General features: G+C 67.9%; 53 protein-coding genes and 2 pseudogenes (1 of these 55 cut by a window edge). 31 read left to right on the forward strand and 24 right to left on the reverse strand.

The features are described 5' to 3' along the window. Positions 1–461 (forward strand): annotated as a pseudogene (locus PFX91_RS02025) (DNA polymerase III subunit gamma/tau); the annotation flags it as partial. Between the two features lie 131 nt (positions 462–592). Here the strand turns inward: PFX91_RS02025 and PFX91_RS02030 are convergent. Beyond that, on the reverse strand, positions 593–1,759 hold the full coding sequence (locus PFX91_RS02030) for a methyltransferase domain-containing protein (RefSeq protein ID WP_285729520.1): 1,167 nt from the start codon (positions 1,757–1,759) through the stop codon (positions 593–595). A 500-nt stretch (positions 1,760–2,259) separates the two neighbouring features. Between PFX91_RS02030 and PFX91_RS02035 the strand changes: the two genes are divergently transcribed. The 4 genes from PFX91_RS02035 (at position 2,260) to PFX91_RS02050 (ending at position 5,954) form a co-directional block, all read left to right on the forward strand. Next, the gene (locus PFX91_RS02035; RefSeq protein ID WP_285729521.1) at positions 2,260–2,607 is read left to right on the forward strand and encodes a YbaB/EbfC family nucleoid-associated protein; all 348 of its coding nucleotides are present in this window, start codon (positions 2,260–2,262) and stop codon (positions 2,605–2,607) included. A 240-nt stretch (positions 2,608–2,847) separates the two neighbouring features. Beyond that, positions 2,848–3,447 carry a recombination mediator RecR gene (gene recR, locus PFX91_RS02040; protein WP_285728989.1) on the forward strand — a complete coding sequence of 200 codons (600 nt, stop codon included), beginning with the start codon at positions 2,848–2,850 and terminating at the stop codon, positions 3,445–3,447. A gap of 177 nt (positions 3,448–3,624) precedes the next feature. Continuing rightward, entirely contained in the window at positions 3,625–4,896 is a 1,272-nt protein-coding gene (locus PFX91_RS02045; RefSeq protein ID WP_352231614.1) for an aspartate kinase, read from the forward strand. Further along, positions 4,893–5,954, forward strand: coding sequence for an aspartate-semialdehyde dehydrogenase (locus PFX91_RS02050; protein ID WP_285728991.1), 1,062 nt, complete (start codon positions 4,893–4,895; stop codon positions 5,952–5,954). Before PFX91_RS02045 ends, PFX91_RS02050 begins: the two co-directional genes overlap by 4 nt. 106 nt (positions 5,955–6,060) lie before the next feature. Here PFX91_RS02050 and PFX91_RS02055 read toward each other — a convergent pair whose 3' ends face one another. Continuing rightward, positions 6,061–6,804 carry a GntR family transcriptional regulator gene (locus PFX91_RS02055; protein ID WP_285728992.1) on the reverse strand — a complete coding sequence of 248 codons (744 nt, stop codon included), beginning with the start codon at positions 6,802–6,804 and terminating at the stop codon, positions 6,061–6,063. 375 nt (positions 6,805–7,179) lie between these two features. Here PFX91_RS02055 and PFX91_RS02060 point away from each other — a divergent pair, with 375 nt between their 5' ends. Beyond that, on the forward strand, positions 7,180–7,530 hold the full coding sequence (locus PFX91_RS02060) for a PLD nuclease N-terminal domain-containing protein (RefSeq protein WP_285728993.1): 351 nt from the start codon (positions 7,180–7,182) through the stop codon (positions 7,528–7,530). Between the two features lie 247 nt (positions 7,531–7,777). Here PFX91_RS02060 and PFX91_RS02065 read toward each other — a convergent pair whose 3' ends face one another. From PFX91_RS02065 to PFX91_RS02085, 5 genes are all read right to left on the reverse strand, one after another. Further along, entirely contained in the window at positions 7,778–8,554 is a 777-nt protein-coding gene (locus tag PFX91_RS02065) for a cupin domain-containing protein (RefSeq protein ID WP_285728994.1), read from the reverse strand. 253 nt (positions 8,555–8,807) lie between these two features. Continuing rightward, positions 8,808–10,109, reverse strand: coding sequence for a dihydrolipoamide acetyltransferase family protein (locus tag PFX91_RS02070; protein ID WP_285728996.1), 1,302 nt, complete (start codon positions 10,107–10,109; stop codon positions 8,808–8,810). Positions 10,110–10,123: 14 nt separating this feature from the next. Beyond that, entirely contained in the window at positions 10,124–11,137 is a 1,014-nt protein-coding gene (locus PFX91_RS02075; RefSeq protein WP_285728998.1) for an alpha-ketoacid dehydrogenase subunit beta, read from the reverse strand. 14 nt (positions 11,138–11,151) lie between these two features. Continuing rightward, entirely contained in the window at positions 11,152–12,258 is a 1,107-nt protein-coding gene (gene pdhA / locus PFX91_RS02080) for a pyruvate dehydrogenase (acetyl-transferring) E1 component subunit alpha (protein WP_285729000.1), read from the reverse strand. Between the two features lie 499 nt (positions 12,259–12,757). Then, positions 12,758–13,435: a GntR family transcriptional regulator gene (locus PFX91_RS02085; protein ID WP_285729001.1), complete on the reverse strand. Its 678-nt coding sequence runs from the start codon at positions 13,433–13,435 to the stop codon at positions 12,758–12,760. A 740-nt stretch (positions 13,436–14,175) separates the two neighbouring features. Here PFX91_RS02085 and PFX91_RS02090 point away from each other — a divergent pair. Continuing rightward, a complete protein-coding gene (locus PFX91_RS02090) occupies positions 14,176–14,940 on the forward strand; it encodes a phosphatase PAP2 family protein (protein ID WP_285729525.1) in 765 nt (254 codons plus the stop codon). A 160-nt stretch (positions 14,941–15,100) separates the two neighbouring features. On the opposite strand, the gene PFX91_RS02095 is transcribed toward PFX91_RS02090, so the two are convergent. The 8 genes from PFX91_RS02095 to PFX91_RS02130 all read right to left on the reverse strand — a co-directional run bounded on the left by PFX91_RS02095 (position 15,101) and on the right by PFX91_RS02130 (position 21,820). Further along, positions 15,101–15,613, reverse strand: coding sequence for an SRPBCC family protein (locus PFX91_RS02095; protein WP_285729002.1), 513 nt, complete (start codon positions 15,611–15,613; stop codon positions 15,101–15,103). 296 nt (positions 15,614–15,909) lie between these two features. Next, the gene (locus PFX91_RS02100; RefSeq protein ID WP_502888236.1) at positions 15,910–16,779 is read right to left on the reverse strand and encodes a polyphosphate polymerase domain-containing protein; all 870 of its coding nucleotides are present in this window, start codon (positions 16,777–16,779) and stop codon (positions 15,910–15,912) included. Next, on the reverse strand, positions 16,776–17,384 hold the full coding sequence (locus tag PFX91_RS02105; RefSeq protein WP_285729003.1) for a DUF4956 domain-containing protein: 609 nt from the start codon (positions 17,382–17,384) through the stop codon (positions 16,776–16,778). Before PFX91_RS02105 ends, PFX91_RS02100 begins: the two co-directional genes overlap by 4 nt. Before the next feature lie 162 nt (positions 17,385–17,546). Beyond that, complete coding sequence (locus PFX91_RS02110; protein WP_285729004.1) at positions 17,547–18,206, reverse strand: response regulator transcription factor; 660 nt, start codon at positions 18,204–18,206, stop codon at positions 17,547–17,549. Then, complete coding sequence (locus PFX91_RS02115) at positions 18,203–19,804, reverse strand: sensor histidine kinase (protein WP_285729005.1); 1,602 nt, start codon at positions 19,802–19,804, stop codon at positions 18,203–18,205. The genes PFX91_RS02110 and PFX91_RS02115 overlap by 4 nt, the downstream gene beginning before the upstream one ends. Further along, positions 19,794–20,135: a hypothetical protein gene (locus tag PFX91_RS02120; protein ID WP_285729006.1), complete on the reverse strand. Its 342-nt coding sequence runs from the start codon at positions 20,133–20,135 to the stop codon at positions 19,794–19,796. Before PFX91_RS02120 ends, PFX91_RS02115 begins: the two co-directional genes overlap by 11 nt. 294 nt (positions 20,136–20,429) lie before the next feature. After that, positions 20,430–21,326 (reverse strand): DMT family transporter, encoded by an 897-nt coding sequence (locus PFX91_RS02125; protein ID WP_285729007.1) that lies wholly within the window; start codon positions 21,324–21,326, stop codon positions 20,430–20,432. A gap of 35 nt (positions 21,327–21,361) precedes the next feature. Continuing rightward, positions 21,362–21,820, reverse strand: a complete 459-nt coding sequence (locus PFX91_RS02130; RefSeq protein ID WP_285729009.1) for a hypothetical protein — start codon at positions 21,818–21,820, stop codon at positions 21,362–21,364. Positions 21,821–22,097: 277 nt separating this feature from the next. Here PFX91_RS02130 and PFX91_RS02135 point away from each other — a divergent pair, with 277 nt between their 5' ends. Together PFX91_RS02135 and PFX91_RS02140 are read left to right on the forward strand one after the other, a co-directional pair. Continuing rightward, entirely contained in the window at positions 22,098–22,829 is a 732-nt protein-coding gene (locus PFX91_RS02135) for a L,D-transpeptidase family protein (protein ID WP_285729010.1), read from the forward strand. A gap of 141 nt (positions 22,830–22,970) precedes the next feature. Then, positions 22,971–25,751 (forward strand): DEAD/DEAH box helicase family protein, encoded by a 2,781-nt coding sequence (locus PFX91_RS02140; RefSeq protein WP_285729011.1) that lies wholly within the window; start codon positions 22,971–22,973, stop codon positions 25,749–25,751. Positions 25,752–25,838: 87 nt separating this feature from the next. Here PFX91_RS02140 and PFX91_RS02145 read toward each other — a convergent pair whose 3' ends face one another. Continuing rightward, positions 25,839–27,461: a stealth family protein gene (locus PFX91_RS02145; RefSeq protein WP_285729012.1), complete on the reverse strand. Its 1,623-nt coding sequence runs from the start codon at positions 27,459–27,461 to the stop codon at positions 25,839–25,841. A 983-nt stretch (positions 27,462–28,444) separates the two neighbouring features. Here PFX91_RS02145 and PFX91_RS02150 point away from each other — a divergent pair. After that, positions 28,445–28,858 (forward strand): hypothetical protein, encoded by a 414-nt coding sequence (locus PFX91_RS02150; protein ID WP_285729013.1) that lies wholly within the window; start codon positions 28,445–28,447, stop codon positions 28,856–28,858. A 10-nt stretch (positions 28,859–28,868) separates the two neighbouring features. Here PFX91_RS02150 and PFX91_RS02155 read toward each other — a convergent pair whose 3' ends face one another. Further along, positions 28,869–30,125, reverse strand: a complete 1,257-nt coding sequence (locus PFX91_RS02155; protein WP_285729014.1) for a D-arabinono-1,4-lactone oxidase — start codon at positions 30,123–30,125, stop codon at positions 28,869–28,871. Between the two features lie 134 nt (positions 30,126–30,259). After that, positions 30,260–30,538, reverse strand: coding sequence for a hypothetical protein (locus PFX91_RS02160; RefSeq protein ID WP_285729015.1), 279 nt, complete (start codon positions 30,536–30,538; stop codon positions 30,260–30,262). Between the two features lie 353 nt (positions 30,539–30,891). On the opposite strand from PFX91_RS02160, the gene PFX91_RS02165 reads away from it, so the two are divergent. The 17 genes from PFX91_RS02165 to PFX91_RS02245 all read left to right on the forward strand — a co-directional run bounded on the left by PFX91_RS02165 (position 30,892) and on the right by PFX91_RS02245 (position 46,252). Further along, positions 30,892–31,950 (forward strand): GAF domain-containing protein, encoded by a 1,059-nt coding sequence (locus tag PFX91_RS02165; protein WP_285729017.1) that lies wholly within the window; start codon positions 30,892–30,894, stop codon positions 31,948–31,950. Between the two features lie 315 nt (positions 31,951–32,265). Next, a complete protein-coding gene (locus PFX91_RS02170; protein ID WP_285729018.1) occupies positions 32,266–33,009 on the forward strand; it encodes a Crp/Fnr family transcriptional regulator in 744 nt (247 codons plus the stop codon). A gap of 90 nt (positions 33,010–33,099) precedes the next feature. Further along, the gene (locus PFX91_RS02175) at positions 33,100–33,876 is read left to right on the forward strand and encodes a hypothetical protein (RefSeq protein WP_285729019.1); all 777 of its coding nucleotides are present in this window, start codon (positions 33,100–33,102) and stop codon (positions 33,874–33,876) included. A gap of 52 nt (positions 33,877–33,928) precedes the next feature. Continuing rightward, positions 33,929–35,701 carry an AbeC-like domain-containing protein gene (locus tag PFX91_RS02180; RefSeq protein ID WP_285729020.1) on the forward strand — a complete coding sequence of 591 codons (1,773 nt, stop codon included), beginning with the start codon at positions 33,929–33,931 and terminating at the stop codon, positions 35,699–35,701. After that, complete coding sequence (locus tag PFX91_RS02185; RefSeq protein ID WP_285729021.1) at positions 35,679–36,263, forward strand: hypothetical protein; 585 nt, start codon at positions 35,679–35,681, stop codon at positions 36,261–36,263. The genes PFX91_RS02180 and PFX91_RS02185 overlap by 23 nt, the downstream gene beginning before the upstream one ends. Continuing rightward, positions 36,260–36,985, forward strand: coding sequence for a serine/threonine kinase C-terminal domain-containing protein (locus PFX91_RS02190; protein ID WP_285729023.1), 726 nt, complete (start codon positions 36,260–36,262; stop codon positions 36,983–36,985). The genes PFX91_RS02185 and PFX91_RS02190 overlap by 4 nt, the downstream gene beginning before the upstream one ends. Before the next feature lie 1,269 nt (positions 36,986–38,254). Continuing rightward, a complete protein-coding gene (locus tag PFX91_RS02195) occupies positions 38,255–39,622 on the forward strand; it encodes an AMP-binding protein (RefSeq protein ID WP_285729024.1) in 1,368 nt (455 codons plus the stop codon). A gap of 3 nt (positions 39,623–39,625) precedes the next feature. After that, positions 39,626–39,883: an acyl carrier protein gene (locus PFX91_RS02200; protein ID WP_285729026.1), complete on the forward strand. Its 258-nt coding sequence runs from the start codon at positions 39,626–39,628 to the stop codon at positions 39,881–39,883. A gap of 149 nt (positions 39,884–40,032) precedes the next feature. After that, positions 40,033–41,013, forward strand: coding sequence for an acyl-CoA dehydrogenase family protein (locus PFX91_RS02205; RefSeq protein WP_285729027.1), 981 nt, complete (start codon positions 40,033–40,035; stop codon positions 41,011–41,013). 1 nt (position 41,014) lies between these two features. Next, a complete protein-coding gene (locus PFX91_RS02210) occupies positions 41,015–41,674 on the forward strand; it encodes a transglutaminase-like domain-containing protein (RefSeq protein WP_285729028.1) in 660 nt (219 codons plus the stop codon). Between the two features lie 13 nt (positions 41,675–41,687). Then, positions 41,688–42,461 carry a maleate cis-trans isomerase family protein gene (locus PFX91_RS02215; RefSeq protein ID WP_285729029.1) on the forward strand — a complete coding sequence of 258 codons (774 nt, stop codon included), beginning with the start codon at positions 41,688–41,690 and terminating at the stop codon, positions 42,459–42,461. Positions 42,462–42,493: 32 nt separating this feature from the next. Further along, positions 42,494–42,973 (forward strand): MarR family winged helix-turn-helix transcriptional regulator, encoded by a 480-nt coding sequence (locus PFX91_RS02220; RefSeq protein ID WP_285729031.1) that lies wholly within the window; start codon positions 42,494–42,496, stop codon positions 42,971–42,973. 101 nt (positions 42,974–43,074) lie between these two features. Next, positions 43,075–43,677 carry a DsbA family oxidoreductase gene (locus PFX91_RS02225; RefSeq protein WP_285729033.1) on the forward strand — a complete coding sequence of 201 codons (603 nt, stop codon included), beginning with the start codon at positions 43,075–43,077 and terminating at the stop codon, positions 43,675–43,677. Then, entirely contained in the window at positions 43,674–44,195 is a 522-nt protein-coding gene (locus tag PFX91_RS02230; protein ID WP_285729035.1) for a deaminase, read from the forward strand. The genes PFX91_RS02225 and PFX91_RS02230 overlap by 4 nt, the downstream gene beginning before the upstream one ends. Next, the gene (locus tag PFX91_RS02235) at positions 44,192–44,512 is read left to right on the forward strand and encodes a DMT family transporter (RefSeq protein ID WP_285729037.1); all 321 of its coding nucleotides are present in this window, start codon (positions 44,192–44,194) and stop codon (positions 44,510–44,512) included. The genes PFX91_RS02230 and PFX91_RS02235 overlap by 4 nt, the downstream gene beginning before the upstream one ends. A 32-nt stretch (positions 44,513–44,544) precedes the next feature. Next, complete coding sequence (locus PFX91_RS02240; RefSeq protein WP_285729039.1) at positions 44,545–44,949, forward strand: DMT family transporter; 405 nt, start codon at positions 44,545–44,547, stop codon at positions 44,947–44,949. Between the two features lie 676 nt (positions 44,950–45,625). Next, the gene (locus PFX91_RS02245) at positions 45,626–46,252 is read left to right on the forward strand and encodes a ScbR family autoregulator-binding transcription factor (RefSeq protein WP_285729040.1); all 627 of its coding nucleotides are present in this window, start codon (positions 45,626–45,628) and stop codon (positions 46,250–46,252) included. 161 nt (positions 46,253–46,413) lie between these two features. Here the strand turns inward: PFX91_RS02245 and PFX91_RS02250 are convergent, their stop codons facing one another. Further along, positions 46,414–46,785: an ectoine synthase gene (locus PFX91_RS02250; RefSeq protein ID WP_285729042.1), complete on the reverse strand. Its 372-nt coding sequence runs from the start codon at positions 46,783–46,785 to the stop codon at positions 46,414–46,416. 1,201 nt (positions 46,786–47,986) lie between these two features. On the opposite strand from PFX91_RS02250, the gene PFX91_RS02255 reads away from it, so the two are divergent. Continuing rightward, the gene (locus tag PFX91_RS02255; RefSeq protein WP_285729043.1) at positions 47,987–48,499 is read left to right on the forward strand and encodes a lamin tail domain-containing protein; all 513 of its coding nucleotides are present in this window, start codon (positions 47,987–47,989) and stop codon (positions 48,497–48,499) included. A gap of 279 nt (positions 48,500–48,778) precedes the next feature. Here the strand turns inward: PFX91_RS02255 and PFX91_RS02260 are convergent, their stop codons facing one another. After that, the gene (locus PFX91_RS02260) at positions 48,779–49,207 is read right to left on the reverse strand and encodes a hypothetical protein (RefSeq protein ID WP_285729044.1); all 429 of its coding nucleotides are present in this window, start codon (positions 49,205–49,207) and stop codon (positions 48,779–48,781) included. 524 nt (positions 49,208–49,731) lie between these two features. On the opposite strand from PFX91_RS02260, the gene PFX91_RS02265 reads away from it, so the two are divergent. Next, positions 49,732–49,890, forward strand: a complete 159-nt coding sequence (locus PFX91_RS02265; protein WP_285729045.1) for a hypothetical protein — start codon at positions 49,732–49,734, stop codon at positions 49,888–49,890. Between the two features lie 213 nt (positions 49,891–50,103). Further along, positions 50,104–50,442: a helix-turn-helix domain-containing protein gene (locus PFX91_RS02270; RefSeq protein WP_285729528.1), complete on the forward strand. Its 339-nt coding sequence runs from the start codon at positions 50,104–50,106 to the stop codon at positions 50,440–50,442. A 128-nt stretch (positions 50,443–50,570) separates the two neighbouring features. Here PFX91_RS02270 and PFX91_RS02275 read toward each other — a convergent pair whose 3' ends face one another. Then, positions 50,571–51,653 carry a Fic family protein gene (locus PFX91_RS02275; protein ID WP_285729046.1) on the reverse strand — a complete coding sequence of 361 codons (1,083 nt, stop codon included), beginning with the start codon at positions 51,651–51,653 and terminating at the stop codon, positions 50,571–50,573. Positions 51,654–51,862: 209 nt separating this feature from the next. On the opposite strand from PFX91_RS02275, the pseudogene PFX91_RS02280 reads away from it, so the two are divergent. Further along, positions 51,863–52,156: pseudogene (locus PFX91_RS02280) on the forward strand (transposase); the annotation flags it as partial. A gap of 114 nt (positions 52,157–52,270) precedes the next feature. Here PFX91_RS02280 and PFX91_RS02285 read toward each other — a convergent pair. The 3 genes in view from PFX91_RS02285 to PFX91_RS02295 are tightly spaced (at most 38 nt apart) and all read right to left on the reverse strand, a layout consistent with a single transcriptional unit that may run on beyond the window. After that, positions 52,271–55,147 carry a type I polyketide synthase gene (locus PFX91_RS02285; RefSeq protein ID WP_285729047.1) on the reverse strand — a complete coding sequence of 959 codons (2,877 nt, stop codon included), beginning with the start codon at positions 55,145–55,147 and terminating at the stop codon, positions 52,271–52,273. Then, positions 55,144–55,842 (reverse strand): class I SAM-dependent methyltransferase, encoded by a 699-nt coding sequence (locus PFX91_RS02290; protein ID WP_285729048.1) that lies wholly within the window; start codon positions 55,840–55,842, stop codon positions 55,144–55,146. Before PFX91_RS02290 ends, PFX91_RS02285 begins: the two co-directional genes overlap by 4 nt. A gap of 38 nt (positions 55,843–55,880) precedes the next feature. Continuing rightward, positions 55,881–56,035, reverse strand: partial view of a styrene monooxygenase/indole monooxygenase family protein gene (locus PFX91_RS02295; protein WP_285729049.1) — the 3' end only. It continues 1,174 nt past the right edge of the window; the window shows 155 of its 1,329 coding nt (coding positions 1,175–1,329); its start codon lies beyond the right edge, outside the window; the stop codon is at positions 55,881–55,883.

Raw genomic sequence — 56,035 nt, forward strand, 5'->3', positions numbered from 1 at the left:
CCGTGCGCCCCGCCGAGCCCTCCGGTTGGGACGTAGCGGCGCCGCAGCCGACGCGACCCGCTCCGGCCGAGCCCCGGCCCGAACCCGCGCCCGCCCAGCCCCTCGCGCGGACCGGTGAGCCGGTCCGGGAGCCCGGTCCCGCCGCCGGACCGCCGCCGGACCGGATCGTCACAGGACTCCAGGAGCCTCCGCCCGACCCCTACGAGGACGCCACGGCCGCGCCGCCGCCGGAGAACGTCGAGCCGGCGCCCACGTCTCCGGCAGGAGGGGGCTCGCCCGCCGTCGCGGAATCCGCACCCGTGCGGGAGGAGTCTCGTGAGCCGACCGCGTCGGGTCCGGGGGGGTCACGGTCCTCGGAGGGCTCTGCGCCCTCGGGCCCCGGGGTCGCGCTCATCGAGTCCGAACTGGGCGGCCGACTCATCGAGGAGATCGAGCACGAGGCCCCGGACCCGTCGCTCTGACGGGCCCGGCCCCCCTTCGTCGGCGACCCCGTCCCGACCGACCCCGCTCCGGTCTCGTCCCGACGGCCCACGGAACGCCGTCGCCGCGCGGGAACGGGAGGGGAGGCGTCTTCTCCGGCCGCCGGGCCTTCTCACACCGGCCAGCTCCGGCCCTCCGGCGAGTCCAGCCACACCCGGTGCGTCCCGTCGGCCTCCACCGACAGCCCGAACCGTTCGGGTCGCGGTTCGCCCAGGCCCGACCACAGCTCCAGGGCCTCCTCGAACTCGTCCCACACGCTCCTGGGCCCGCCCTGCTCGATCATCCACGAGGTGCCGTAGGGGTACACGCGCACCCAGGAGTCGGCGTTCCGGTCGCAGACCCACACACCCGACCCGGTGCCGATCCACCGACGCCGCACGCGCCAGTCCGGCACCATCACCGACAGGGCGAACGCGGACGGGAACGATAGCAGGGGCGCCACCGGATCGTTCTGGGTGAGTCGGTACTCGTCGGGCTGCTGCCCCGAGTCCCGTACGGGAGTCGCTGGGGGGTCGGGCGTGTGCAGGGGCACGAAACCCACTCCGTTGTGGAAGCTTCCCCGCGCGGAACCGTCTCCGGGACACTCCACACGGGCCAGGACACCGGCGCCCTCCAGCAGACCCCAAGGGCAGACCACCAGACCGTCCGGGCGCAGTTGCTCCAACCACGCCGGTGGTATCCGCCGCACACCGAAGGTCGAGGTGATCCGGTCGTAGGGCGCGCCGGGAGGGTACCCCTCGTACCCGTCGACCAGATGGACCGTGGGCGAGTAACCCTCCTTCTCCAGCGACTCTCGGGCGCTCCTGGCCAGGCGGGGGTCCACTTCCAGGGAGATGACGGCCCTGTCGCCCAGACGGTGGGCCAACAACGCGGTGTTCCACCCCGTGCCGGTGCCCACCTCCAGGACCCGCTGCCCGTTGGCCAGATCGGCGAGTTCGAACAACCGGGCGAGGACCGTGGGCGCGGAACTCGACGAGGTGGCGGCCTCCCTGCGCGCCTGGGAACCCACCTCCTGGTACGCCGGTGGCTCCCCTCGGGCCGCAACGGTGGACTCGTCGACCTGGGTGACGATGGCGTTGTCGGCGTAGACGGCCGCGAGCCACTGCTCCGGGTTGTTGTTGGCGTTGAGGGAGGCGCCGTAGGCGGTCAGTGCCCCCGTCTCGGGGATGAACCGATGTCGGGGCACGGAGCGGAAGGCATCGATGAGAGCGGTGTCGGTCAGCGTGCCGTCCGCGACCATCGCCTCGACCAGCGCCGCGTGGCGCTCCCTGGCGGTCAACACGTCTTCAGTCCCCCGTGGCTCTCGGCAGTACCGGTCGTGCGCGAGAGCACTACCGGGACCTTTGTGCCCCTCAGAACACCCTTTCAACCGAGAGTGATGGTATCGCCACCGTTGGTTCTTCCTCCTGGTGAAACCCCCTCGGGAGAGTCGTCCCTCCTCGTGGCACCCGTCACACCCTCGTGTCGTGGCGGGACGGGCCATCGACCCCCACGGGCCGTTCGTGCGGTGGAGGCCGCGCCCCGTGCCGGTGCCCACGTCACCTCGGCGGCGATCCTTCCGACCACGCCCGGACCGCGGACGTTGGGGCGACCGCCGCGACCGGGCCGGCTCCGCCGGCGAACACCGGCCGACATCGGCCGTTCCCGGCCATCACCCCCCGACGGCACCGGGGACTCCGCGCGTTCGCCGATGACCGGTTACGCTCACAGAAACAGCGACATGACAGCGAACACCAGCACCACGAGTGCGGCGAGGAGACGGCCGTGAACCCTGGCGGAATGGACATGCAGGCCCTGCTCCAGCAGGCCCAGCAGATGCAGCAGCAGCTCATGGAGGCCCAGCAGGCGCTGGAGGACGCCGAGATCGAGGGCAGCTCCGGCGGCGGCCTGGTCAAGGTCAAGCTGAGTGGACGCGGACAGGTCGAGGACATCGGCATCGACCCCCGGGCGATCGACACCACCGACGCCGAGGAGAGCGCTCAGACCGTCGCCGACCTGGTCCTGGCGGCCATCCGCGACGCCGAGTCCCAGGTGGAGAGGCTCCAGCAGGAGAAGATGGGGCCGCTCGCCGAGGGCCTGGGCGGCGGCGGTATGCCCGGTGGGATGCCCGGTCTTCCCGGTTTCTGACACCGGTCGCCCGCACGGCCCCGAGCGTCCTCGGTGGCCGGGTGGCGAGCAACGCGGAGCACGGACCTTCGCGTCGGCGGGATGTCCGGCCGGGTGTCCCGCGGGGCCCCGGCCGGTGACGCTCCGTGCGCCGTGGTCGACGCGGCACCCGGGTACCGGGAAGGTCGTCACGCCGGATACGGTGGAGGAAGGGTAGACGGACCACCCTGCGAAGATCCGGTCCGACCTGGTGGGTAGGCGATGTACGAAGGCGCGGTGCAGACTCTGATCGACGAGCTGGGGCGACTGCCCGGCGTCGGTCCGAAAAGCGCGCAGCGCATCGCCTTCCATCTGCTGTCCGCCGAACACGCGGACGTCAAACGCCTCGTCAACGCGCTTGTCGAGGTCAAGGAGAAGGTGCGCTTCTGCGAGGTCTGCGGCAACGTCGCCGAGGAGACCCGCTGTCGCATCTGCCGTGACGCCCGACGCGACCCCGCCATCATCTGTGTGGTCGAGGAGTCCAAGGACGTCGTCGCCATCGAGCGCACGCGCGAGTTCCGGGGCCGCTACCACGTCCTGGGCGGTGCCATCAGCCCCATCGAGGGTGTGGGCCCCGACGACCTGCGCATCAAGGAGCTCATGACCCGTCTGGCCGACGGGCAGGTGACGGAGCTGATCCTCGCCACGGACCCCAACCTGGAAGGGGAGGCCACCGCGACCTATCTGGCGCGGTTGGTCAAACCCATGGGGCTGAAAGTGACCCGACTGGCCAGTGGTCTGCCCGTGGGCGGTGATCTCGAATACGCCGACGAGGTCACTCTCGGACGTGCTTTCGAGGGACGCCGCAGTTTGGAGTTCTAGCTCACATTCGCCGTGTATTCGAGCGGATCGCGAGTAACCTCCGCCTGACCGGGTAAACCCGAGCGCTGGTGCACCGAGGCTCCACGCCCTCTCCGCCGCAGGTCGGACGGGGTCGACGGGGAAGTCGCCGGCTACACTCCATTTCATCTTGATCCCAACTCCTCAGGAGCATCGATCGTGGCCCTAATCGTGCAGAAGTACGGTGGGTCTTCCGTGGCCGACGCGGAAGCCATCAAGCGAGTAGCCCAAAGGATCGTGGCTCAGAAAAAGGCGGGATATGACGTCGTGGTCGTGGTCTCGGCCATGGGCGACACGACCGACGAACTGCTGGAGCTCGCCGAGCAGGTCACCCCGATGCCGCCGGCCCGCGAGCTGGACATCCTCGTGACGGCGGGCGAGCGCATGTCGATGGCCCTCGTGGCGATGGCCATCGAGAACCTCGGCTACGAGGCGCGTTCCTTCACCGGTTCCCAGGCCGGTGTCATCACCACGTCGCTGCACGGCAACGCCAAGATCATCGATGTGACGCCCGGCCGCATCCGGGAGGCCGTGGCCGAGGGCGCGATCTGCATCGTCGCCGGCTTCCAGGGGGTGTCCCAGGACACCAAGGACATCACCTCGCTGGGTCGCGGCGGCTCCGACACCACCGCGGTGGCCCTCGCCGGCGCGCTCGACGCCGACGCCTGTGAGATCTACAGCGACGTGGACGGGGTCTTCACCGCCGACCCGCGTGTCGTGCCCACCGCGCGGCGCATCCCCAAGCTCTCCTACGAGGAGATGTTGGAGATGGCGGCCAGCGGGACCAAGATCCTGCACCTGCGCTGTGTCGAGTACGCCAGGCAGTACAACATCCCCCTGCACGTCCGCTCATCTTTCAGTCAAAAGCCCGGGACCTGGATCGTTTCGGAAGTCGAGGAAAGCGAAGGCATGGAACAGCCGATCATCTCCGGGGTCTCCCACGACCGGAGCGAAGCCAAGATCACCGTCGTCGGTGTCCCCGACCGTATCGGTGAGGCCGCCACGATCTTCCGGGCCCTGGCCGACGCCGAGATCAACATCGACATGATCGTGCAGAACGTGTCGGCGGTCTCCACCTCCCGTACCGACATCTCCTTCACCGTCCCCAAGGACTCCGGCAAGCAGGCCGTGGAGGCTTTGAAGAAGGTCCAGGAGAAGGTCGGCTACGACTCCCTGCGCTACGACGACAAGATCGGCAAGGTCTCGCTGATCGGTGCCGGTATGCGCTCCTACCCGGGTGTGACCGCCCGCTTCTTCGACGCGATCGCCGCCTCGGGCACCAACGTCGAGATGATCTCCACCTCGGAGATCCGCATCTCGGTGGTCGTGGTGGAGGACCAGATCGACGCGGCCGTGCGCGCCGCCCACAGTGAGTTCAAGCTCGACGCCGACCAAGTGGAGGCTGTCGTTTACGGAGGTACCGGCCGATGAGTAACCGTCTTCCCACCCTCGCCCTCGTCGGCGCCACCGGCGCCGTCGGCACCGTGATGCGGGGCATCCTGACCCAGCGTGAGAACGTTTGGGGCGAGATCCGCCTCGTGGCCTCCGCGCGCAGCGCGGGCAAGGTTCTGAGCGTGCGCGGTGAGGACGTCGTGGTCCAGGCCCTGTCCCCCGAGGTCTTCGACGGCGTGGACGTCGCCATGTTCGACGTCCCCGACGAGGTGTCCAAGGAGTGGGCGCCGATCGCCGCCGCACGCGGCGCGGTGGCCGTCGACAACTCCGGTGCCTTCCGCATGGACCCGGACATTCCGCTCGTGGTGCCCGAGGTCAACGCCGACCAGGTCCGCAACCGTCCGCGCGGCATCATCAGCAACCCCAACTGCACCACCCTGTCGATGATCGTGGCGATCGGTGCCCTGCACCGCGCCTACGGCGTCAAGGAGATCGTGGCCTCCTCCTACCAGGCCGCCTCCGGTGCGGGACAGGAGGGCATCGACACCCTGCGCGACCAGATGTCCAAGGTCGCCGCGGACCGCACCCTCGGGGACAAGGCGGGCGACGTACGCGCCGCCGTGGGCGAGCTGGGTCCGTTCCCGGCGCCGCTGGCCTACAACGTCGTGCCGTGGGCGGGCTCGCTCAAGGACGACGGATGGTCCTCCGAGGAGCTGAAGATCCGTAACGAGTCGCGCAAGATCCTGGGCCTGCCCGACCTGCGTGTCTCGGCCACGTGCGTGCGGGTTCCGGTGATCACCACCCACGCGCTGACCGTGCACGCGACCTTCTCCGAGGAGGTCACCGCCGAAGAGGCCCGTAAGGTGCTCGGCTCCGCCGAGGGCGTCGTGGTCCAGGACGACCCGGCCAACGGCGAGTTCCCCACCCCCGCCGACGTCGTGGGCACCGACCCGACCTGGGTCGGTCGTATCCGCCAGTCGCTGGACGACCCGAAGTCGTTGGACCTGTTCCTGTGCGGGGACAACCTGCGCAAGGGCGCGGCGCTGAACACCGCGCAGATCGCCGAGGTCGTGGCCCGGGAGTTCGTCCAGGGCTGACCGCACGCGGTGCACGGGGGAGACGGCCGGTCGACGGTCGTCTCCCCCGTTCGTCCACCAGGCGGCCGGCACTCCCGGCCGCACGTGGGGCGGCGGCGTTCCCGCCTCAGCGGCGGCGCGGGTCGCCGGGACGGCGGGCCCGGGCCAGTGTCAGCTTGTAGAGGAGCCTGCACTGCTCGGTCGAACCGATGAGGTCGGAGGTCTCCACCGGACGGTTGCCGCTGTAGTGGGTGCGCTCCACCACGAGCACGGGTATCCCGGGTGCCGAGTCGAGCAACGAGGCCTCGAAGTCGCGCAGGGCGCGCACACCGACCTCCTCCACCACGCGATCGACCGGGTGCCCCGCGGCGCCGAGCCGCTCGATCAGACCGGTGTCGGGCGCGCTGCCGAAGGGGGTGTGCTGGGTGCCCGCGGTGAGGGCGGCGGGTTCCCAGGACCGGTGCAGGGTGATGGGCACTTCCGAGGACAGGCCCCGAGAGGTGGTGCGGTACACCGGGTCGCCGTCGCGCAGCCGCAACCGGGCGCTCAGCGCCGGGGAGCACCGTTCCTGTTCGGTGCCGAGCGTCTCCCGTGTGAGTCCGCCCAGGCCGGAGCCGGAGGAGGAGTCGGTTCGGCAGAGCCGGAAGAGTTCGGGCGCCGGGCGCACGAAGTATCCGGAGCCGGGGCGGGACTCGACCAGGCCTTCGGTGACCAACAGTCGTAGAGCGGTACGGGAGATCTGCTCGCTGACTCGGTAGGAACGCGCCAGTCGGGTCCGGGAGGGAAGCCTCGTACCAGGAGGCATCTCCCCGTTCAGGATCGGTTCGCGTAGCTGCTGGGCCAGCCAGAGGTACCGGGGCTGCCTGGCCATGGTCACCGAGCCCGGTTCACCACGCCTCTTCCGTCCTTCCGATGTCTGTGCTCCCCCGGGCGGACGGTGGTGCGTCCGAACCGGAGAGCGTGGGTGGCGGTGTCGCCACCGTCGCCGATGGGAACCGTGGAGGAGAGAAGGGGAGTATGCCCACCAGATCGCCGAAGCTCGCCCATGGTTCTCAGTAAAGCAGCGAAAAGCCCTGGTAGGGGGCGTTCTCCGAAAGTCGTCACCTTCGCGGGGTGAAGGCACCGCGGAAACGGAAGCCCGGGTGGAGGTTGGTGGAAACGCCCGGAAACCGGGAAATAGGCGAGGGCCCCACCCCTGGCGATTACCCTGCGTAACGACAGGAGTATGCCTTGCTTGGGGGAAGCCATGATCACGAGTCTTGCGAACCGTGCGGAGCCGGCGGTCACCTGGATGGGGGGGACCGTGGGGGCCGCTCTGGTGCTGGTCGCCGCGTTCCTGGTGTTGTTGGTGCTCTCGGCCGTCATCTCCGCCTTGGTCGATCGCGACACCTCGGCGGGGGGCAAGCTGCTGTGGATCCTCTTCGTTCTCTGGTTTCCGCTGTTCGGAGCGGTCGCCTGGTTCGTCGTGGGCAAGAAGGGGCACCTCAACCGCTTTCTGGGCATCGACAAGGGCAAGGCGCGTCACACGATCCCCGTCAGTGTCGGTCAGCACAGCAACGTGGCGGCCCAGAGGAACGGACGACTGCACCCCGCCTGAGCCGGGGAAGGGCCGGGTAGCTCGTTGAGAGGCTCCGGAGCGGGGGAGAGGCACCGGCTCCGGGGCCTTTGCCGTGGGGGCGGAGGAGTCGCGGCCCCGACCAAGGATCGTCACGTTGAGTAGCCAGAGGGTTCTGGCGGAGGTGGGGGTGGAGAGCGGCCCCGGTCGGTGTTTCGGACGCCGAACCCGCCGAGCAGGTGGACGGACGCACCGGTGACCACGCGACCGACCGTGCCCGTCAGGGGGCTCAGGCCTCGGAGTCGGCGAAGTCGAAGCCGGGAGAGACGAAGCAGCTGACCAGTGACTCGGTGTCGCCCACGGGGCGTGCCGTCTGCCAGGTTCCCGCCGGGACCAGGACCTGGAGGAGTTCGCCCCGTTCGATCCCCGGGCCCAGGATCCTCCGCCCCTCCGGTTCGGGGGCGGACCCCGTACCGCCCAGCTCCAGTCGCAACGGGCCGCCCCGGTTGAAGACCCACATCTCGTCGGAACGCACCCTGTGCCAGCGCGACTCCTCTCCCGGGGCCAGCAGGAAGTGGATGCCGGTGGCGGTGGGACGTGCCCCGGGGTGGTCGTCGGGGCGGACCGTCACCTCGCTGCGCCAGGTCTGCCGGTACCAACCACCTTCGGGATGGGGCAGCAGGTCCAACACCTCCGCGGTCGCGGGCCTGGCCTCGGCTCCCGTGTAGCGGCCGGAGGGGTCGCGGCGCAGGTGGCGCACGTCCACCACGGCCGCACGGGGGATGGGGCCGTAGACGTGGGGGAAGAGGACGTCGCCGTCCACGCCCAGGGGAGGGGCGGGGTCGGCCGCCTCCCACCGCACCTCACAGTCGACCGCGTCGGTGTCCACGACGAGGGCGACGAGCGGGTCGGTGCTCTCGGAGTACAGGGCGTCGGCCACCGCCAACAGGGTGGGCACGTCCGGAGAGGCGTGCACGAACCCCTGCGTCCGCAGGGAGTCGGCCTCGATGTGGTGGTCGCCGCGAGCCCAGCGTTCGAGTTCGGTCATGTGCAGCACGTGGGGCATGGGAAGACGGTATCCGGGACGAGCGTGGACGACCACGTCCACGCCGACCGAGCCTCGCGCCGCCGGCGCCCTCGCGGCCTCGGCCACGGTCCACCGCACGTCTCCCGGTCACGTGGGGAGGGCGGGGCGGGGGACGGGCCGGAGTCGAGGAGGTGCGGTAGGGCCGTCCACAGCCCGTGGGCGGCCCTTTCCTCGCACGAGAACGCCCCGACCGTCACCGGCCGGGGCGTCGAAGAGGCGGGGAACCCTCCCGTTACAGGATGATCCGCATCGGCTCCTCCAGGATCTCCGCGAGGTCCTTGAGGAACGCGGCGCCCACGGCGCCGTCCACCGCACGGTGGTCCACCGACAGTTCGAGCGCGATCCGGTTGCGCACGACGACCTCGCCGTCCACGACCACCGGCTCCTGGCGCATCGCACCGACCGCGAGGATGGCCGCCTCCGGCGGGTTGATCACCGCGGAGAAGCTGTCCACACCGAACATGCCCAGGTTGGACACGCTGAACGTGCCGCCGCTCATCTCCTGCGGCTTCAGCTTGCCGTCACGGGCCTTGCCCGCCAGATCCCGCGTACGCGTGGAGATCTCCGACAGCGTCGCCTTGTCGGTGTCGTGCAACACCGGAACGACCAGGCCCGACTCCACGGCCACGGCCACGCCCACGTTGATCCGGTGGTGCCGCAGCAGCCTGCCGTCCACCCACGAGGTGTTCACCGCGGGGTGCAGCTTCAACGCCGTCGCACTGGCCTTGACGATCAGGTCGTTGAAGCTGACCTTCACGCCGGTGCTCTCCAGCTGCCCGTTGATCTGCGAACGGAAGGCCCTGAGCGCCTCGGCGTCGATCGTACGGCGCAGGTAGAAGTGCGGGACGGTCTGCTTGCTCTCGGTCAGGCGGCGCGCGATCACCTTGCGCACGTTGCTGACCTGGAGCTCCTCGGAGTCGCGTCCGTCGTCGAAGGCCGGGGCGGACACGGCCCGCTCCGCGGAGGGCTTGGCCTCCTCCTTGGCCTCCACCGCGTGCTCGGTCTCCTCGGTGCCCCTCTCCCGGGCCGCCTCGATGTCGGCGCGCACGATCCGGCCCTTGGGGCCCGACCCCTTGATCTTGGTGATGTCCAGGCCGTACTCACGGGCCAGTCGCCGGGCCAACGGGGAGGTGCGCGGACGGGGGCCGTCCTCGGCCGGCTCGGGCGCGGCGGAGGTCCGTTCGGCCTCCGAGCCCTCGGCGGCCTCCGTGATCTCCTCCGCCTTCTCGGCCTGTTCCTCCTTGTCGGGCTCGGGTTCGTCCGCATCGCCGGCACCGGAGTCCTCGGGCACGGCGTCCGGGGAGTCGGCGATCACACCGATGACCGCGCCGATCGGCACCGTCTCACCCTCGGAGACGGTCTGCTTGACCAGGTAGCCGTCCTCGTAGGCCTCGTACTCCATGACGGCCTTGTCGGTCTCGATCTCGACCAGGACGTCACCGGAGGTGACCTTGTCACCCACGTTCTTGACCCACGTGCTGATGACGCCTTCTTCCATGGTGTCGGAGAGGCGCGGCATCTGGATTTCGCTCATATTTGAAACTCCCTCTACCCGACCCGTTTGCCGACGGCGCTCAGGGTCTCCTTGATGACGGTGCTGATCGACTCGATCGACGGCAGGGCCGCTGTCTCCAGCGGCTTGGCGTAGGGCATGGGGACTTCCGCCATCGCCACCCTGCGGACGGGGGCGTCCAGGTAGTCGAAGGCGCCTTCCTGGATCGACGCGGCGATCTCCGCGCCGATGCCGTAGGTGAGCCAGTCGTCCTCGCAGATCACCGCGGCGCCGGTCTTCTTGACCGAGTCCACGAAGGTCTGGCGGTCCAGCGGACGCAGGCTGCGCAGGTCCACGACCTCGACGTCGATGTCCTCCTCGGCCAGCTGCTCGGCGACCTGGGTGGCCACCATCGCCATGCGGGAGTAACCGATGAGGGTGATGTCGCTTCCCTCGCGTGTGACCTTGGCGCGGCCGATCGTGGCGACGTCGTCGTTGGACGGCTCGGCGTAGTCGTCGGGGACCTCGCCCTTGGAGTTGTACAGACCCAGGTTCTCCAGGAGCAGGACCGGGTCGTCGTCGCGGATGGCCGCGCGCAGCATCGCCGAGGCCTCGGCCGGGGTGCTGGGAGCGAGCACCTTCAGACCGGGGACGAAGGAGTAGAACAGCTCGATGTTCTGCGAGTGGGTGGCGCCGAGCTGTTGGCCGCCGCCACCGGGTGTGCGGATGACCATGGGCACGCTCGTCTGACCGCCGAACATGCCGTAGATCTTGGCGGCGTGGTTGATGATCTGGTCGATGGCGATCAGCGAGAAGTTGATCGTCATGATCTCCACGACCGGACGCAGGCCCAACATGGCCGCGCCGACGGCCGCGCCGACGAAACCCTCCTCGGCGATGGGGGTGTCCCTGACCCGGCGCGGTCCGAACTCCTTGAGCAGACCCTCGGTGATCTTGTAGGAGCCCTCGAAGAGACCGATCTCCTCGCCCATGACGAACACGTTCTCGTCCCGGACCATCTCGGCGCGAAGGGTGTCCCGCAGAGCCTGACGGTAAGTGATCACAGACATTGTGGGTTCCTTCCCTACTCCGCGAACACCGGGTCGGCGGGCATGCGGGTCGACTCGTTGGGCACCGGTGTGGCGTAGGTGTAGTCGAAGAGCGTCGACACATCCGGGTGCGGGCTGTTCTCGGCGAAGTCCGCGGCTTCGGCGACCTCGGCCTTGACGGAGGCGGCCATCTCCTCGCGCAGCTCGTCGGTGAGGATGCCGGCCTCGGTGAGCTGTCGGTCGAACAGGCGGATCGGGTCGTTCTGCTCCGACCGTGCCTCTTCCTTCTGCTCGTCGGTGCGGTACTTGGCCGGGTCGACCACCGAGTGGCCCTTCATCCGGTAGCTCCACGCCTCCAGCAGGAACGGCGTCTGCTCCTTACGGGCGCGCTCCACGAGCCTGGTGGTGGTGTCGCGGACCGCGAGCACGTCCCGGCCGTCCACACGCTCGCCCTCGATGCGGAAGGCGGCGCCGCGCTTGTACAGGTCGGGTTCGGCCGAGGACATCTCGACGGTGGTCCCCATGCCGGTGAAGTTGTTGATCACCACGAAGACGACCGGCAGGTTCCACAGCTTGGCGATGTTCAGGCTCTCGTGCCAGGCGCCGATGTTGGTGGTGCCGTCCCCCATCTGGCACATGACGACCTCGTCGCCGCCACGGTAGGTGATGGCCAGCGCGGCACCGGCCGCCAGCGGCAGCTGACCGCCGACGATGCCGTAGCCGCCGAGCATGCGGGTGGCGGTGTCGTACATGTGCATGGAGCCGCCCCAGCCCTTGGCCACACCGTCGGTGCGTCCGTAGAGCTCGGCCATGACCCGCCTGGGGTCCATGCCCTTCTCGATCGCGTACCCGTGGTCACGGTAGTTCGTGAACAGGTAGTCGTCCTCGCGTAGGGCGCTCATCAGGCCGACGATGGTGGCCTCCTCACCGAGGTTGAGGTGGCAGTAACCGCCGATCCTGGCCTGGGTGTAGGCCTGGGCCGTACGCTCCTCGAAGCGCCGGAGGAACAACATCCTGCGGTAGTAGTCGAGCAGGATCTCGGGTTTTTCGTTGGAGAGGCCGGGGGAGGTGTCCTTGCGTCCGCGCTTGCGAGTCCCCGAGGACTTGGCGGCGCGACCCTTCGGCTTGGCTGTGTCAGCCATGATGTGCCTTTCTACGTGCGAGAAGGCCTGCCGATCCGGTCTGTGGACCGGAGGTGTCAGGCCCGCCGTGGCCTCGCTGTCGGGCGTGGCCTCGGCGTGCGCCGCCACCGCGGCTCATGCGGCGGCGGCGCCCTGTGGCTGTGGCGGGGCGCGTCCCGGAGAGCGTGGCTCGTTCTCTCCGGGTGCGAAGCGCTGGAGGGATCCGGTGTGAAGTTGTCCGTGGGACCCCTGCCCGCATTGCTTCCCGGTCTGCACTGGCCTATGCATCCGTGGCCCCGTCTGACGGTGTCGGTCGTCGGGGGTCGTCCACCGGCCGGATGGACGACCCCCGACGACCGGGAGGGGTAGGGCGATCGTGTGACACGCGTCGCTCCCACTCTATGCTCTGATCGATGATCGATCAATACAACTGTACGCGAGCCCCCACGGAGAAGGACCGAAGGGGCAGGTCGGAACGTTCCTCCGAGGAGGGGAGGAGACGCCGGGGAGCGGGTCGGACTCAGCCCACGCCCTCGTGCGACTTCAAAGCGGCCTCGACGTAGTTGAGCACGTGGTCGCTGAGCATCCGGCCCACCGCGGGGTCCCCCTCGCGGAAGGCCAGGGTGATCTGTGCGTGGTCGGCGGCCTTGGCGTGGAGCTTCATGTCCAGCCAGCGCACCGAGAGCGCGGTCCACACCTCCACGCCCAGCGACTCCCAGGTGTGCAGCAACACGCTGTTGTCGGCGGCGCGCACGATCTCGCGGTGGAACTCCACGCTGTGGCGGATCTGCTCCGCGGTGTCGCCCCGCGCGGTCGCCCTCCGCAGGGCCTCCACCTCCCGTTCCAGGGGAGAGGGGTCGGCCGCCAGTCGGGGGGCGGCCAGCTGCGCGGCCACCAGTTCCAACCCCGCGCGGACAGGGTAGATCTCCGCCATGTCCTGGACCCCGAAAGCCCTGACCCGGGCGCCCTTGTTGGGCACCGTCTCGATCAGGCGCAGGGTCTCCAGTTCGCGCAGCGCCTCTCGGACGGGGGCCTGGCTCACCTTCAGCTCCGTGGCGATGCGGCGCTCCACGATCCGCTCTCCGGGCTTCCAGCGCCCCGACAGCAGGCCTTCGACCAGTACCTGCCGGATCTGCTCCCTCAGCGGCTCACGGGCCAGTTTCGAGGGATCATCCGGCAACCGGGGCAGGTCGACCATCCAGGGCCCTTCCGTTCCGCGGCCGACGCACGCTCGGTGCGGCGACCGTTTCGCTCAGCGTTGTACAGGCTCCTTGAAGAGTGCCACACGCGTGCGGGTCGACCTGACAACAGGCCTCGGGGCGCCGGCGGATCGTCCACGAACGTGTCGCGTGGCGGTGGAGCGGCGTCGACGGACGGTCGGGCGCGGGGTGGGAGCCGAGGAGGAAGACCACACGTGTGCGACCACACCACCGATACGGAACCGTGTCCGGGTAGGCTCGTCTGTCGGCAATGTCCACACAAGGTCGAGACGGAGCATGACGCACGCAACGGCGAGGAGTTCGATGACGGTGCCCTGACCCGCGCTGAACATACTCGGGCGGTGCGCAGCGCGACACAGACGCCACTGTCGACCCTGTTCCTCGGAAGCCGATCCTGCCAGAGGCCGTTCACGACCCGGTGAACCGGTCCCAAGGTTCGGCCGTCGAACGGAAGTGGGCGGAAGGGAATCCTCCCTCCGCCGTCCACCCGAGTCGGCCTGAGGACGTCAGATCAGTACCAGTAGAAACGGCTGGCCCGTCCCCCGCGCTTCGCAAGTGCCACAGGCGAGCCCACAACGCGTGAGACAGCACTGAGCACATGACGCACTCTTCAAGGACCCGACGACATCCACATCCACGGGCCAGGCAGTTGACCGAGCCGCACGACAGGCAAGAGCGTACGACCCCGGCCGCGGGTCCCTACAGCGGCCCCATCCCCGTGGTGCGTACGACCGTGTACGACCCGGGGCCCCCGGTCGTGCGTGCGGTCCGCTGGCCGAGTGTGAGCGAGATCGCCTGGGGAGTGGCCTCGGACCGTGTCGCCATCATGCTGGCCGTCGCGCTGATCGTCATGACGATGCTCGCCGCCGGGCCGCTGCATCCGGTCGACAACTTCCTGAACGAACTCCCCCGACCCTACTGGGACCGGATACGGGACTTCCTCATCCTCTGGCCGGACACGGTCGCCTCCCGTGCCGTCGCGTTGCCCGTCCTGGGTGTCACCGCGCTCCAGTTGGCCTACTGGCACCGAAGTTGGCGTCCGATGGTGCTGAGCGCCGTCGGAGTGGTCGGGATGATGTCCATGGTGTCGGTGATGAAGCTGGCCATCAACCGGGGGCACGCCAAGCACTTCAACCCGGACTTCTTCGCGGGGCCGGGCAACGTGGCCTTCCCGTCCGGACACGGGGCCAACGCGATCCTCATCTACGGGCTGGTGCTGTTCCTCATCATCCGGTTCGGTGCCGCCCGACCGCACATCATCCGACGCCTGGCGTACTGCATCGTCGGTATCGCCCTGCTCCAGTCGACGGTCTCGGTCTACCTGCACTTCCACTGGTTCACGGACCTGGTGGCGGGGATGATCGCGGGCGGTTTCGCGCTGAGGGTGACGATCAGGCTGGACCGCATGTTCCCCCACGGTCGCACCACCGAGTGGTGGCCCTGGTACGGAAGACGACAGGAGTCGCTGCCCGCCAAGAGCTGAACCCCTCCCCACCCCGGGTCGCCTCGCGCCCGCCGGACTCCTTCCGGCGGGCGCTCGGCGTTCCGGCGGCCCCGAGCGTGAGTTCTCGCCAGGTCGACATGGCGAGGCGGCGATCGGAGGCCGGGCCCGTTCCCTCCGTGAGGAGGACCCTGAGCCCCGGTCAGCCCGGGGTCCTCACCAGTTCGCGCATCCTGGCCAGTCGTTCGAGGAACATCCGGTTCATCACGAACCGCACAAGCGTGCGGTCCACCATGGCCCCGAAGCGGGAGGCGAACTCCACCCGGTCGGTGTAGGCGGTTCCGGTCCCTTGTGGTGTCACCACATGGGTGTGCCGAAAATAGCGGAACAGCCCGCGCAGTTGGAGGTCGGTGAAGTGCTCGCCGTCCTGGAAGGAGTCGATGACGCCGACCCAGCGCACGGGCAGTACACCCGCCAGGCGCCAGCGCAACACCATCACCTCGCCTTCGGCGAACCCCCGTTCGGGCCAGCGCAGGACACGCACCCCGCCGGGCATGGAACGCTCCAGGCCGGACCTGCTCACACAGAGGGAGAAGACCCGGTCGGGGGGTGCCTCGAAGTACGCCGTGTAGACCGCCGTGCTCGTGGTCCGCGGTCGTTCGGTGGTGTGCGGCCCGCTCAGAAGCCCGCGCTCGTCGATCTCCCGGACCGTCATGATCCCTCCCGATGTCGAGTGCGTCGTCGTTTCCACCCCCGTATCCCCGGAGGGGACCACGCGCACACCGATTCCGCGCTCCTCAGGGCCCGGGGGTGGGCCCCGAACGCCACGGCCCTCTTGAGCGTCGGGGTCGAACGGGGGAACATCGGGAGCGGCGTGAGGTCCCTCCGGTAGCGGGAGGGGCGACACGCCAGGCCACCGTCCCGCTCGGATACGGGACGGTGGCCGCCTCGTCCACGCTGGTCAGGTGATGTTTCACGTGAAACCTTCCCCACGGACGTCCCCCGAAGTGGTCAGCGGCCCGTGCCGATCTGTGCGCGCTCCAGGGTGCAGGCCGTCGGACTCTCCAGGCACGCGCCCATCGCGCGATGCCACCTGTTGCCCCTGGCGCGGGGCTCCAGGGCGGCGATCGTCGCGCCGTACTTGGTGAACCGTGCCTCCCGGACGCCGAGCTCGTGCAGCCTGCGCTCGGTCGCGGTCAGACCGCCGCGCGTCTTGACCTCCAGCAGCACCACGTCGGATCGCATGCGCACCGACCAGCCCTTCCGGTAGCCGACCAGGTCGGTGTCCACGGTCACCCGCTCCAGGCCTGAGAGGGACACCACCGTGGTACGGCGGTAGTCGGTGACGGCACTGGCGCTCAGTACGTCCGGAGACTCCACGCCGTACGCGCACAACGTGTCGTCCAGGAACCGGCGGGTCTGCGGTGTCAGTCGATCCGGAGGTCCCCCGTACTCCATCCGGGTCTTGTCGGTGACGCCGCGCGTTCCCTTGAGCTTGATCTCGAACATGCGGGTCCCACCGGTGTCCACGTACGTGCGGGTCCTGGCCTTGAAGCGCATCCGTCGTCCCTGACGGTGGTCCTGGAAGGTCCGTAGACAGGGGGTGTCCAGGTAGGTGGACGAGTACTGGAAGTTCCACCGCCCGTCGATGGTCAGCACCCCGAACCGGTCCCCGGCCCCCGCGAACAGGGGTTCCATCATGTCGGCGGGCACGAGGTACTTACGACAGGTGCGGGTGACCAGGGCGGCGCGTTCGTTGATCTCGGCGAGGGACATCGGACGTAGTTCCGCCAGGATCGCGGTGGGCGTCTTCACGGTGGGCGTCTCCGTGGCGTTCGTCTCCACGGGGACCGAGGGCCGGGACAGGGGCGTGGCGCTCATCGTCCGGCCGACCAGGTCGGCGAAGGGAGGCCTCCGGAGCGCTCACGTGAGGGAGAGGGGACCGGCCGCGGTACCTGGAAGCGCACGTCGACGACCATCAGGTCGCGTACGTAATCGACCGAGGTCACCTCCACCTTCTTGACCCGGGCGCGCAGCCGGGCCTCCAGGTCCTGACGCAGCGCCACGGGGTCCTCGTGCACCACGTCCAGCGTCAGCACACGACGCTCGTGCCGGGAGAGGAGACGGGGGTGGTCGGCCGTGTACAGGCCGGCGAGCAGCAGGACGTTGAGCCCCAGCAGCACCCACGGCATCGGGGCGGCCACCGCGTTGACCAGACCGAGGGCGATGGCGGTGAAGTAGTAACCGATCTCCCCCTGACTGATCAGGTCCGAACGCAACCGCAGGATCGACAGCACACCGAACAACCCGAAGCCGACCGCGAGACCGACCTCCTGGTTGGTCAGCATGGAGACCACGGCGAAGATGCCGGTGTTCAGCGCCACATAGGCCAGGAGGAGATCGCGCCGTCCATGACGGCGGAAGTAGATGACGTAGGACAGGACCGTGATCGCGGTCGAGTTGACCGCCAAGGCGAACCAGAACATGTGACCATCCTGCGTACTGAGAGTGAGGAGTCCATGAGAAACGCATGAAGGAACCCTCATCTCCGTCATCTGCGGGGTTTCGGTCCGTCAAGATTTCAAAAACAACAGGGGGCGGAGGTGTCATCGACGCCTCCGCCCCCTGTCACCAGCGCGTTCGTCCGGTCAATCGGTCAACCGGTACCCCATTCCCCGTACCGTCACGATCCGCTCCGCGCCCACCTTGCGGCGCAACGCACGCACGAACACGTCCACCACGTTCGACCCCGGGTCATGGTCGTAGCCCCACACGTGCGAGAGCATCTGCTGCCGGGTGAGCACCTGCCCCGGATGCCGCATCAACAGTTCCAACAGGGCGAACTCCCGCGCGGTCAGGTCCACCGAGACCTCCTCCACCGCGACCCGCCGCGTACGCAGGTCCAACACCAGGCCGCCCGCGCGCAGCACGGTCGTCTCCACGGGCCGTTCGGCGCGCATGCGCAGCCGCACCCGCGCCAGCAGTTCCTCGAAGCGGAACGGTTTCGTCACGTAGTCGTCGGCTCCGATCTCCAGGCCCGTCACCGTGTCCCGCACGCCGTCGCGTGCCGTCAGGACGACCACGGGGATGTCCACGCCCATCGCGCGCACGCGCCTGAGGACATCGAACCCGTCGGTGTCCGGCAGCCCCAGATCCAGCAACATCAGGTCGAAACCGCCCGTCACCGCGTAGTCCACGGCGTCGGCACCGGTGTCCACCACGGTCGTGGTGAAACCGCTGGCCTCCAGGCCCTTACGGACGAACGAGGCGATCCGCTCCTCGTCCTCGACGATGAGGATGCGACTCACACGTACCTCTTTCCGGTGGGGATGACGAGTGTGAACGTGGAACCGGAGCCCGGGGTGGAGCGCAGGTCCACCCGCCCGTGATGGGCCTCCGCGATGGCCCGGACGATGGTCAGACCCAGACCTGCGCCCCGGTCCCCTCCGGTCGCCCCTCCGCCTCGTGAGAAGCGCTCGAAGACGCGCCCGTGCTCCTCGGCCGGGATGCCCGGCCCCTGGTCGGCGACCCAGAAACGCACGTGGTCGTCACCGAGGGCGGAGCCGATCCTGATCGTGGAACCGGGCTCGGTGTGGCGAACGGCGTTCGCGGCCAGCTGGACCATCGCCTGTGTCACCCGCTGCGGGTCCAGGAGGGCGTTCTCCTCGGCCAGCCTCTCCAGTCGCCAGTCACGGTCGCCGAGCGGGCGCACCTTGGCGTCGATGTCACTGGTCAGTTCGGCCAGGGACACCTCTCGCACGTGGAGGAAGTCGGGCTGCTGGGCCTTGGTCAGCAAGAGCAGGTCCTCGACGATCCGACCCATCCGGTCCAGTTCGTCGGTGACCAGACGCACGACCTCACGCCTCTCCTCGGGGTCGTCGCCCATCAACTCCAGGTGCCCGCGCACGATGGTGATGGGTGTGCGCAACTCGTGCCCGGCGTCGTCGATGAACCGCCGCTGGGCCGTGAAGGCGCCCTCCAACCGGTCCAGCATGCCGTTGAACTGCTCGGCGAGGGCGGCGATGTCGTCGCGTCCCGACACGTCGATGCGTCGGGTGAGGTCCTCTTCGGTGATCTGCGCGGCGGTCTGGCGTACCAGGCGCACGGGGGCCAGGATCCGACCCGCCACCCACCATGCGGCGGTGCTCGCGACCACCAGTCCCACCGCGCTGACCAGGACGATCGTCTGCATGGTGGTCGTGGTCGTGTCCTCGTCGGCCTCGGTGAAGTAGCCGATGACGAACCATCCCGGGGCGCCGTCCTGTCCCTCGGGGGGCAGAGCGCGGATCTTCTCCCAACGGAGGGGGCCGGCGGGGGTGTCCAGGGTTCCCCGGGCGCCGGGGGACTCCAGGATGGCCGCGGTCATGTCGGGGTCGGCGGACACGTCGAAGGGCGGTTCCTGACCCTGGCGGATTCGTCCGGCCTCGGAGGCGGAGCCGGGTGCGCTCCCCGCGCCCGTGTCGGAGGGGGCGGTCTCCTCCACCCAGCCGAACAGGATCTCGGCCTGGTCGGGGTACTGACGTTCCAGGTGGACCCGGATGAGGGTGGAGACGTCGGTGAACGGCTCCCCGGTACCGGGGTCGACCCCCACCTCGGCGAACTCCTGGAACTCGCCGATCTCCTGGGAGAGGGCGCGGTCGACACGGTCCTCGCCCTTGGCGGTGAGCATGCTCCACGTGACGATGTCGACGAGCAGGAGGACCACCGCCATGAGCAGGACGACCCAGGCCGTGATGAGCAGGCGGGCCGGGACACGGCGTCGTTGGGGCACCTCCGGCGGGGGTCCCTCCAGGACCATCGTGGGGTACAGAGCGGTGCGCTCGGGTCCGCCCCAGGCACCTCTGCCGGGTACGCCGCCGAGGTCCTCCGTCGGGGAGTCCCCGTCGAACGGGCCCTCAGTCGTCATCGTCGTCGTCCTCTTCGTCCTCGTCGTCCTCGTCGTCGCAGGGAGGAACCCGTCCCGGCTCCCCGGCCGGAGACGAAGGCGCGGGCGAGGGGCCAGCGTCGTGGGGAACGTCCTCCTCCGCGGTCCCGTCGTCGGTGACCGGCGGGGGAGGGGTGACGACGTCGTCGTCGGGGGGCGTGACGGTCTCGACACCCGGGGACTCACCGATCACCACTTCCCCCGGGGGATCGACGTCGGATCCCCGCCCGGGCATCGCCCACACCAGGACCGCCCCCGCGACCAGGAGGGCCGCCACGGTGCCGGTCAGCAGCAGTGACAGTGGTGATCTCATACTCACCGAGCATGTCCGGCGAGGAGGAACACAGGATGAAACGTACATGAGGATTTCTTCATCATCGCTCTTCGGAGGCGCCCCGACGGTCGTCCCGGGGAGACGATCCCGCCGCTGCGGCCCCGCTCGGGCGTCCCTTCTCCCCGGGGCCGACGGCGACCCGCCCACCACCGGTACACGAGCACGTTGGTGCGTGACGAAACGACGCAACGAAACCCAGAGCTCCCACGGAACCGGTTTCGTCACCGTGGGCCCCTGTGGTGAGTCCGCCAACGAAAGGCCGGAGACGCTGCTTCAGGAAACGGTCTCCGGCCCCCGGGCCCGTGGGGCTCGACCGCCCTCTCCGGTCTCCGGGGCGGTGAGCAGGCGGATCCCGTACGCCGCCACCAAGGCGCACACCGCCGCGACCAGGAGGCCGACCCGACCACCCGTGTAGCTCTCTCCCATGAACACCACGCCCACCACGGCGGCGGAGAGCGGGTTGGTGAAGGTGGTGACCCCCAGCGGGGCGCCCAGTTCCATGCCCTGGTAGGCGGCCTGTGCCAGGAACAGCCCCAGCACCGCGATCACGGGGGTGGCCAGCGAGGAGGCGTGCAGCAGACCGGTCGCACCGCTCTCCCCGATGACCACCACGGAGGTCTTGGCCGTGGCCGAGGAGACCCCGAAGGCCGTTCCCGCGGCCCCCGCCAACAGGTGACTGCGCCAGGCCACCGAGCGCACCCTTCCCGAGAGCCAGGCGGTCGCCACCAGTAGAGCCGTTGTACCGCAGCCGACCACCAGGGAGGCGGTGTCGTCGAGCACGCCTCCTCCGCCGCCGGTCACGGCCACGGCCAGCGGGACGCCCAGGGCCACGGAGGTGAGGGCGACCCCGCGCCACTCCGCGGCGCTGACCCGTCGTCCCTCGTTCCTGGCGGACCAGGGGACACCGAACACCAGCACCAGCACTCCGAGGGGCTGCACCACGGTCAGCGGTGCCTGGCTCACCGCCGCCACCTGGAAACCGGCCCGCCCTCCGTTGAACAGCAAGGACGACCACCACAGCGGGTGTCTGAGCAGAGCGGCCAGTGATCGGCCGTGAGTGAGCGGCTCGGCCACCCGCACCGCCAACCCGCGCTGGGTCACCGCCGCGGCCGTGTACGACGCGCACGACAGCACACCGAACACGATTCCCCACAGAACACCCGATTCCATAAGGAATGATCATTCCATTTCCCATGTCGGTGCTTTCATGGGCCTTCCGAAAGAAGACCGGAGAGCGGTGGGAGGAAGAAGGCCGCCCAGCGGAGCGGATCCTCGGGCAGGGCCAGGTCGGACAGGAACAGGCCGACGGCGAAGACGGGCACTCCGCGAAAGACCATGATGAACGTGGCGCGACCGAGGTCCTGGGCCGGCCGCCGGCCCAGAAGGGACACCGGGCGCAGCAGGTCGGTGACCACGTCCCCCGAACGCACCCGCTCGCCCAGTTCCAGGGGCGGGCCCATGACGGCGGTCGTACCGAGAAGGGCCGGAGCGACGAAGACATGGGTGACGGCGCCCTGGGCGACGTAGCCGCTGCTCTCCGGCCTCGCGGAGAACAGGGCGAGCATGACGGTCGCGTTGATCACGCCGAAGATGGCGTCGGTGAAGAGGCCGGCGACGGTGGCCGCACGGTGGGTGGAGTGTCGGTGCAGCCCTGGGGCGTACACCGCGCAATGGACACGCGCGGGAGCGCGGCTTCCTGGAAGTCGGAACGTGCAGGTGGTCTTCTGGTCCGCGTACCGACGAGAGGGCGCCGGGAGACACGGGTCCGGCACGTCCCTGACGAGCCGAGGCTCAGGTCCGGGTCGCCGCGAACGGCGGAGACGACACGGCCGGCCGTACTCGCACGGCACTTCTCACGAAGACCCGCCCGTGGAGGAGTGGGACGTCCACACGTGGAACGGAAGGGGGGAGAGAAGCCGCCCGCGTGGGTAGGGAGAGCGTATGGCAACCCCCCGATCACTCCCCTCATGGCATCCGACGAGAACCATGCTCCTGGCCCTGGTCGCCGCGTTCGCCCTCGTCCTGGGATCGGCGCCGCTCGCGCCGCCGGCCCACGCCGCGTGGGTCGGCGGCGGCACGGAACTGCGCCAGGGCAGCACCGGCCCCGAGGTGTCCGCGGTCCAGGAACGTCTCACCGAACTGGGCTACTGGATCGACGGTGTGGACGGCTGGTTCGGCTTCCACACCGAACAGGCCGTGGTGGCGCTACAGAAGGCCGCGGGCATCGCCCGGGACGGCGTCGTGGGCCCCGACACCCGTGCCGCCCTGGCCGAGGGCGTGCGCCCGCGGGCCCAGAGCACCTCCGGCGACCTGCTGGAGATCGACCTGGACGGACAACTGCTGCTGGTGGTCTCCGACGGAGAGGTGAAGCGTGTGATCAACACCTCCACCGGCTCGGGCCTGCCCTACGAGGCCTCGGACGGCAGTGAGCGGATCGCCACCACCCCGACCGGCACCTACACCGTCTTCCGCGAGGTCGACGCCTGGGACCCGGGCCCCTACGGGGCGCTCTACAGACCCAAGTACTTCCACGGTGGCATCGCCGTGCACGGTTACCCGAGCGTCCCGCCCGAGCCCGCCTCCAAGGGGTGCGCCCGGGTGAGTCTGGCCGCGATGGACTGGCTCTGGGAGAACGGCCACATCGACGTGCACACCACCGTCCTGGTGCGCTGACCGGCGGACGAGGCCGCCCGGCCCCTCCGTCACGATCCGCCTCCGCCCAGGTCGGCTCACGGTCCGCAGCCGACGCCGGACGACCGCCCGGCGTCGGCCCCCGCCCTCTTCGGCCGGGATCGCCCCGGTTACCGTGGTCGGATGTCCCACGTGTTCGTCCCGATCGCGGAAGCCGTCTGGCCGGGGGAGTTGCGGCCCTACCAACGCACCGCCCTGGAGGAGGTCGACGCCCGCTGGGCCGCCGGGCATCGACGCACGTGGATCGTGCTCCCACCGGGTTCGGGCAAGACGCTCGTGGGGCTGGAGGCCGCCCGGCGTCTGGGCCGCCGTATCGTCGTCCTCGTCCCCAACACCGCCATCCAGGGGCAGTGGATCGCGCACTGGAAGTCCTTCGACCGTCCCGAGGGATGCACCGCGGGAAGCTCCAGGGGTCTGGAGGACGGCGTCAACGTCCTCACCTACCAGTCCCTCGCCGTCTTCGACCCCGACGCCGAGACCGACGAGGAGGGACGTGGCACCTCCTCCGTCCGCGACCGGCTGCACGCCAACGGACGCGCCCTCGTGGACGCCCTGCACGACGCCGGTCCCCTCACCGTCCTGCTGGACGAGTGCCACCACCTGCTCCAGGTGTGGGGACGTCTGCTCGACGAGATCCTCGCCGAACTCCCCGACGCACACGTCATCGGCCTGACCGGGACCCCCGCCGACAGCCTCACCGCGGCCGAGAAGGACCTGGTCGACCGTCTCTTCGGAGAGCCCGTCACCGGGGCCTCCATCCCCGCCCTGGTACGCGACGGGTACCTGGCGCCGTTCGCCGAACTCGCCTACGTCACCGAACCCACCGTGACCGAACGCGAGTACCTCGCCGAGCAGGGCACCCGCTTCACCCGGTTGTGCACGGAGCTGCTCGCCCCCGGCTTCGCCGACACCGACTTCCTGCCCTGGGTGGACGCACGCTTCGTCGACCGTGCCACCGCCGACGGGGCACGGGTGTCCTGGGCCCGGCTCGCCGCCCGTGAACCCTCCCTCACCGACGCCGTACTGCGCCTGCACCACGCGGGACTGTGCGCGCTGCCCGAGGGAGCCCGCCTCCTCGAACAGCACAGGCGTCCACCCACCGCCGAGGACTGGACCGCGCTGATCGGCGACTACGCGCGCCACTGCCTCACCGGCTCCGCACGCGACCGCGAGGCCCGCGAACGCCTTCGGGTCGCACTGCCGTCGGTCGGCCACCACCTCACCCGCCACGGGGTCCGCGCCGGAGCCTCGCCCGTCGACCGGGTCCTGGCCCGCAGCGACGCCAAGTCCCACGCCACCGTCGAGATCATCGCGGCGGAGAAGGACGCGGTCGGCCCCCGACTACGGGCCCTGGTCCTGTGCGACCACGAACGCGCGAGCGCCAGGCCCCCCGCCTCCCTCCGGGGGGTGTTGTCCGACGACGCCGGATCCGCGTGGCTCCAACTGGCCGTGCTCGCCGCCGACCCGCGTACCCGAGGGCTCGACCCGGTCCTGGTCACCGGCCGTACCGTGGCCATGGCGCCGCTGACCGGCGCGACGTTCCTGGAGTTCGCGCGCGACGCGCTCCCCCACCTCCTCCTCACCGCACGGGAGGTCGACGGACTGCACGTCATCGAGGGACCCTGGACCTCCCGTACCTGGGTCGGGGTGGTGACCCGGTTCCTGGAGTCCGGGGAAAGTCAGGTGCTCGTCGGCACCCGCGCCCTGCTGGGGGAGGGGTGGGACGCGCGTGGGGTGAACACGGTCATCGACCTGACCACCGCCACCACGCCGACCGCCGTCGTGCAGAGCCGGGGCCGGGCGCTGCGACTCGACCCGTCCTGGCCGGAGAAGACCGCGCACACCTGGACGGTCGTGTGCGTCAGCCGGGAGCATCCGCGAGGCGATGCCGACTGGGACCGGTTCGTGCGCAAACACCAGGGTTATCTGGGGGTGAGCGATGACGGCGAGGTGATGAGCGGGGTCTCCCACGTGGACCCGGCGTTCTCTCCGTACGAACCGCCCGAGGACCCTGAGGAGGTCAACCGTCGGATGCTCGCCCGAGCCCGCGACCGTGGACGCACGCGTGCGCGCTGGCGGATCGGCGAACCCTACGAGGACACCCTGCTGCCCACCCTGCGGGTGCGTTCACCACGCGCCCCCGCCGTACGGGGGGAGGACCTCCCCGTTCCCGAGCCGCCCACCGTACTGCCCGCACCCGCCGGAGCCGTGGGCGGCGAGCACGGCGGCACGTCCGTCCTCGCGGTCGTCGCGGCGGTCTTGGCCGCGCTGTCGACGGCGGCGGCCCTCCTCCTCCCCTGGCTGCTCGTGGTGGGAGTGGTGTGCGCGGTGGTCGCCGTCCTCGCCCACCGGACGCACCGCCTGCGCCGGACGGTGGAGCTTCTCGGCCGTGCGGCGGAACCGGTGGCTCCGAGTCGGTACGCGTGCGCGGTCGCCGACGCCCTCCGCGCCGCGGGCCACTCGCCGGTCGGAGCCGAGGGGGTGCGCGTCCACGTGGACACCGACGGCGTGTACCGGTTCACGTTGACCGGTGCCGGGCCCGAGGCGGCGGAGAGGTTCACGACCGCGCTGGAGGAGGTGCTGGGTCCGTTGGGGGGAAGTCCGCGCTACATGGTGCCCCGCCACGTCCTGCCCGTACCGGCGGACGAGGCCGAGGCCCGCGCGCACGCGCGAGCCCACATCGCGGGCAGACCCCTGCCGAACACGACCGTGTACCACGCGGTCCCCACGCTCATGGGGCGCGACCGCGAGGGCGCGAGGGCCTTCGCGGCGGCGTGGAACCGGTGGGTCTGTGAGGCGGAGGTCGTGTACCTGCGGACCGAGCACGGACGCGAGCTGTTCGAGAGGCACTTCGGCGACTCGCCCACGGAGGAGTCCACCGCCCACCGCCTCGCCTGGGAGTGAGTCCTCCGCTCCGGTGGCGGCGGGAGAGGGCGGCGGGCCGACCCCGGCGGTCGGGGCCTTCGCGCCCCGAGGACGGACGGGACGCCCTCAGCGCTCGAAGCCACTGCGGAAGGGGAAGTAGTCGGAGAGGAACCCGGTGATGTGCTCCTCGGCCTCCTCCTCCGCCTCGGTGGTGTCGTTGACGCAGAAGGAGTCGAAGTTCCTGTGCGCCAGCAGGGCCCGGGTCCGCAGACGTACCGCGTCGGAATCCGCGAGGTTGAGGTAGGTGTAGCGCATGCCTCCGACCACGGCCCTGCCCGTGAGGAGCGCGTAGTGGTGGTGCAGAGACGACGGTATGGAGTGGTCGTCGGGACTGCGGAAACGTGACGCGGCGGTCCGGGCGAAGGCCTCGGGGAACTCCCGCTCCAGCTCGTCGAGGAGCGAACGGCGCTGGGGGATCGGCGTGTGCTTGAACTTGGTCGTGGGCACCCTGCCGAAGCGCTGTTCCAGGAGTGTGCTGTTGCGCTTGGCGGCGGCGTCCACGGGCTGGTCCTCGGCACTGACCTCTCCCAGGCCGAAGCGGTAGGGCGAGGGGTTCAGCTTCACGAGCCCGTTGGGGTGGAAGAAGAGGGAGGGGTGCGCGGGGCGGCCGAAGAACACGTCGTCGTTGAGGTAGAGGTAGTGCTCGGCCAGGCCGTCGATGTGGTGCAGCTGCGACTCGATGGCGTGTGAGTTGAACACCGGAAGGAGGGACGGGTCGCTGAAGATCTCCTTGTGGTCCACCACCCGCACCCTGGGGTGGTCGGTGTCGAGCCACGGCGGCGTCTGACCGTCGGTGACGATGAAGACGTTGCGCACGAAGGGGGCGAACATCTCCAGCGAACGCAGTGAGTAGCGCAGCTCGTCCCTGCTGGTGTAACGGGAGTCCGAGGCCGCGTCCGGGTTGACCGGGGCCTCGTCACCGAGGTGGGCGTCGCGCTTGGCGAGCCAGATCGGATCGGAGCCGTCGACCCAGGTGTAGACGACGTCGATCGGGAAGGTGATGTCGGTGGCGAGATCCCAGGTGAAGGCGTTCAGTGTGGGATGTGACCGGTCTCCGACCATGACCCGGGTCTCTTCTCGGGCCCTGCCGGGGATCACCTCGCTGACCGGGTTGGGCTGGGGTGCGATGAGCGAGTCCCGCAGGATGTGCTCGGGCGCCACCACCCGGAGGGTGTCGAGTCTGTCCTCATGGTCGGGCGACTCCAGGAACCGCTCGCCCTCCTGCCAGAACTCGATGGTGAAACCGTGCGCGGGTCCGACCACCACGGGCCCCCGATCCCCGACCACGTGCTCTCCGAGCCTGATCACGGGCGCGTGACGGAGGCGGCGCAGGAGGCGTGGGGAGAGGGGGCGATATCCGTTCCTGGTCTTCACGTAGGTTCCGCGCAGGCTGTAATGGGAGGAGAGCACCGAAAGGACGGCGTCCCTTTTCTCTTCCGGCACGGCGACCGAATAGTGGTAAATGTTGTCAGAACGGACGATGAAGTATGCGATGTCCTGTTTCCGCAGGAGGTCGGTGAAGCGGTTCGTCTGCCGGGCGGTGAGGTCCTCGGTGCTGAAGGGACCGGACCAGGGCCGGGCGAGGACGGGTTCGCGCTGGTAGGCGGACACGACGAGCGCGGTGTCCCTTCTCCTGTGTCGCCGGGAGGCCGGGAGGAAGAGCGCCTTCTTGAGGGAGAACGGGGTCATTCTCCTGAGAATTCTCCGGGCTCTTCTGAAGTAATAGGGGAGATTCTGCATCTGCTGTCCACCTTGGTTTCTTCTGTCACATGGAGGAGAACATGGACATCTTCTTCCGCGAGAGGCGACTCTCCTGACGGCGGATTCGAGATCCTCTCGTGTCGAGGATGCGATTCGCGCTGGTTGTTCTATTTTTTGCTATATGCCGGAAAAATGCTGGATCATCCCCTACCCGGATGAGCGCGGCGTCCTACATGGAAGACGGTGGCCCGCCTGGTGAGATCGGACACGGTCGCCTCCGGAGGGGTCGTGTCCGCCGTGTGAGCGACCTCTCCGGGGCGTGGGCGCACCTCCTCGGGCGGCGTCGGGGCCTTCGAGATCGGGCGCTGTGACGGAGCGCGGGCCGGACACACCGGAGGAGCCGAAGCGCGGAGGTGGGGTACCCGACGCTGTGAGCTGTGGCGAAGGCGCCCGCGGGGCGCGGTCGAGGCTCACGCGCCTTCCCCGCACCGGTGGGTGCGCCGCAGGAGGCCGCTCCGGAGAGGTCGCGGCGACCGAGGGCGGGAGGAGCGCCGGGCCACGCCGCCTGGGAGGTAGTTATGGTCATCCGAAACAGGATTTTGAGTCTGCCTATTTATGAAGCGTGAAAGGGATCGTTATGATCTCCCAGTTCGGAGCGCTTCCGAGGCTTTTCCTGCCATGGACGTTCCTCTCGTTCTTCGGATGGCGTGGGATGGATTTTGGAGAGAAAGTCCACAGTGGTACGGACAAAGACAGGTCGTCGTACCCAAGGGAGGCCAATGCCCCTACCGAATCGGGACCACCGCCGCTTTCGTGTGTCGTGATCATCCGGTAGATTTCTCTGTAACCGAACAGTCGGTGTTGCTTCCGAGACGGTCCGTCCACCGGCTTTCGTCGTTCTCTTCCCTTTTGCTCTCCTGTGACCGAACAGCCGTATCCCAGACTCGTTGACTGGTGAATAAGGAGAAGGTGTGACCACCACGGGTGTTCTTGAGCCCACGGGGCCAAACAGCGCCCTGAGACGCACCAGCTGGGTGGACCGTGTCCTGGCCACCGACGCCGTCGTCGTCGAGAGCCGCCTTCCGGTGCGCGCCCTGGCCGGGTACGACCGACGTCCCAACCCCCTGAACGCTCGCACCCCGGCCGAGTTCCTGCTGATCATGCGCCGTTACCTCGTCTGGGCGGGTGACTGGTCCTACCGCGAGCTGGAGCACCTGTGCGGGGGAGCGGTCAGACACTCCACCTTCCGTGAGGTCCTGGAGGGCACCGAACTGCCCCGCTACGTGTTCCTGATGGCCTTCGTGACCGCGTGCGCCGGCGAGGACGAAAGAGAGCGGCGGCGTTGGACCACCGCCTGGCACAGACTCCGGTCCGGCGACCGCTGAAGACCCCGTCTCACACCCGGGGGAAGAGGTCGTCCACGAAGGCGTTGCGGAACTTCCCCGCGGGGTCGAGCCTGTGCGTCAGGGCCTCGAAGTCCGCCGCGCGTTCATACGTGCCGATGACGTCCGCGGCGGCCATCGTGGTGAGCTTGCCCCAGTGGGGGCGGGCACCCAACGGCAGGAGTCGCTCCTCCACGGAGGCCAGGACCCGCGTCACGGCCACCGGATCGCTGTGCCAGGTGAAGTGGAAGGTGACGCAGTCCCGGCCGTGGGCGGGGCTCAACCACAGATCGTCCGCGCGGACCGTCCGCACCTCCGCGACGTGCAGCACCGGGGCCACCAGGTGCCCGATCCCGCGAAGGACGGTGAAGGCGGCCTCGGCGGAGGCGCGGGGAACGTAGAACTCCGACTGCAACTCCCGGCCGGCGCTCGGCTCCAGCCCGGGTCGGAAATGGGGGAGCCGCTCGTACCAGGGTCCGACGGCCCCCCTCTGCTCGGTGCTGTGCTCGGGCGGCATTCCGGGGACGGGATGCACCTGCCGCCGCGCCGGGCGGCCACCGTCCCATCCCCTCTCCGCGCGGTCGGTGCGGTGCTTGAGCCACACCATGCCCTCCTCGCGCCAGTCGGTGAAGAGGCTGACGCTGTAGGCGGCACCGAACACCTCTTCGACGTGTGCGGACACCTCCCCCAGAGACACCCCGACACGGACCCGCTGGGCCATCCGGAACGCCGGCTCGATGTCCAGGCGGAGCCGGGTGACCACGCCGAGCGCGCCGAGCGCGACGACCGCACCGGGAAGGACCTCGGGATCCTCGTCGCGGCTCAGCCAGGTCAGGTCCCCTTCGGGACCGACGAACTGGATCGCGCGGACGGCGGCCGACAGACAACGCAGGTCGTCCCCGGAGCCGTGCGTGCCGGTCGCACAGGACCCGGCGATCGAGATGTGGGGAAGCGACGCCAGGTTCGCCAGCGCGAACCCCTTCGCGTCCAGCGCGGTGACCAGTTCGGCGTAGCGCATGCCCGCGGTGACGGTGACGGTCGAGTTCCGCTCGTCCACCACCGCTTCGGAAGGAAGACCGTCCAGGCGTACCAGGTCGTGCTCGGAGTCCGCGACGAGGTTGAAGGAGTGGCCGCTGCCAAGGGCGCGGATCCGCGTGCTCTCACACACGAGGCGGCGCAGTTCGTCGACCGTCCGGGGGCGGTGGATCCGCGGACTGCCGAAGGTGACGTTGCCGGCCCAGTTGGTGGTCCGGGCACGCGGTTCGGGCATGGGCCCTCCGTTGTGGGGGGAGCGCCGTGCGTTCGCCGGTCTCCGGACGTCGCCACGGCGGGTGGAGTCTTCTCCGGAGGATAGTCGGGGGTCCGTGCGCGGCCGGGACGGGACGCACGGAAGGCGGGTCGGTGTCAGGTCCGTTCGTCCGCTCCACCTCGGAAACCGGCCTTCTCGACCACCTCCAGCGACCTCGCCATCCCTTCCTCGCACTCGGCGTCCCAGTCGACCGGGAGGTCGAGAACATCCCCGAGTCGGTGGTGTGCGGGCAGCTCCTCGGGGCCGAGCCGTTCACGACGCTCGCGTGTGTCCAGGCCCCCCTCACCGAAGCGGCCGTTGGCCTCCGAGACCGCGAAGCCCGGCACGAACGTGCCGACCATCCTCTCCAGCCCGGCCACTCGCTCCTTGGGCACACCGGCGTCCGTGTCCCGCGGACGCCGGGAAGGAAGGGACGTTCCCGGCGTAGAAAGGTTGACAAAGAATTCGAGATGATCCGAATTTATTTGTGCACCTGAAGGGAGGGTGCAGGTGGTTATGTTTCTGTTGTTGCGATTTATCCTTCTGTTGTTTTCCGTTGCCTAAGGTCGTTCATCGGTAAAGGGTCGGCGCTTCCGCCTCCGCTCGGACACCACGCTCCCGAGCCGGTCCCTCCCTCACGTTGGACGAGGACGTGGCCCGGCCGTCATCCCCCAGCCGGTCGTCACGGACCGGACGCACACGAACGAGGATTCCCTTGTCTTCTTCCTCTCCCATTCCTGTACGACGCGTGCTCCAGGGCGGTCTCGCCTTCGTCGCGTTCGGTGCGCTCGGCGTCGCGGCGGCCGTTCCCGCCCACGCCGAGAACGGAGAGGTCGGTTACGCGCACGCCGAGATCGCGGGCGACGCCGCGGTCACCGTGTTCTTCCCGAGAGAGGCCGACTTCCACGGGACCCATCGGTACCTGACCGCCTACGACGACGAGATCTTCGCCGACTCCCGCACGTCCGTCCTCACGGATGTCGACAAGGACGAACTGCTCTCCCGGGTGAGGTTCGAGGAGTTGCGCATCGAACTCACGGAGGCCGACCTGGAGGCGATGCGGGAGGCCGCCGAGAACGGCGTCTCCCAGCCCGGCCTGGAGAACCCCGAAGGAGGATCGGACGAGCCGCTCCTCCACGCCTCCTTCACCGGCGTCGAGATCGCGGTCACCCAGAACTGGGCCGGCGACAGGGAGTTCACCCACGACCAGGGCACCGAGTCCGTCGAGGTGAACGAACTCGGCGCCGAGATCTCCTTCGTCACCGAGACCGAGCCCTGGCACGAAACCCTCAGGAACGAGTCGCTGCGGTGGCAGGACATGGACGTGGAGCAGGAGCTGTGGGGCGGGAGGCAGACCCTGGAGATGGTCGTGACCTTCCCCGACGAGGGGTTCAGCGTCTCCTACGGGATCGGCGAGACCATCGTCGCATCGGACACCGACCCCGCCGGGGCCGGGGAGGAGGACCCTGGCGAGGACTCCGGTGAGGGTCCGGGGGACGGCGATGGTGACGACGAGTCCGGCACGGGCGACGAAGACGACGGTGCCACCGGTGGGGACGGCCGGGACGATGGCCGAGACGAGGAGGACGGCTCCGGTGCCGGGGAGCCCTCCGAGGAGGACGTCCGCGACCCGTCCGAGGAGGAGACCGGGGACGAGTCCGGCGGTCCGTTGGCGGAGACCGGCGGCCCGGTCGCGGCGCTGATCGCCGCCGGCGCCGCGGTCACGGCCGGAGGCGGAGCCGCCGTCTATCTGGTCCGCCGTAGGAAGGCCGGAGCCACGGACGCCGAGGAGTCCGACGAGGGCTGAGCGAGGAAGGTCGCCCGTTCCTGAAACGGCCCCCGGGATCGGTCGCCGATCCCGGGGGCCGTCGCGTGTGCCCTGAGCGTCTCGGACCTGGAACCGATGGGAGGACGGCCTCAGAGTCCCCACCACGGGAAAGGATTCCCGGCCCCGGGGGTCCGTCCAATACGGAGAGCGGAGAACGTCGCGGAACCGACTACCCATAAGTAACGCACGGTTCGCCCGCGAGAAGGCCGCGATTCGATAAACGTGTCGGTGTCGACCACCGCAGGGGGGAGACCATCATTTCCAAGCCCTGGCCATCATCAGGAATGGGGAGACATGGGCAGACAAGGCTTCGGCGCGCTCCTGACGGACGACCAATGGGCGCTTTTCCTCAAGTCGGGCGCCACCCGACGGTTCCACACCGGTGAAACGATCGTCCGACAAGGGGAAGAGGACGACACCGTCTTCATGCTCGCCGAAGGCATGATCAAAGTCTCCATGGTGCGCTCCGACGGAATCGAGTCGCTGATGGCCCTGCGTGGGGCCGGAGAGGCGATCGGCGAGTTCGCCGCGTTGTCCGGTCTGCCCAGAACGGCGACGGTCACCGCGTCGGGAGGACCCTGTCTCACCCGCGTGATGAGCGGTTTCCAGTTCCGGTTGTTGATCAAGGGGCAGGACCTGGAACGCGCCTTGTGGGAGCACATCGTGACGCGCCAGCGAGAGAGCGAGGAACTGCGCTCGGAGATGGCCGCCCTGCCCTCGGGGCAGCGGTTGGCGGCGACCCTGCTCAGACTCGCCGCCCTCCTGGGCAGCGACATCGGCACGAGGGCGACCCGCGACGGAAAGGCGGAGGGGGCTCACCGGGGCACCGTGCTCAAGTTCGGACTGACCCAAAGAGAACTCGGTGACTCCCTGGGGCTGTCCAGGGCGTCGATCGCGGCCGAGTTCGGCAGACTGCGCTCGCTCGGGGTGATCAGTACGGGGCGCCAGTTCATCACGATCCGCGATGTCGAGCGTCTGAGAAGGCTGGCCGAAGGAGAAGAGCGGGAGGAGGAATCCCGAAAAAACCAAGGCCGATGATCCTGGTGTGTCCAGTTCTGGACACAGCACGGACGTGAAGCAGGAGATCTTCGGGAGGAGCACTTCCTCACCCGTCATCGAGGAGCCCCGATGTCGACGAAGATCCCCCGGCGTTCACGGCGCACGAGCAGGACGATGCCGCCGTACCGCGCCGTGCTGGCGGTGGACGCGGAGAAGTATTCACGCACCTCGTCGTACAACCAGCACATCCTCAGCAACACGATCAGGGACGCCCTGGCGGAGGCGTTCCATGGCAGTGGTCTGGAAGGCCTGTGGAAGAACGCCTCCTTTCCCCAGTCCACCGGTGACGGTTACGTGGTCGGCGTCCCGCCCGAACACCTCCCCCTGCTGATCCATCCGCTCATGAACGAACTCCAGGAGGTCCTGGGCGACGTACAGCCGGGCCTGGCCTTCGAGGACAGGGCCCTGCGCCTGCGGTTGCGCGCCGCCATCGGCCTGGGACCGCTGCCGGACAGCGGGGGAGACGAACACGGCGACGGCACGGGTACGGCCATGAACGAGACGCACCGCCTGCTGGACGCACCCGAACTGCGCGCGGAACTGGCCGGCTCCGACCCGGACATCACCTTCCTGGCGGTGGGTCTCACCCGGCGCGTCTACGAGGACGCCGTGCTCGGCGGCTACGTCGGTCTGGCACCCCGCCTGTTCCGCGCCGCCGAGGTGGACCTTCCCGACAAGGAGTACCGGGCGGAGGCCTACCTCCACGTGCCCCGGCCCTCACTGAGACCGGAAAACGACAGGGAACAGGGCGGTGGTCCGGTCGGGGCGAAGGCTCCTTCCCGAGGGAACGGGCGGTCCAGGGGAGAGATCGTGTTCGAGGCGGTGACGGATGTCCAGCCCGGGTAGCGCGGTCGGTGACCCTTCCGAGAAGGAGGCAGGGAGGGGGCACCGGAAAGGTGTGGACGCCTCCGCCTACGCCCGCAGCGAGGTGACCCGCTCGCTGTGCGCCACGGTGTACCTGGACGACCGGTTCCGCCGCCGTGTCATCAGGGAGTTCGTGAAGCACCCGGAGCGGGCGGTGGCACCCTCCCTGGGCTTCGACGTGGTGCCGATCCTGCGCCACGGTCTGCGTGCGCGTCGTCTGGAGACGCAGGCCTCGTTGTGGATCCTGGGTGGGGTGGCGGCACTGCTCCTCCTCGCCGTCCTCCTGCCGATGCTCGCCGACCTCCTGGATTCGGAGAACCTGAGCCGGATCACCGAGGCGTTCGGCAAAGGCATGAGACTGGGACTCCTCCTGCTCCTGGTCTTCGGTCCCCTCACCTGGCTCAGTCGGTTCCTGACCGGGCGAAGGCGCGCCTTCTATCTGCACGACATGGGAGAGAGGGAACAGCGGAAAAGCGTGCTCGCCATGGTGGGCTCCCTGCTCAGGGTGGTCGTGTGGGTGGGCGCGATCGTCCTTGCCCTGGCACTCCTCGCCACTCCGTTCCTCCCGCCCTTCACCGAGTGGTGGCAGTTGACCTCCTCCATTCCGTTCCTCCCGCCCTTCACCGAGTGGTGGCTGTTGATCTTTTTCACGTTCGGTGTGGTCGCCGTCTTCACCGTGCTCACCTGGGTGGTGGCCTGGCACCGCGGGTGGGTGGAGTACGCCCTGGTGGCCGAACTCGGCGAGCAGGGCTTCACCGGTGAGGGGCCGAAGGTCGCCACGAGGTACACCCCGCTCCTGGAGCGGATCGCCCGCGAACAGCACGCGGGAGTGACCGTCTACGACCCCGCCACCCCCTTTCTCGGAGCGGGGAAGGCGCACAAGGCGTGGTCGTTCACCCTGGAACTGCGCGAGGCCGCCGGAGAACAGGCCGCGGTGAAGATCACCGGGCGGCGCATCACCGACATGGTGAAGCGGGAGTTGAAGACCCTGGCCGACTCGGGCACCAGACTGGATCGTCTCAACCGGATGGAGCTCAGCGAGTGCGTGTTCCTGCCCGGGCCGTTGCCCTTCGGATACGGACGGGACGCGCTGCCGACGGGCCACGACGACGTCTCCCGCCAGGTCGGCGAGGCGGTCGAGGAGGGCGCCGAGCAGCGCCGCCACTTCCTCCGTGTTCGCATAGGCGGCTGGGAGGAGCAGGTGGTCACCACCGTCTTCGTCCGGGCCCATCCCCGAGGGAGGACGCTCCTGCTCGAAGTCGCCCCGCACGTACTGACACCGCTCCGTGAGAGGTTTCGCGTCGCGGAGGCGGTCGCCGAGACGAACCTCCTCGCCGCGTCGGGGCCGCAGAGGGTCTTCTCGGCGTTCACCGGCGCACCGACCGTGGCGGTGGTCGCCTGTGCGTCGCTGTTCCAGGCCCTCCTCTCCTGGCTGCGCACACGCGTTCACGGAGCGAGGGCGAGCCGTGTCGAAGCGCCGCTGTTCAGTCTCAGAGAACAGGTGGAGAGCCATGAACTCTCGCTGTTCCAGGAGATGGACGTGGCCCGGTACGTGAAGACCGTGCAGGAGCGGATGGCCAAGGGGGTCCGCGAGGCCCTGGCCGCCGCCGGCTACGAGACCGGCGAGTTCCAACAGCGGATCGTCAATATCAACAGCGGTGGTGTCTTCATCGGAGGCTCGATGTCCGGCGGGGCCATCGCCACGGGAGAGGGCGCGCGGGCCGGCCACGACGAGCGGTCCTCCGCGGGCGAGCACGACGGCGACGAGAACGAAGAGGTGGAACATGGTCGGCGACAACCGTGGTGACCGGGAGCAGGTCTGCGAGGAGAACGCGGGGGTCTACATGGCCGGTTCGATGGCCGGAGGCGCCCTGGCCACGGGGGAGGAGGCCGAGGCCGAGGACAGTAGCAGGAGGGAGGGCGGTCTCAGGGCCGCGGACCCGCCCACGCCGACGACCCGGGTGACCTCGGCCCCTCCCGGACAGGTGGTGATCGGGGGGAACTTCACCGGAGGGGCCATGGCCACCGGGAAGCGCAGCAGGGCGGTGGACAGGTCGGTCCGCGTCGACGACACCGCCGAGTACCGGGGGTTGTTGGAGGGATTGGCCCGCGTCCGCCGGGAGCTCGCCGAACGGGAGCGCACGTTCGAGGTCGATGCGGTCGACGGTGAGTTGGAGAAGGCCGAGAAGGAGATCGCCTCCACCGGCCGGATCGGACGTACGCTCCTGGAGCGTCTGGTGCGCATGTTCAGCGCCGGCGGAAGCATGGTCCTGAGGGGCGTCGAGGGGACGGAACCCCTGTGGGAGATGTTGAGCGGTTTTCTGAAGGCCTCCTCAGGGGCGGCCGAAGAGCCTCGGCTCGACGGGTGAGCGAGGGGAACACGCACATGGTCGCTCCGGGCAAGGCCGAATGGGACGTCCAAGGGCAGCGCTGGAAACAACCCTCGACCGGCGGGCTCCTCACCGGTGAGGGGGGACCTCCTCCCCGGCACCCGTGGGGAAGGCTGCCCGGAGACAGGATTCTGCGCGCCACCGCCGCGACGGTCGCCGCCGTACTCCTGATCGGAGGTCCTGTGCTGACCGTCGCGGACCTGGTACAGGCCTTGAACGAGAAGACGGAGGCGGATTCCACGGAGGAGACGGCACCCGAACGGTACGAGGATCCGGAGGGGTTCGCGCTGTACGTGCCCGAGGGCTGGGACCGTTCCACGGAGGGAACGGAGGCGGGGGTCGCCTATATATCCGACCGCGACGAGCGTTATCTGCTCCAGGTCATGTGGGACGAGAGCCCCCTCGCCCTCCCGAGGCAGATGCTGGAAGAGTGGGTGCGCGGCGGCGGCTCCCGGAAGGACGGGTACGAGGAGATCCGCCTGGAGGAGACGTCCGGCGGGGACGCCGAACTCGAGTACGTCTACGATCACCCGGTCCATGGCCCGAGAAGGGGGATGGTCACCGCCTTCACTCTCGCCGGATCGACCTACATGGTGCTCTCCGTCGGGCCCGAGGAAGACCGTGACGCGATCGCCGAGGTCCACGAGGAGGCGGTGTCGTCCTTCTGCGACGCGGACGGTACGTGCCGGGAGGACGTGTAGGACCTGCCAGGAGGGGAGGGTGTGCCCCGGTCGGTGGTCGTGGACGGTCGATGACCGCCTGACCGGGGCACCGCACCGCCCAGGTCGGCCCTGAGGGAGTTCGCCTGGAAGGACAGAACCCCGAAGCGAGATATGGGTGTCAAGAGGGCAACGAAGGACGGATGAAGTCTCTCTTCTCCTTTTCGGGAAGATTCTGGTCATAGCGCCCAGTCGTCAAGAATAATGTGAGATTCCGGCAAATGATCTCGGGAAATGACCGTGGATCGGCCTGAGTGACGCTGTGAGATCGGTGCCGCCCGAGGATCTGCGATGTCGCCTGGCTTCTTCTCCCATGTTCGGGCGCCCCGAAACCGGGCCGCTTCCCGGTAAGGCGGATGCGGCCACCCGGTCCCACCAGGAGTGGCGCGTCGCCGGGGCTCGGTATGGCCGCCACCCTCGTACGCGGTGGAGAAGAACGCTCGTTCTGGCCTTCCGAAAGAGGTGGAGAACACCTTCGCCGAAGTAAGAGAATTCATGAATAATTCTTCCCGCACGTGCTGGTTCTATTCTTCTCCGGTGCTGTTCTTCTGAACAAATCAGATCCTCATGCCCGGTGATCGCGGTGCTCCCGCGTCACCGTTCCAGGAGACCGATGTGAAGGTGGCCGATTCCGGCCACCTTCTTTTACTGAACGGTCAGCCGATGGCCGGATCCGGACACCGGCCGACCGTCTCGGATCAAGGAGAAGGTGAAAGGGTGAACGGGCACTCGAACTCAGGAGCGCCCGGATCGCCCCCTGCGCGCGTGAACTCCGCCTCACCGTTCACGTGCCATCACGCCTGTTCAGAAGCAGTGCAGAGAGTCGAGAGGCGGGGCCTTCGGGAGGAGGGCGCGACCCGAGGCGCGTGTCGACGACTTTCCACGGAAGGCCACGAGGAAATCACTGTTCGTGTTCGAAGTCGAAAGGTACGGACATCGACAAAGGAAGGGGAAGTGAGGATGACCTGTGGTGACAGCGCGTGTTCCTGGTCTCGGGAAGGTTTCAGGGGCCCCCTTGTCCTGTGTTTGAGGGTGTGAGTGGCGCGCGGCCGTTTCCCAGAGGTGGGAAAAGGGTTCGACGAACGGATCCCGTACAGGGGCTTGATGAAGGAACACGGAGAGTCTAAGTTATTGCATGTACATCAAATGACTTGGTGCGGTTCCTCCTGCCCTGACGAGCGGAGAAGCCGCTCCACGTGACCACCGGGCACCGGTCCTGTGCCGAGGGAGCGACCAGAAGGAGGAGTGGCCATGCATGTGGTCGGAGGCGGTTCCGGGGGGTGGTCCCTGCGCTCGGACCGGATCCTCGAAGCGCGGGACGAAGAGCCGGCCGCTTCGACCGGCCCCGGGTTCGGCGTCTACCGGGCCCTCAAGAGTCCCCGTCTCATCGGTGAGTGCGTCTCCTTGCTCGACCGCGGCGGCGTTGCGGCGCTCGTTCCCGCGTCGGCGGCGGACGGGTACTTCGACCAGGTCGTGCGACAGGTGGCACACTTCGCCGAATCCCGGGACACGGCCGGCGACACGGCGGCAGGGGGAATCCTGGCCCTCCCCACCTCCGGGTCCACGGGATCACCGAAGCTCGTCGCGATTCCCGCCGAGGGGATCGTCCGGTTCATGGAGTGGGGAAAGAGGTATTTCGGCTTCGACGCCTCGACCGTGTCCTTGAGCCTGAGCCCATGGAACTTCGATGTCTCTCTTCTGGACACGTGGGCGGTGCTGGCGGCCGGAGGCACGGTCGTCGCCGCCGACGCGGCCCGGCTCCAGGACACGGACTACCTCAGGCGCTTGGTCTTCGAACATCGTCCCACCTTCCTCCAGACGGTGCCGTCCACACTCGACGCGCTCGTCAAGGCGATCGCGGAGGATGACGTCCAGGAATCGGTCACGGGCCTGGTGCTCACCGGCGGTGTCGCCGCGCAGGTCACTCGCGGCGCCGCCGCGCGGCGGTTCCCCTCGGCCGTGTTCTACAACGTCTACGGCGCGACCGAGGTCAACGACTGCTCGATCCAGGAGCTGTCGGCCCGGGAGTTCGCGGAGGCCGACACGTTGCCGCTGGGAGAGCCGATCACCGGCTGCGACATCGTGTTGGGTCTGCCGGAGGGCGGCCACGTCCCCGTCGACCACGCGGGGGACGCTGAGGGCGAGGTACTGGTGCGCACCCCCTGGATGGCGCTCGGATACCTCATGGACGGGGCCCTGCACCCCTTGCCGGCCGTCGAGGTCGAGGGGCACCGCACTCTCTATCCGATGAAGGATCGCGTTTCGTGCACGGCCGGGCGTTTGACCTACCTCGGGCGGAGAGACCGCACGGTCAAGATCCGGGGGCAGAGGATCGACCTGGACGAAATCGAGCAGGCCGCCCGCCGCACAGGACTGGCCGGAATGGCCTGTGCCTGGATCGGGGAAGAGGGCTCCGACGCGGAACTGCACCTGGCCTACACCACCGCAGAACACGCCCCCCGGCCCGCTTCCGGTCTTCAGGTTCGGATGCAGTTGAGCAGACTGCTTCCATCCTTCGCGATGCCCAACCGTCTTCATCTTTTCGATCGTCCGTTTCCGTTGAACGGGAACGGAAAGCCAGACCTTCCTATGATCAAGAAGCAGACAGAAGGGAAGTAGCCGGTGTCCACTATAAATGAAGTCAAGGACTACATCACCGAGAAGTTCGCAAAGGACATCTCTTCCGAGGACCTGCCTTCCGATATCGATCTCAACGCCACCGGGATCCTTACCAGTGTCAGTACGGTGCAGCTTCTCGGATGGTGTGGTCGTACCTACCGAATCCCGATCAACTCTATTCCCATTGACCCCGACGTTCTGAAGACGCCCGAAGGAATCGCAAAATTCATTGACTCACACCGTGTCGGTGCGGACAAGTAAGGAAAGCAATGGACGAAGAGCAGTGGTCGATGTTCATGAAGGAACTTCGCGGGCCCGGGGAGGAAGAGGAACCGGAGTTACGGAAGGGTTTTTCCCTCGACCTGTGGGGTCGGCTCTCGGAGAGCGGCCTGTTCGCATCCCTTTCGGACATGGGGAGGGACGGAGGAGCCGGCCTCAAGACCGCGGTCAGGCGTGTGCGGGAGCTGGGAAGAACGAGCCCGGACCGAGGACTGACGTTCTCGGCGGTCACCCAGCTCGCCAGCACCGTCTACTGCCTACGCGGGTTCGCGAGCAAGGAACTTCAGGAGCGGTACCTTCCCGCGGCCGAGGCGGGGACCGCCATCGGCGGTCACGCGATCACCGAGGCCGCGGCCGGCTCGGACGTCATGAACATGGCGACCACGGCGACCCTGCGCGGCGACACCTACGTCCTCGACGGGACGAAGCGCTTCATCACCAACGCCCCTGTGGCCTCGACGCTGGTCGTCTACGCCAAGACCGTCGAGGACGGTGAGGAGAAGGGGCTCTCCGCCTTCCTGGTGGAGACGGCGTGGCCCGGTGTGGACACCTCCCGGGCGATGCCCACGGCGGGCCTTCGCAGCTCCCCGATCGGTGAGGTGCTCCTTGAGGAGGTGGAGGTGCCGACCTCCCACAGGATCGGGTACTCCGGTGCCGGTCTCCTCATCCTCGACCAGGTCATGAAACGGGAGATCCTTCTGGCCTTCGCCGGGAACATCGGAGAGATGGAACGGCTGGTGCAGCGGTCGGTCGACCATGTCAACGAACGAGAGCAGTTCGGTACGAGCATCGGAAGCAACCAACTCGTCGCGAACAGGATCGTCGAGTCCCAGATCGCCATCGAACTCGGTGGGGCGCTCATCGAATCCATCGCGGACCGGATCGACGGTTTCGACGAGATGACCATACCGATCGCAGCGGCAAAGATCTTCATAAGCGAGGCGAACGTCGCTTCCGTGCTCAACGCCATACAGGTCCATGGCGGTAACGGATATCTGGAGACCTCGCCTCTTCCGATTGACCTGATGGACGCTCTTCCGGGGGCGATCTACTCCGGTTCGAATGACCTTCTTCGAACGAAGATCGCTACGATGCTGGGGATCGTGAATTAATATGGACAAAAATCGTCTGACGGATTCCACCGAAGTCTTCGACTATCGAGATCCCGCTGTCGAACGTTTCATTGAAAAAGCCGGGTGCTACACCGAGGCGAATGTCGCGAAGGCAGTGGAGAGGCTGCACGACGCAGTACGTGACTCCATCGACTACAACGTCTTCGACGTCCCACTGCACTCTGGTCTCAGCGCGTCCGAGGTCGTCACCGAGGCTTCGGGTTTCTGCCTGCACAAGAGCATCCTGTTCGTCGCCGCCTGCCGCGGCATCGGTGTGCCGGCCATGCTGTGCTCCGATGTGGTGACCAACCACGTCGCCGACGCGGCGATGATCGATCTCGTCGGGGGCGAGGAGTTCCTGCACTGGTACACGCAGATCTACCTCAACGGCAGGTGGATCAAGGCGGCCCCGATCTTCAACGCCCTGCTGTGCACGCTCTACGGCATCGAGGTGCTGCGCTTCAACCCCAACGGCGGCTCCATCGAGCAGCGCAACAGCGAGAGCACGAAGATGGTCTACCAGGGGCGGGCGCGCAGCTACACCGATCCGAAGATGCCCGAGCTGCTCCGGGTCATCCAGGAGAAGCACCCGAAGATGGTGACCGAGTGCGGACGTACGCCGACGTCGCACGCCCTGACCGCCGCGATGACCGCACGATAGGAAGGAGCCGAAGATGTGGAAGTACGACGGATGGGGTTCTGAGTTCAGGCTCGGAGTGGTCACTCCGCATGCCGACATCGGGCCCGAGGCCGAGACGCAGGCCATGCTCTCCGGTGTGTCCGCCACGGTGCACGGCGCGCGTGTCGATTTCGCCCCCATGCACCCCGGGGGGACCATCGACGAGAAGATCGCCCATGACCCCGTGCTGCGATTCGTCCACCCTGACGTGCTCGACCGTACTGTGGAAAGCCTGTCGAGCTCGCCTTTGGACGCCGTCGGTCTGGCCTTCACGAGCTCCTCGTTCAAGATCGGTCCCGAACAGGAGCGGAACCTGCTCGCACGCCTGTCCGGTGTCAGCCACGGAATCAGGTTGGAGACGACCGGAACGGCCGCCGTCTCGGCGATACGGAAGCTCGGTCTGAAGCGCATCGCGGTCATGGCCCCCTCGTGGTTCGACGAGCCCCTGTGCCGGGAGGGTGAGGCGTACTTCGCCGACCAGGAGGTCGACGTCATATCCGTGACGCCGAGCGGACCGGAGGGCGGCCCCCTGGCCATCGGTCCGGCTGCGACCGCCGAGGCGGTGGCGAAGCTCGTCGATCGGACCGGTGCGAGGACGGTGTTCATCACCGGCAACGGGCAACGTGCCATCGGAGCGATCGAACACATCGAGAGCGAGCTCGACATCACGGTGCTGACGGCGAACCAGGTGCTCTTATGGGCCTGCCTGGAGGGCACGGGACTGCGCTCCCGGATCTCGGGCTACGGAAGGCTCTTCACCGAGGGGTGACCGGGAACACTGAGCGTGGTACTGTTACTTGCATGTACATGGAACGTTCGGAGGTGGGGAAGGGCGCGGCGGTCGACGGCCTGAGCACGGCCTGGTTCCGGGTGACGGCACTGGTCGCCGCGGTGGACACGGTGCTGGGCAAGTGGCTGACGGACACGCATGGTATCGGTCTTGCCGACTATCGGGCGGTGCTCCATCTGAGCAGGGCCTCGGACCGGGAGCTTCGGCTCAACGACCTCGCTCGCCGGGTCGGTCTGAACCAGAGCTCCGTGACCCGGCTGGTCGAGCGACTGGAGGGCAAGGGGTTGGCGTTCCGAGACACCTGCCCCGAGGACGGCCGAGGCGTCTACGCGGTGATCACGGACCAGGGAATGGACACCGTCGAGGCGGTCCGTGAACCCTACGAGGCGAAGATCCGTGAACTGCTACAGCACGTGACCGAGGAACACCCGCACCTCGACCGCGGTGATGCGGCGCGCGCGCTCGAGGTGGTCGCGGCGCTCATGCGCTGAGCGCGCCGGTGCGCGTGTGGCTTGGGGGCCCCTTGCGTGCAAATAGTTGCATGTACATGCAGACTTCAGTGGGGTCGGGACAGAGAAGGAGAGCGAGAGAGATGACAACCAAGGTCGAAGTCTTCGTGGACTATGTATGCCCGTTCTGTTTCCTCGTGGAGGATGCGATCGAGGAGCTGCGTCGCCGGCGTGACGTGGAGATCGAGATACGCCCCTTCGAGTTGAGGCCGGATCCCGTCCCCACGCTCAAGCCCGAGGACGACTACCTGCCCCGGGTGTGGAACGCGTCCGTCTATCCCATGGCACGGCGGATGGGCGTGGACATAAAGTTGCCGACGATCTCCCCGCAGCCCCGTAGTGACAAGGCGTTCATGGTCTTGCAGTTGGCCGCGGAACACGGGCTGGGCGAGGCGTACTCCGACGCGATGTTCCGCGCCTTCTTCCAGCAGGACCGCAACATCGGCGAAGACGAGGTCATCATCGACGTCGCCGTGTCCGTGGGACTGGAACGCGCCGACGTCGTCGCCGCCCTGGCCAGCGAGGATCGACGTCGACGTCAGGACGAGGACCAGGAGTTCGCGGTGAAGACCGTCGGGGTCTCGGCGGTCCCCAGTTTCAGGGTCAACGGACGACTCGTACCGGGCGTGCTGGACGCGGAGCACCTCACCCGGCTGGTCGACGAGTCCGTGGCCCGGGAGGCATGACCGTGGGCTTGAGTTCCTCAGAGTTGCGGACGTTCATGGAACAGGCCGTCGAGGCGTGCATCACCCATGTCGACCGTGGCGGCATACCTTTCGTCGGCGTCGTGGTCGACGACACCGGCGTGATCTCGGAGTTCGGCGTCAACAAGGTGAGGGAGACCGGAGACCACAGTGCCCACGCCGAGATCGTGGCGATGAGGGACGCGATGGCCTCCCGCGGGTCGAAGAACCTCAGCGGAACCTCGCTTCTGGCCACCGGGGAGCCCTGCGGTCTGTGCTACCGGTTCGCCATCGAACAGCAGGTCGACGCCGTTTACGTCGCAGTCGACCGTGACGTGGTCGCGGAGTGGGGATTCGACTACCGCGTGAGCTATCCCGCTCTGGGGATCTCCGACGACAAGCTGGAGGGCTTCGCCCACCGGCTCCCCGTGGACCGGGGCATGGAGCCCTTCTCCAGATACCTACAGATCAACACACACTACGGGCGCCCCTCCGTGCGTCCCTGGAAAGGCACATCATGAGCTGGCTCTACCTGGGCATCGCCGTCCTCTTCGAGGTGGCGGTCGGTATCGCGGCGAGCAAGGCACAAGGCTTCACACAGCTGTGGTGGACGATCGGAACCCTCGTCAGTGGTGCGATCGCCACGTTCTTCCTCAGCCTCGCACTGCTGACCTTCGACGTGGGCGTCGGTTACGCCATCTGGACCAGCGTCGCGGGCGTCGGGATCGTCATCGTCGGGGCGCTCTTCCTCGACCAGAGGCTGGACTGGAAGAAGGGCCTCGGCATCGCGGTCGTCATCGGAGGGGTCATCGGACTCCAGCTCAGCGGCGCCGCGTAATCCACAACTCCCAACCTGAAAGGACCAACCTGATGACCACCATCAGAGCGGACAAGACCCAGGACAGCGTCAAAGCCGGAAAAAAGGCGGGCCCCTGGCTGGTTCTACTGCTGGCCGGAGTGTTCGAGGTCGGCTACGCACTCAGCGTGGCGGGCAGTTCGGGATTCACCACTCTCGGATGGTCGGCCTCGGCCTTCGTCTTCTTCCTGCTGACCCTGTTCTGCCTCAGCGTCGCCCTCAAGGCGATCGACGTCGGTATCGGCTATGCCGTGTGGGCCGGTATCGGAGCGGTCGGCGCCGCGGTCTTAGGCCCCGTCTTCTTCGACGAGGTCCTGACCCCGGTGCGCGCCTTCTGGCTGGCCGTCATCATCGGCGGTGTCATCTGGCTCAAGCTCGCCGACAGCCCCAAGTTGCAGGGTTCCTCCACAGGCGCGTGAGCCACCGGGTCAACGCGGTGACCCTGGAGACCGCGTCTTTCGCCCGCGGCGTGCTCTCTCTCGGAGCCGCCGCGGGCGTGGCCGTGAAGGCTGCTGTGGAGAGCGAGTGCCTCCGGCCACGCCGATCCCCGGCCTTCCTCGATTCCACTCGATGTGCCGGTGGCCCCGGTCCCCGAAGCGCGGGGCCGTTCGTGTTTCCCACGCCATCTCCAGGACCAGGTGGCCCGGTATCCCTGCGATGGCCTGGTCATCGGCGGGGTGGTTCGGGACGATCCTGCGCCGGAGAGAGAGGACATCAGGCCGTCGAGAACCGGCATGACACCGGAGAAGACCTCGTGTACGAGGCCGTCCGCGGGGCCCGCATTCGATGCGGGCCCCGCCGTGTCAGTGGCGGCGGTTCTCCGGAAGACGGCAGGAAGGCCTTTCTCGGAAGAGACTCCGCCGGTGAGGGAGAGAGGGGCGGGCGAAGGTCGGCGGGACAGGACGGACCATGGCACACCGGCTTCCCCTTTGTCCGAGTTCGGGAATGAGGGCGTCGCGTGTGCGGAGGAGGCATGTACGGTAAGAAGAAGGAAATATACCGTATGGTAAAGTAATCGGGAAGAATCCTTTGTTCGGACAGTTCTACAGAGGTGCATTTCCGGTAAATAATATGGTTTGCCAAAAGGGGAGGCCTGTGAAAAAGCAAGACAGGGCGATTCGTACTCGTGAAAGACTCCTGGAGTCCGCAGGTGAGGAGTTCGACAAGAACGGATACCTTGCAACTCGGCTGGCGGACATATCTGCTCGCGCCGGAGTGACGCGAGGATCTCTTTACTTTCATTTCGATTCGAAGGCGGATATCGCCGAGGCTCTGGTCATCGACAAATTAGAAACCTGGATTCAGTATATTCCGAAAAGGAGGGAGGAGGGATTCTACGGGATCGAGCTCCTGATGATATTCGCTCACGATCTCGTTGTGGGTTTCCGCGATGACACGTGCAGCAGGGCGGCGATGCGCATCATCAAGAACAGCTCCCATGTCGAGAAGGAGATCCCTTCCCCCTTTCCAATATGGCTGTGCGAGGTCAGTTCCCTGTTGGAGGAAGCCAAAGGGCTTGGGCAACTGAGAGAGAGTGTGGATGTCGATAAGGTTTCCTGGGTCATCGTTGCAGGTATTTTCGGTATCCAGGAGATAGGTGATCAGTTCGAGCAGAGACAGCACATCTGCGAGTATCTGGACTCGATGTGGGTTTATCTTCTCCCAGGTCTCGGGGTGGATGACCCTCTGAAGTGCATCTCCAATGTGATCGCCGCGACCTGACTCCTCTCGGGTGGTGGTCGATGAGACCTCCCCCGCAAACGACCCCAGGGAAACCGCGGGCACCGGCCGTTCAGAGTGTGTTCGGATTCTATGGGCTCGAAAAAACCGGGCTCTCGCCGACAGGACGAGTGCCCGGTGTGTCACCGAGGATCATGAATTCCTCAGTAGGAGGAGAAGGCGTTCGACTCCAGGTTGTGCCTCTCGTGCCCCTTCAGGGGAGGGTTGAATACGCTGATGAGCTCCATGTCCTCTTCTTCTGCTGCGACCAAGATATGAGGATCGTTCTTGTCGAGCGCGTAGAGGACCCCCTTCTCCAGGTCGATCTTCACCTCGCCGTCGACGCTCGTGACATAGCCACTACCAGAAATGCAGTAGCAGGCTTCGAGGTGGTTCCGGTACTCGAGTCTGGACACCGTTCCCGCTCTCACCACGGTGTGTGCGATGGTGAAGCCGAGGTTGTCGTCCTCCACAAGAAGCCTGTCACTCGTGCCATTTCCCCAATCGACGGTCTCAATGGCTTCCCGTGATCGCATGAACATATGTGACCTTCCTATGGCTCTTCTGTTTCTTTGGAAGCTGTTTCAGGTGCTCTTCGGTAGGACCGGATGCCCGTGGTCCTTGGAACCAGAGAAAAGCACCCGGAGAGGAGATCCTCCTGGTCCCGTGTCGGAATGGACACAGGTGGGGGTTCACGTGATTTTGCTGTCTCCCATCGTCGGTCCGACCGTTGGCGCCCCGAATGGTCAATGCATGGAGGAACTCCTCGGTGGTCCTCTGTGAAGAGGGTCGACTGTGTTCAACAAGGCATGTGCTCCTCTTTTCAGGAACAGGAGAAGAACCGCACGCACAGGGGTGTCCCATCGCCGGCTCGACGGGCCGGCGGAGTGGCACCGTATTCCCCCGCCATGTGGGGTCCCGATCCTGGGGGTCTTCCCCCGTCCTTCCACCCTGCCAGGGGTCTCTCCCTTCTATGACCTGGCAGTTCAAGAACATACATTCATGTATGTTTTTTTTGTAGCCGTTGGCCACATGTGGACAGGGGCTTGTGCGAGGGCCGTCGCCGACCACGCCGAAGGCTCCGCGGGACGGGAGAGAACACGAATCGCAAGATCGTCCCCATGACCTCGGCGGCTTGCTTCCGGTGGTGTGGATTTCGACCTCGGGATCTCGCGAAGTCGTGTCCACCGAGAACTCCGGGTGAACGCCGGTTCCACCGATGTGGCCTGGTTTCTTCATCGTCTCGGAACGGTGTACCCGTGAGGACGTGTATTCGCGGTTTCCTGATCCCCGATCAATGGACGGACATGCGCAGGTGGGGTTTCCTGCGTCGACGTCTCGGCGTCGTGTTTCCCACCCACGTGCCATATCGTCGTCGGCGGTCTCACCATCGACCTTTGTCTTCTCCGTGCCATGCGGACGGGGTCCGCGCGTGCCGTCGGTGGCCTCTTTCGGTCACGTCCTCCGGGCCTCGTACGGCGCGTGGGCCGCTCCGTCCCTGTGCTTTCGGGAGGAGCGGGCCTGGCCGGCGCGGGGCCGTTCGCCCGTACGGCCTCCCACGTGGGCGGACGGCCTCCTCGAACCTCCGCGAAGAAAAAGCACTGACTTGCCCCATTTTGTGTGCGTAGCGCCTGTCATCGGTCTACTGTTTTCCCTGTCGTCCCCGGCACCCCGCCTGCGCACCCCCATGGGGTGGGTGCGCATCGGAGGACGCGCTCCCCCGAGAGGGACCCCCATATGCGTAAGACCCTGCGCACCGCCGTCGCCACGGTGATGCTCGCCGCCATTCTCGTTCCCGCGCCCGTCCATGCGGCGTCGACGACGGGGGCGCTGATGATCACCCACGTGCGCCCGAACGCCTCCGGTGCGGACACCGTGAACGGTAAGTCCCGCAACCTCAACGGCGAGTACTTCATCGTCAAGAACGTCACCAACAAGACGGTGAACCTCAGTGGGTACGTTCCGGACATCACCACGAACACCTACGGGCGGAAGTTGCCGTCGTACAAGCTTCCGGCGGGGGCGTCGGTGTACGTCCACACGGGCAGCGGTACCAACCACAAGGACGCCAACGGCAAGCACCACGTGTACCGGGGGTACGCCCGCCACGTGCTGCCGAACGACGGCACGAAGAAGAACCCCGACCTGCGTCTGAAGAAGCCCGGGAGCGCCGACAACAACTCCGCGACCGGGACCATCAGCTCCTGCAACTGGAGCAAGGCCGCCGACGCCAAGACCTACACGTGCTGACCTGAGCGCGGAGGGAGCGCCCCGGGTCCCTGGCGGGTTCCAGTGGTCCTCATGACCTCGGAGATCGATCGGTGGACGCGAGGAACTCGGCGAAGGGTTCGGCCGGCCACCCGACCGAACCCTTCGCGCGGGCGGGAGTCCGCCTCCGGGGACACCGAGCCGTCGGCAGGAGAACGGCCCGGGTGCCGTGTGCGTCCGGGCCGTGGCGCCTGGGGGACATGCTTTCGCCTCGGTATCGACCCTCTCCGGGGCGTACCGCTCAACGGGCCCTGGCGGCGGTCACTTGATCGGACGTTCCGAGGTCTGGAAGCCGAGCAACGTCCACGCGGTCACCGAAGAGCGTGCGACACGGGTACAGAACTTCCTGCCGAACTCCTCGGTCATGAGGTGGATGTACGGAAAGGCCTCGGAAGTCTCGGGATCGTCCATCCGCTCTGCGACCGCCTCAGGGGTCCCCATCGCCTTCACCTCATCACGGAGCCGGGGGAAGAGGGCGTTCCTCTTGTCACCGGCACGCACGGTCTCACCGAGGTGGTGGAGGAAGGTGAATTCGCTGATGAGAACACCGCTTTCCGCCTTACCGTTGGTGACCAGGCGGATCTCGATCTTGTGGAACTCGTCCACGTCCTCCCAGCCCGAACCTCCTGTGAATTGACCGTTGGCGCGCTCGACGTGGGAGACGAGACGGTCCAGCAATGCGTCTTTCATGGGTGGGATCTTCTCTCTCGTGGGCTCTTGGCCGGTCACCTGGATGAATCACCAGGGGTCTCTTCGGTCACTGGCGGTCGGCTTCGAAGCACATCGGACGTTCGGTAGGCGCGGGCCAGGCCTTGGGGCGATCACGACCGGGTGGCCGCGGTGGATTGCGGGGCCGCAGGCGTAGGGCCGATGACACCACCGACCACGGTGTGTGCATTCGTCCTATGTCCCTTCGACGCACGAACGTCGACATCGGTGCCACTGAAGTGATCGACGTTCCGGGCGGGACCGGGCCTTCTGGCGCTCCGCCCCCTGGCCTGCGTCGAGCACGGGAGAACACTGCGGCGTGCCCGGCGCGAAGAGAAGCTCGCGGTGAACCCGACCGACCCTCCCTCGGAGGAACGACGCCCCTGAGGGAACAGCGCGCACACCCCTGAACGGGACCGCCTCGCCACCGCCGGCCCCAGACCCGTTGGCGGTGGGTGCCTCGACCACTCTCGCGGCGTCCTGGACACGGCACTTACTCTGGGGCCATGCCCTACGGACCGCCCCCGCCCCCCGCACCTCCTCCGATCCGCGTTCCCACCTTCGCGAAGATCGCGATCGGGTGCGGATGCCTGGTCGTGCTGGCCGGTGTGGGGTTCGTGCTTCTGCTGGCCTACGGCATCGTGGCCGGGGCGTCCCACACATGACCGTTCCTTCCGCGTCCCGGAAGGACACCAAGGGACCAGAGGCGGGACGAAAGAAGCCGCCCGCCCTTGTCTCCCAGGTCGGGGGGCTTCTGCGCCCGCGCTCTCGCTTGGAGAAGACGTTTTCGGCTGCTCGAACCGTGGTGCCGAGCGGAACGTACGTCTATGCCCGAATCAGGTTGAGGCTAGATGATTCAGACTGATGGGGTGGCGAAGATGACAGTGGAGGACATCGGAGCGCGGATCGAGCGCGCCCGGCAGGCGGCAGGTATGAGTCGGCGTGCTCTCGCTGACGCCACGGGTATCTCCCAGTCCACCCTGTCTCGGATCATCTCCGGGGACCGGGCGGCGAAGATGCCCGAAATCGTGGCGATTACATGGGAGACCGGGCACACGGTCGCCCAGCTCACCGGGATCGGGGTGGTGTCCGAGCGTGTGCAGTGCGCGGCCCGCGCCACCGACGACTCCGACCGGGCTGGTACGCGCCAGGCGCTGTTGGACTTCCTGGAACTGGACGCCTACCTGGACGACCAGGCCGTCATCGCCACGATCTGAGGCCGCGGGCGAAACGTGAGTGCTGAAGCCGAAGGCCGCACTGTCGCCGAACGCGCTGGTTGAGGAGGCCGGTCTGCTGACGCTCTGCCTTTGCGTTCGGCCCTTCCACGCGACCCACTTGTGTCAGCTCACTCGGGGCGCGTCAACACGTCCAGGAACTCGTGGTTCACGAAGAGGCGTTCGCGACCGACCTTGACATCGCCGAGAAGCCCTGCTTTGACCAGGGCGTGCAGCCAGGACGACGCGGTCTGGCGCGAGACCTCGCATCGGTCGGCGACGGTGTTGATACGGCAGTAGGGCTGTTCGAACAGGACGGCCAAGAACTGTGCGTCCCGACCGCCCGGGGTGGCGGCGCGAGCTCGCTCGGCGATGTCCTCCTGGCACGTGCGGATGGCTTCGATCTTCCGCGTCGTCGATACGGCGGAGTCGCGGACCACGTCGAGCATGTAGAGGACCCATGCGATCCAGGCACCGTCAGCCGTCACGGCTCGCAGGAGCCGGTAGTAGTCGTTTTTGCGGGCGATGATGGCGCGTGAGAGATAGAGGATCGGGTCGTCCAGTAGACCGGCCTTGATCAGCATCAGGATGTTGATGACGCGGCCGGTGCGTCCGTTGCCGTCATGGAAGGGGTGGATCGCCTCGAACTGGTAGTGGGCCACCGCCATGCGCACCAGCGGATCGAGGTCGTCCTCAGCGTGAACGAACCGCTCCCAGGCTGAAAGCTTCTCGCGGATGAGGTCGGCGCCCTCGGGTGGGGCGTACACGATCTGCCGTGTGGTCGGGTTCGCGATGCGCGTGCCGGTCACCGCTCGGATGGTCATCTCCCGGCCCTGCAACTCGGAGCAGATTCGGATAGCCGTCGCGGAGGTGAGCGGCCGGTTCCTGATCGATTCGACTCCGGCGAACAGTGCGCTGCGGTAGCGCAGTGCCTCCTTGGTGGCATGGTCTCCCCCGCCGGAGTCGGCGTACTTGAACAGTTCATCGGCCGTGGTCACGATGTTCTCGATCTCGGAGCTGGCTTGCGCCTCGAGCAGAGGAACAGCGTGGATCAGGATGTTGGGGTTCGGCAGCAGTTGGCCGGCTTGGGCAAGTGTCGCCAGTGCTGTTCGGGCTTCGATGGTCGACTTGAGCACGGGCTTGGGCTCAAGGTCGAGGCCGGCCGGCGGTAGTGGGGGCAGATCGTTGAAGGGAACGTCGGGGCTCCAGGGCATGCGTCAGCTCCTTCGACATATCCACGCCACATGTTAAGAATTCTGGATGAACTTAACACGTTCCTGGGGTGTGTCAGGTGTCTCGACATGTCCTCATCGCGCGTCGATCCGCGTTCGGAAGGTGTGTCGGCGGGGGCGGGGCATCTGAGCTCTGGCGTACCGGCAGGTCGCGAGCATGACCCCCGAGCCACGACGTCCGACCCACCCCTCTGGCCCGACCCCAGACCCAACACACCGCCCACGACCTCCTGCGCGGCCTGCTCGCCCCACTGGCCCGCAAGAACTGCTGGACCCTGTCCGAACACGCCGGGCACTCCACCCCCTACCGCTTCCAGCACCTACTCTCCCGCGCCCAGGTCAACGAAGTGGGCCTCATCGAGGACCTACGCACCTACGCCCGCACCCATCTGGGAGAACAAGACGCGGTCCTCATCCTGGACGAGACCGGCGACCTGGAGAAGGGCACCACAACGGTCGGTGTTCAACGCCAATACACCGGTACCGTCTGAGGGCTGCCTGGCCTCCGACGAAGACCGGATTAGGAGCGAACGTCGTGGTCATGGTGTGCCTTCTTCGTTGTCGTGTTTGCGAGACAGGGCAGTGCGTGTAGGGGTGGATTAGGGTGCGTCGGGCAGGAGAGCGCTCAGGGTGGCGGCGACCTGCCGCCAGGTGCGCGCGGGCAGGAACACCTGGATGTCCACCGACGCCCAGTGCGGGACCTGGCGTAGCCGTGAGGTGAGGGCGAGGAGAGTGTGGCTCTCCAATGGCAGGTCGGCCCACGAGGAGGCCGGGTCGAGGCCGCCGGGTAGGTGCACGAGCCGCGCCACCTCGGCGGTCAGGTACGCCTCCACCTCGCCGGGGACGGGGGTGCGGACCGGAGTCTCTCCGGTTGTCGAGCTGGGGGTTGTGGTGTGATCCCACCCGGGGGCGAGGGCCAGGTCCGGGTGGGCGCGGCGTGTGGGCCCGGTGGGGGTGATACCGAGGGCGTACAGCTCTCCGACGGCGCGGGCCAGACCGGCGGGGTCGGTGGTGGTGGCCACGGTGAGGTTGGAGGTGGCCACGGTGTGGGCGATGTGCTCGACGAGCAGGGCGCGGGGACCGATCTCCACGAATACCACCGGCCGACCGTTGGAGACATCGACGGCCTGGTGGAGGGCGTCAGTGAACCGCACCGACTGTCGTGCCTGTCCGGCCCAGTACGCCGGACCCCACAACCCCGCCTCGGGCATGTCCTCGTACGGGTAGGCGGTGGAGATGATCGGCACCCGGGGCGCTTGGGGGCGCAACCCGGCCAGAGCCCGCTTCAGCTCGGGCAGGATCGGGTCCACCGCCGCGGAGTGGGCGGGGATGACGTCGGGGACGGGCTTGGACCACACGCCTTCGGCCTCCAGAACGGTGCGCAGGTGCAGCAGGTCCTCGTATGGCCCGGCCACGACCTGGACCCGGGGTGCGCTGTAGGAGGCGATGGATACCCGCCCGTCGTAGGCGGCCAAGAACTCTTCGGTCTCCTCGACCCCGGCACGGATGGCCAGCAACCCACCCGCCTCGGTCAGGACGCTGAGCAGACGGCTGCGGTGGGCCAGCACTCGCGCAGCCGAGCCCAAGGGCAGGGCCCCGGCGGTGTGGGCGGCGGCGATCTCCCCGACCGAGTGCCCCAAGACCACGTCCGGGACGATGCCGCGATCGGCTAGCAGCGCGGTGAGCGCCACCTGGATGAAGAAGGTGCAGTGCTGGGCGTCGACGAAGGAGGTGACGCTCTGGCCCGGTTCCCACACCGAACATCCCGTGTGCTCGGTCACCGCATCCCGGGCCGCGTGGAAGGGGCGGGCGAAAGTGGGCATTCGCAGCAGCTCGGCTCCGGCGTCGGGGTGGTGGCCGCCGTGCCCGGTGTAGACGAACACCACCGGCGGCCGGACGTCGGTGGCGCGGCCGGGGCCGACAACGTCGGCGTTGGGTGTACCCTCCTGGATGCTGCGCAGCCCTTGGACGAGGGTGCCCAGGTCGGCGGCGACCACGGCGGCCCGGTGCTGGTGGTGAGGGCCTCGGGCGAGGGCGGTGTCGGCTACGGTGCCCACGGAGCCTGCGTTCGGGGCGCGCTCGGCCAGACGTTCGGCGGCCGAGGCGAGCGCGGCCGGGCTGTGCGCGGAGACGAGCACGGTCTCGGGCAGCGGCATCGGATCTTGTGCTGTCGGCGGTTTCGGGGTTGGTGCGCTGATGACGATGGCGTGGGCGTTGGCCCCACCGAACCCGAACGAGGACACCCCCGCCACACGTGTTTCCTCCGGCTCTGAGGTGTCGTCGGTGGGCCAGTCCTCGACGGTGGTGGGCACCCGCACCAGCCCTTCCACGCGGTGGCGCAGGGTGCGATGGTGCAGGGTCGGTGGGAGCTGGTCGTGGTGGACGGCCAGCGCGGCGGCCATGACTCCGAGTGCTCCGGCGCCGCCTTCGAGGTGGCCCAGGGTGCTCTTGACCGAGCCCACCGGGACGGGCGTGTCCCGACCCAGGGCCTCGGAGAGGGCCGTGGCCTCGATGCGGTCTCCGGCGCGGGTGCCGGTGCCGTGTGCCTGTACCCATCCCACCCGGTCGGGGTGGACGCCGGCATCGGCCAAGGCCCGGCGGATCACCGAGATCTGCCCCTTCACCCGCGGGCGCAGTAGGTACCGGGAGTTCCCGCCGTGGCCGATCGCGGTCCCGGCCACCTGGGCCCACACCCGATGCCCCCGCTTGTGCGCCTGGTCAGGACGAGTGAGGACGAGCACCACGACGCCTTCGGAGCGCACGTAGCCGCTCGCTTGGGCGTCGAAGGGGCGGCACACCCCGTCCGGGGACAACACCCCGGTTTCCACGAACGACGCGGTGATCACCGGAGTGGTGAGGATGTTGGTTCCGGCGACGATCGCGGTGTCGACCGCCCCGGCGCGCAGGTCGCGCATCGCGTAGTGCAGCGCGGTCAGAGAGGAGGAGCACGCGGTGTCGACGGTCAGCGAGGGCCCGTCCAGATCCAGCAGGAATGAGAGGCGGTTGGCGAGGATCGCCATCCCGGCGCCGGATCCGGTGTGGACCCCGGCCCGGTGCGTGGGGCCGAAGTTCACGCTTGCCTGGTCGGTTGAGGCCGCTCCGACGTACACCCCCGTGCTCGACTCGGCTAGGTCGGCGGGGCGCAAGGAGGCGTCGGCCAGGGCTTCGTAAGCGGTCTCCAGCAGGAGCTTCTGCTGAGGGTCCATCTCGTCGGATTCGTCAGCGCTGATGCCGAAGAACTCCCGGTCGAAGGCGTCGACGTCGACAACCCCGGCGGGGAACGGTTCGGCGGGGACTTGGTCGGGGTGCAGGTGCTCGACCATGGTCTTCCACCGGTGCTCGGGGATGCGGGTGACGCAGTCCCGCCCCTGGAGCAGGGCCTCCCACAGGCCAGCGGGGGTGGTGATGTCTCCGGGGAGGCGGCAGCCCATGCCGATGATCGCGACGGGCTCCGTGCTGGGTGGGGCGGATGTCATCGGGTCCTCACCTGCCACAGCACCACCGAGTTGCGCACCGTCAGTTCGACGATGTCGAAACGGGCGTCGAGCGCTTTCACGAGGTCGGTGAGGCTGTCGCCGGTGTTGGCGAACACCCCCTTGCGGTTGAGCAGGGGCAGGCCCAAGCGTCCCAGAAGGCCGTGGCGCACGCCGTGGGACAGGACGGTGTAGCCGATGAACTCGCCCGCACCGTCCTTCTTGAGGGCGTCGTTGATGTGGTCGAACACCGCTTCCTTGGCCGCGATGTCCTGCCCGCGCACGCAGTGCAGGACCATGCCGAGGATGACCAGGTCGACGCTGGAGGACTCGATCGGGAGAGGGTCGAGGGCGTCACCGGTGTGCAGGGCGGGCCGATACCTGGCCAGACGGGTCGCGGCGGCGGTCAGCGACCCGCTGTAGCGGTCCAGCAGATGGAGCTTCAGGTCCGCGGGCGCGAAACGATCGAGGAAGAACCCCGAACCGGGGCCGATGTCCAGCACGGTCAGGCCGGGGCGGAGCGCACGTTGGTAGAGGCGGGCGGGCTGGGTCCAGGGGCATCCCCACAGCAGGGGGTAGGTGCCGTGGATGACGGCAACGTCGTAGAGGGTGGCCATCTTCTTCTGGGACCACAGGCCGGGCCTGAAGGTGATGTCGGTGTCGGCCGTTGTGATGGTGTTCGGGGGGTGGGAGGGCATGGTGGTGCTCCGGTGGGGAGGGAGGGTGATCGCTGGTGTCAGCGGCGGAGGCCGGCCAGGTAGGTGTGTGCGGCGGTGGGGTCGTAGAGCCATTCGGCATAGCGGCGGGGGTCGTCCAGATCCCCGATGAACCGGTCCGCCACCGCTTGGTGTCGGGTGGCGGCACCCAGCACTTGGGTGAGGTGGTCAGGGG

This window comes from Nocardiopsis sp. ATB16-24 (genome assembly GCF_030271535.1).
GTDB lineage: Bacteria > Actinomycetota > Actinomycetes > Streptosporangiales > Streptosporangiaceae > Nocardiopsis.

Excerpts from the sequence above, each read along its gene's own strand:
- PFX91_RS02210 (WP_285729028.1), top strand. The coding sequence starts at position 41,015 with ATGGACAAAAATCGTCTGACGGATTCCACCGAAGTCTTCGACTATCGA.
- PFX91_RS02145 (WP_285729012.1), bottom strand. The coding sequence starts at position 27,461 with ATGACCCCGTTCTCCCTCAAGAAGGCGCTCTTCCTCCCGGCCTCCCGG.
- PFX91_RS02105 (WP_285729003.1), bottom strand. The coding sequence starts at position 17,384 with ATGTTCTGGTTCGCCTTGGCGGTCAACTCGACCGCGATCACGGTCCTG.
- PFX91_RS02055 (WP_285728992.1), bottom strand. The coding sequence starts at position 6,804 with ATGGCCAGGCAGCCCCGGTACCTCTGGCTGGCCCAGCAGCTACGCGAA.
- PFX91_RS02095 (WP_285729002.1), bottom strand. The coding sequence starts at position 15,613 with ATGACGGTCCGGGAGATCGACGAGCGCGGGCTTCTGAGCGGGCCGCAC.
- PFX91_RS02125 (WP_285729007.1), bottom strand. The coding sequence starts at position 21,326 with ATGGAATCGGGTGTTCTGTGGGGAATCGTGTTCGGTGTGCTGTCGTGC.
- PFX91_RS02225 (WP_285729033.1), top strand. The coding sequence starts at position 43,075 with ATGACAACCAAGGTCGAAGTCTTCGTGGACTATGTATGCCCGTTCTGT.
- PFX91_RS02085 (WP_285729001.1), bottom strand. The coding sequence starts at position 13,435 with ATGGTCGACCTGCCCCGGTTGCCGGATGATCCCTCGAAACTGGCCCGT.
- PFX91_RS02170 (WP_285729018.1), top strand. The coding sequence starts at position 32,266 with ATGGGCAGACAAGGCTTCGGCGCGCTCCTGACGGACGACCAATGGGCG.
- PFX91_RS02205 (WP_285729027.1), top strand. The coding sequence starts at position 40,033 with ATGGGGAGGGACGGAGGAGCCGGCCTCAAGACCGCGGTCAGGCGTGTG.
- PFX91_RS02230 (WP_285729035.1), top strand. The coding sequence starts at position 43,674 with ATGACCGTGGGCTTGAGTTCCTCAGAGTTGCGGACGTTCATGGAACAG.
- PFX91_RS02270 (WP_285729528.1), top strand. The coding sequence starts at position 50,104 with ATGACAGTGGAGGACATCGGAGCGCGGATCGAGCGCGCCCGGCAGGCG.
- PFX91_RS02050 (WP_285728991.1), top strand. The coding sequence starts at position 4,893 with ATGAGTAACCGTCTTCCCACCCTCGCCCTCGTCGGCGCCACCGGCGCC.
- PFX91_RS02195 (WP_285729024.1), top strand. The coding sequence starts at position 38,255 with ATGCATGTGGTCGGAGGCGGTTCCGGGGGGTGGTCCCTGCGCTCGGAC.
- PFX91_RS02060 (WP_285728993.1), top strand. The coding sequence starts at position 7,180 with ATGATCACGAGTCTTGCGAACCGTGCGGAGCCGGCGGTCACCTGGATG.
- PFX91_RS02220 (WP_285729031.1), top strand. The coding sequence starts at position 42,494 with ATGTACATGGAACGTTCGGAGGTGGGGAAGGGCGCGGCGGTCGACGGC.
- PFX91_RS02240 (WP_285729039.1), top strand. The coding sequence starts at position 44,545 with ATGACCACCATCAGAGCGGACAAGACCCAGGACAGCGTCAAAGCCGGA.
- PFX91_RS02285 (WP_285729047.1), bottom strand. The coding sequence starts at position 55,147 with ATGACATCCGCCCCACCCAGCACGGAGCCCGTCGCGATCATCGGCATG.
- PFX91_RS02175 (WP_285729019.1), top strand. The coding sequence starts at position 33,100 with ATGTCGACGAAGATCCCCCGGCGTTCACGGCGCACGAGCAGGACGATG.
- PFX91_RS02275 (WP_285729046.1), bottom strand. The coding sequence starts at position 51,653 with ATGCCCTGGAGCCCCGACGTTCCCTTCAACGATCTGCCCCCACTACCG.
- PFX91_RS02235 (WP_285729037.1), top strand. The coding sequence starts at position 44,192 with ATGAGCTGGCTCTACCTGGGCATCGCCGTCCTCTTCGAGGTGGCGGTC.
- PFX91_RS02290 (WP_285729048.1), bottom strand. The coding sequence starts at position 55,842 with ATGCCCTCCCACCCCCCGAACACCATCACAACGGCCGACACCGACATC.
- PFX91_RS02265 (WP_285729045.1), top strand. The coding sequence starts at position 49,732 with ATGCCCTACGGACCGCCCCCGCCCCCCGCACCTCCTCCGATCCGCGTT.
- PFX91_RS02120 (WP_285729006.1), bottom strand. The coding sequence starts at position 20,135 with ATGAGATCACCACTGTCACTGCTGCTGACCGGCACCGTGGCGGCCCTC.
- PFX91_RS02070 (WP_285728996.1), bottom strand. The coding sequence starts at position 10,109 with ATGAGCGAAATCCAGATGCCGCGCCTCTCCGACACCATGGAAGAAGGC.
- PFX91_RS02035 (WP_285729521.1), top strand. The coding sequence starts at position 2,260 with ATGGACATGCAGGCCCTGCTCCAGCAGGCCCAGCAGATGCAGCAGCAG.
- PFX91_RS02065 (WP_285728994.1), bottom strand. The coding sequence starts at position 8,554 with ATGCCCCACGTGCTGCACATGACCGAACTCGAACGCTGGGCTCGCGGC.
- PFX91_RS02100 (WP_502888236.1), bottom strand. The coding sequence starts at position 16,779 with ATGAGCGCCACGCCCCTGTCCCGGCCCTCGGTCCCCGTGGAGACGAAC.
- PFX91_RS02255 (WP_285729043.1), top strand. The coding sequence starts at position 47,987 with ATGCGTAAGACCCTGCGCACCGCCGTCGCCACGGTGATGCTCGCCGCC.
- PFX91_RS02215 (WP_285729029.1), top strand. The coding sequence starts at position 41,688 with ATGTGGAAGTACGACGGATGGGGTTCTGAGTTCAGGCTCGGAGTGGTC.
- PFX91_RS02250 (WP_285729042.1), bottom strand. The coding sequence starts at position 46,785 with ATGCGATCACGGGAAGCCATTGAGACCGTCGATTGGGGAAATGGCACG.
- pdhA (WP_285729000.1), bottom strand. The coding sequence starts at position 12,258 with ATGGCTGACACAGCCAAGCCGAAGGGTCGCGCCGCCAAGTCCTCGGGG.
- PFX91_RS02075 (WP_285728998.1), bottom strand. The coding sequence starts at position 11,137 with ATGTCTGTGATCACTTACCGTCAGGCTCTGCGGGACACCCTTCGCGCC.
- PFX91_RS02260 (WP_285729044.1), bottom strand. The coding sequence starts at position 49,207 with ATGAAAGACGCATTGCTGGACCGTCTCGTCTCCCACGTCGAGCGCGCC.
- recR (WP_285728989.1), top strand. The coding sequence starts at position 2,848 with ATGTACGAAGGCGCGGTGCAGACTCTGATCGACGAGCTGGGGCGACTG.
- PFX91_RS02115 (WP_285729005.1), bottom strand. The coding sequence starts at position 19,804 with ATGACGACTGAGGGCCCGTTCGACGGGGACTCCCCGACGGAGGACCTC.
- PFX91_RS02135 (WP_285729010.1), top strand. The coding sequence starts at position 22,098 with ATGGCAACCCCCCGATCACTCCCCTCATGGCATCCGACGAGAACCATG.
- PFX91_RS02155 (WP_285729014.1), bottom strand. The coding sequence starts at position 30,125 with ATGCCCGAACCGCGTGCCCGGACCACCAACTGGGCCGGCAACGTCACC.
- PFX91_RS02185 (WP_285729021.1), top strand. The coding sequence starts at position 35,679 with ATGGTCGGCGACAACCGTGGTGACCGGGAGCAGGTCTGCGAGGAGAAC.
- PFX91_RS02140 (WP_285729011.1), top strand. The coding sequence starts at position 22,971 with ATGTCCCACGTGTTCGTCCCGATCGCGGAAGCCGTCTGGCCGGGGGAG.